Annotated in this window: 40 protein-coding genes and 1 other RNA gene; 12 read left to right on the forward strand and 29 right to left on the reverse strand. The window is 52.1% G+C overall.

The features are described 5' to 3' along the window. On the reverse strand, positions 1-333 hold a 333-nt coding region (locus tag TPRIMZ1_RS0109640; RefSeq protein WP_010258340.1), incomplete at its 3' end, for an Rpn family recombination-promoting nuclease/putative transposase. 147 nt (positions 334-480) lie between these two features. Between TPRIMZ1_RS0109640 and TPRIMZ1_RS18765 the strand changes: the two genes are divergently transcribed. Both TPRIMZ1_RS18765 and priA read left to right on the forward strand, forming a co-directional pair. Then, positions 481-1,266 (forward strand): uracil-DNA glycosylase, encoded by a 786-nt coding sequence (locus TPRIMZ1_RS18765; RefSeq protein WP_010258342.1) that lies wholly within the window; start codon positions 481-483, stop codon positions 1,264-1,266. A 1-nt stretch (position 1,267) separates the two neighbouring features. After that, positions 1,268-3,280, forward strand: coding sequence for a replication restart helicase PriA (gene priA / locus TPRIMZ1_RS0109650; RefSeq protein WP_010258344.1), 2,013 nt, complete (start codon positions 1,268-1,270; stop codon positions 3,278-3,280). On the opposite strand, the gene rpiB is transcribed toward priA, so the two are convergent. Next, positions 3,275-3,739 carry a ribose 5-phosphate isomerase B gene (gene rpiB / locus TPRIMZ1_RS0109655; RefSeq protein WP_010258345.1) on the reverse strand — a complete coding sequence of 155 codons (465 nt, stop codon included), beginning with the start codon at positions 3,737-3,739 and terminating at the stop codon, positions 3,275-3,277. The genes priA and rpiB overlap by 6 nt on opposite strands. Positions 3,740-3,806: 67 nt before the next feature. On the opposite strand from rpiB, the gene TPRIMZ1_RS0109660 reads away from it, so the two are divergent. Both TPRIMZ1_RS0109660 and TPRIMZ1_RS0109665 read left to right on the forward strand, forming a co-directional pair. Then, entirely contained in the window at positions 3,807-4,175 is a 369-nt protein-coding gene (locus tag TPRIMZ1_RS0109660) for a metal-dependent transcriptional regulator (protein WP_026043642.1), read from the forward strand. Positions 4,176-4,181: 6 nt separating this feature from the next. After that, positions 4,182-4,967: a 16S rRNA methyltransferase gene (locus TPRIMZ1_RS0109665; protein ID WP_010258347.1), complete on the forward strand. Its 786-nt coding sequence runs from the start codon at positions 4,182-4,184 to the stop codon at positions 4,965-4,967. On the opposite strand, the gene truA is transcribed toward TPRIMZ1_RS0109665, so the two are convergent. The 9 genes from truA to TPRIMZ1_RS0109710 all read right to left on the reverse strand — a co-directional run bounded on the left by truA (position 4,957) and on the right by TPRIMZ1_RS0109710 (position 14,882). After that, complete coding sequence (gene truA / locus TPRIMZ1_RS0109670; protein WP_010258348.1) at positions 4,957-5,715, reverse strand: tRNA pseudouridine(38-40) synthase TruA; 759 nt, start codon at positions 5,713-5,715, stop codon at positions 4,957-4,959. The two genes, TPRIMZ1_RS0109665 and truA, sit on opposite strands and share 11 nt — an antisense overlap. Then, positions 5,708-6,568 (reverse strand): DUF2225 domain-containing protein, encoded by an 861-nt coding sequence (locus tag TPRIMZ1_RS0109675; RefSeq protein ID WP_010258350.1) that lies wholly within the window; start codon positions 6,566-6,568, stop codon positions 5,708-5,710. Before TPRIMZ1_RS0109675 ends, truA begins: the two co-directional genes overlap by 8 nt. Positions 6,569-6,582: 14 nt before the next feature. Further along, a complete protein-coding gene (locus tag TPRIMZ1_RS0109680; protein WP_026043643.1) occupies positions 6,583-6,957 on the reverse strand; it encodes a holo-ACP synthase in 375 nt (124 codons plus the stop codon). A 22-nt stretch (positions 6,958-6,979) separates the two neighbouring features. Beyond that, entirely contained in the window at positions 6,980-7,966 is a 987-nt protein-coding gene (locus tag TPRIMZ1_RS0109685) for a YbbR-like domain-containing protein (RefSeq protein WP_010258352.1), read from the reverse strand. Then, positions 7,956-8,813, reverse strand: coding sequence for a diadenylate cyclase CdaA (gene cdaA / locus TPRIMZ1_RS0109690; protein WP_010258355.1), 858 nt, complete (start codon positions 8,811-8,813; stop codon positions 7,956-7,958). Before cdaA ends, TPRIMZ1_RS0109685 begins: the two co-directional genes overlap by 11 nt. A 259-nt stretch (positions 8,814-9,072) precedes the next feature. After that, the gene (locus TPRIMZ1_RS0109695) at positions 9,073-9,837 is read right to left on the reverse strand and encodes a class I SAM-dependent methyltransferase (protein WP_010258357.1); all 765 of its coding nucleotides are present in this window, start codon (positions 9,835-9,837) and stop codon (positions 9,073-9,075) included. A 3-nt stretch (positions 9,838-9,840) separates the two neighbouring features. Further along, the gene (locus TPRIMZ1_RS0109700) at positions 9,841-11,760 is read right to left on the reverse strand and encodes a DNA topoisomerase IV subunit A (protein WP_010258360.1); all 1,920 of its coding nucleotides are present in this window, start codon (positions 11,758-11,760) and stop codon (positions 9,841-9,843) included. A gap of 8 nt (positions 11,761-11,768) precedes the next feature. Beyond that, entirely contained in the window at positions 11,769-13,556 is a 1,788-nt protein-coding gene (locus tag TPRIMZ1_RS0109705) for a DNA topoisomerase IV subunit B (RefSeq protein ID WP_026043644.1), read from the reverse strand. A 183-nt stretch (positions 13,557-13,739) separates the two neighbouring features. Then, positions 13,740-14,882 carry a hypothetical protein gene (locus TPRIMZ1_RS0109710; protein ID WP_010258367.1) on the reverse strand — a complete coding sequence of 381 codons (1,143 nt, stop codon included), beginning with the start codon at positions 14,880-14,882 and terminating at the stop codon, positions 13,740-13,742. A gap of 89 nt (positions 14,883-14,971) precedes the next feature. Here TPRIMZ1_RS0109710 and fusA point away from each other — a divergent pair, with 89 nt between their 5' ends. After that, positions 14,972-17,059 carry an elongation factor G gene (fusA, locus tag TPRIMZ1_RS0109715; RefSeq protein WP_010258371.1) on the forward strand — a complete coding sequence of 696 codons (2,088 nt, stop codon included), beginning with the start codon at positions 14,972-14,974 and terminating at the stop codon, positions 17,057-17,059. A 9-nt stretch (positions 17,060-17,068) separates the two neighbouring features. Here fusA and TPRIMZ1_RS0109720 read toward each other — a convergent pair whose 3' ends face one another. The 5 genes from TPRIMZ1_RS0109720 to gap all read right to left on the reverse strand — a co-directional run bounded on the left by TPRIMZ1_RS0109720 (position 17,069) and on the right by gap (position 24,600). After that, positions 17,069-18,412, reverse strand: a complete 1,344-nt coding sequence (locus TPRIMZ1_RS0109720; protein WP_010258374.1) for a citrate/2-methylcitrate synthase — start codon at positions 18,410-18,412, stop codon at positions 17,069-17,071. 60 nt (positions 18,413-18,472) lie between these two features. Continuing rightward, a complete protein-coding gene (locus TPRIMZ1_RS0109725; protein WP_010258376.1) occupies positions 18,473-21,286 on the reverse strand; it encodes a response regulator in 2,814 nt (937 codons plus the stop codon). A gap of 27 nt (positions 21,287-21,313) precedes the next feature. Next, complete coding sequence (tpiA, locus tag TPRIMZ1_RS0109730; RefSeq protein WP_010258377.1) at positions 21,314-22,066, reverse strand: triose-phosphate isomerase; 753 nt, start codon at positions 22,064-22,066, stop codon at positions 21,314-21,316. A 110-nt stretch (positions 22,067-22,176) separates the two neighbouring features. Continuing rightward, complete coding sequence (locus TPRIMZ1_RS0109735) at positions 22,177-23,439, reverse strand: phosphoglycerate kinase (protein ID WP_010258379.1); 1,263 nt, start codon at positions 23,437-23,439, stop codon at positions 22,177-22,179. Between the two features lie 102 nt (positions 23,440-23,541). Next, positions 23,542-24,600, reverse strand: coding sequence for a type I glyceraldehyde-3-phosphate dehydrogenase (gene gap, locus TPRIMZ1_RS0109740; RefSeq protein ID WP_010258381.1), 1,059 nt, complete (start codon positions 24,598-24,600; stop codon positions 23,542-23,544). Positions 24,601-24,840: 240 nt separating this feature from the next. On the opposite strand from gap, the gene TPRIMZ1_RS0109745 reads away from it, so the two are divergent. From TPRIMZ1_RS0109745 to ssrA, 3 genes are all read left to right on the forward strand, one after another. Continuing rightward, on the forward strand, positions 24,841-25,215 hold the full coding sequence (locus TPRIMZ1_RS0109745; RefSeq protein WP_010258383.1) for an Hpt domain-containing protein: 375 nt from the start codon (positions 24,841-24,843) through the stop codon (positions 25,213-25,215). After that, on the forward strand, positions 25,205-26,275 hold the full coding sequence (locus tag TPRIMZ1_RS0109750; protein ID WP_010258385.1) for an HD-GYP domain-containing protein: 1,071 nt from the start codon (positions 25,205-25,207) through the stop codon (positions 26,273-26,275). Before TPRIMZ1_RS0109745 ends, TPRIMZ1_RS0109750 begins: the two co-directional genes overlap by 11 nt. A gap of 56 nt (positions 26,276-26,331) precedes the next feature. Further along, positions 26,332-26,679: a transfer-messenger RNA gene (gene ssrA, locus TPRIMZ1_RS20055) on the forward strand. A 161-nt stretch (positions 26,680-26,840) separates the two neighbouring features. On the opposite strand, the gene TPRIMZ1_RS0109760 is transcribed toward ssrA, so the two are convergent. The 9 genes from TPRIMZ1_RS0109760 to TPRIMZ1_RS0109800 all read right to left on the reverse strand — a co-directional run bounded on the left by TPRIMZ1_RS0109760 (position 26,841) and on the right by TPRIMZ1_RS0109800 (position 37,762). Then, entirely contained in the window at positions 26,841-28,103 is a 1,263-nt protein-coding gene (locus tag TPRIMZ1_RS0109760) for a tetratricopeptide repeat protein (protein ID WP_010258390.1), read from the reverse strand. 112 nt (positions 28,104-28,215) lie between these two features. Beyond that, complete coding sequence (locus TPRIMZ1_RS0109765; RefSeq protein ID WP_010258392.1) at positions 28,216-29,244, reverse strand: flagellar filament outer layer protein FlaA; 1,029 nt, start codon at positions 29,242-29,244, stop codon at positions 28,216-28,218. Positions 29,245-29,327: 83 nt separating this feature from the next. Further along, positions 29,328-29,852 (reverse strand): GerMN domain-containing protein, encoded by a 525-nt coding sequence (locus TPRIMZ1_RS0109770; protein ID WP_010258394.1) that lies wholly within the window; start codon positions 29,850-29,852, stop codon positions 29,328-29,330. Beyond that, positions 29,849-30,967, reverse strand: coding sequence for an N-acetylmuramoyl-L-alanine amidase (locus tag TPRIMZ1_RS0109775; RefSeq protein WP_010258396.1), 1,119 nt, complete (start codon positions 30,965-30,967; stop codon positions 29,849-29,851). The genes TPRIMZ1_RS0109770 and TPRIMZ1_RS0109775 overlap by 4 nt, the downstream gene beginning before the upstream one ends. Positions 30,968-30,975: 8 nt before the next feature. Then, positions 30,976-32,628: an ATP-grasp domain-containing protein gene (locus tag TPRIMZ1_RS0109780; RefSeq protein WP_038078424.1), complete on the reverse strand. Its 1,653-nt coding sequence runs from the start codon at positions 32,626-32,628 to the stop codon at positions 30,976-30,978. After that, positions 32,625-34,478, reverse strand: a complete 1,854-nt coding sequence (locus TPRIMZ1_RS0109785; protein ID WP_157784212.1) for a class I SAM-dependent methyltransferase — start codon at positions 34,476-34,478, stop codon at positions 32,625-32,627. The genes TPRIMZ1_RS0109780 and TPRIMZ1_RS0109785 overlap by 4 nt, the downstream gene beginning before the upstream one ends. Beyond that, complete coding sequence (locus tag TPRIMZ1_RS0109790; protein WP_010258400.1) at positions 34,475-35,206, reverse strand: cytidylyltransferase domain-containing protein; 732 nt, start codon at positions 35,204-35,206, stop codon at positions 34,475-34,477. Before TPRIMZ1_RS0109790 ends, TPRIMZ1_RS0109785 begins: the two co-directional genes overlap by 4 nt. After that, on the reverse strand, positions 35,203-36,237 hold the full coding sequence (locus TPRIMZ1_RS0109795) for a hypothetical protein (RefSeq protein ID WP_010258402.1): 1,035 nt from the start codon (positions 36,235-36,237) through the stop codon (positions 35,203-35,205). The genes TPRIMZ1_RS0109790 and TPRIMZ1_RS0109795 overlap by 4 nt, the downstream gene beginning before the upstream one ends. After that, positions 36,212-37,762 (reverse strand): spiro-SPASM protein, encoded by a 1,551-nt coding sequence (locus TPRIMZ1_RS0109800; protein WP_038078431.1) that lies wholly within the window; start codon positions 37,760-37,762, stop codon positions 36,212-36,214. Before TPRIMZ1_RS0109800 ends, TPRIMZ1_RS0109795 begins: the two co-directional genes overlap by 26 nt. Before the next feature lie 169 nt (positions 37,763-37,931). Between TPRIMZ1_RS0109800 and xseA the strand changes: the two genes are divergently transcribed. Genes xseA through mutL form a run of 3 tightly spaced genes read left to right on the forward strand, consistent with a single transcriptional unit; the run spans position 37,932 to position 41,312 of the window. Next, positions 37,932-39,152 carry an exodeoxyribonuclease VII large subunit gene (xseA, locus tag TPRIMZ1_RS0109805; protein WP_010258407.1) on the forward strand — a complete coding sequence of 407 codons (1,221 nt, stop codon included), beginning with the start codon at positions 37,932-37,934 and terminating at the stop codon, positions 39,150-39,152. After that, a complete protein-coding gene (gene xseB / locus TPRIMZ1_RS0109810; protein ID WP_010258409.1) occupies positions 39,149-39,382 on the forward strand; it encodes an exodeoxyribonuclease VII small subunit in 234 nt (77 codons plus the stop codon). Before xseA ends, xseB begins: the two co-directional genes overlap by 4 nt. Before the next feature lies 1 nt (position 39,383). Further along, complete coding sequence (mutL, locus tag TPRIMZ1_RS0109815; RefSeq protein ID WP_010258412.1) at positions 39,384-41,312, forward strand: DNA mismatch repair endonuclease MutL; 1,929 nt, start codon at positions 39,384-39,386, stop codon at positions 41,310-41,312. 13 nt (positions 41,313-41,325) lie between these two features. Here the strand turns inward: mutL and TPRIMZ1_RS0109820 are convergent, their stop codons facing one another. The 4 genes from TPRIMZ1_RS0109820 to TPRIMZ1_RS0109835 all read right to left on the reverse strand — a co-directional run bounded on the left by TPRIMZ1_RS0109820 (position 41,326) and on the right by TPRIMZ1_RS0109835 (position 44,947). Then, on the reverse strand, positions 41,326-42,108 hold the full coding sequence (locus TPRIMZ1_RS0109820; protein WP_010258415.1) for a lipoate--protein ligase family protein: 783 nt from the start codon (positions 42,106-42,108) through the stop codon (positions 41,326-41,328). Then, on the reverse strand, positions 42,108-42,959 hold the full coding sequence (lipA, locus tag TPRIMZ1_RS0109825) for a lipoyl synthase (RefSeq protein WP_010258416.1): 852 nt from the start codon (positions 42,957-42,959) through the stop codon (positions 42,108-42,110). The genes TPRIMZ1_RS0109820 and lipA overlap by 1 nt, the downstream gene beginning before the upstream one ends. A 3-nt stretch (positions 42,960-42,962) precedes the next feature. Next, positions 42,963-43,901, reverse strand: a complete 939-nt coding sequence (locus TPRIMZ1_RS0109830) for a sigma-70 family RNA polymerase sigma factor (RefSeq protein WP_038078434.1) — start codon at positions 43,899-43,901, stop codon at positions 42,963-42,965. Between the two features lie 176 nt (positions 43,902-44,077). Further along, complete coding sequence (locus tag TPRIMZ1_RS0109835) at positions 44,078-44,947, reverse strand: M23 family metallopeptidase (RefSeq protein WP_010258419.1); 870 nt, start codon at positions 44,945-44,947, stop codon at positions 44,078-44,080. Between the two features lie 176 nt (positions 44,948-45,123). Here TPRIMZ1_RS0109835 and cyaB point away from each other — a divergent pair, with 176 nt between their 5' ends. Beyond that, positions 45,124-45,723 carry a class IV adenylate cyclase gene (cyaB, locus tag TPRIMZ1_RS0109840; protein WP_010258421.1) on the forward strand — a complete coding sequence of 200 codons (600 nt, stop codon included), beginning with the start codon at positions 45,124-45,126 and terminating at the stop codon, positions 45,721-45,723. Positions 45,724-45,754: the final 31 nt, after the last annotated feature.

Below are 45,754 nucleotides of genomic sequence, written 5' to 3' on the forward strand. Positions count from 1 at the left end.
TTTCCAGTTTTCCCCCCGTTTAATCTGTTCGGTGACCATTTTGACGGCATATTCGGTAAGCCGTTTGCGCAGCCCGCCATAGGCGGAGACCTGGATTTCCACATCGATTACGATACCCGTTTTGGTATGGACCTTTACGTCCAAAACCCCTGCTTTGTCATCTGCAAACTCCCGTTTGAGATTGGGGTCCACGATGGTTAGGCTGTTGTATTCTGTCTCGGGCAGATTAAGGGCAGCCTTTAAAAACCCGGCAAGAATATCGATATTCCGCTGGTCGCCGAAGATAAGTTTGAAAACATAGTCCACCATAATTTTGAGCACTGGTTTTTTCATAAAAACCTCCTGCCCAAAATAGGGAACCAGGCCCTGGTTTTGCTTTAGTCTGCGGAAAAATATTTCTTTTTTTTAACGCGCCTAATTGGCCGCTGACTTCTTCCCAAGTGGCTTGAACTCTCCTGCCTCTTAGGGTTCAATAGAACCATGACCGCCGATGAAAAACTAAGCCTTGCCCATCTTCTAGACACAACCGGGGATTATCTCCGGGACGGTTATCGTCTGCCCAGGGTTGAATACGGATTCACCAATGACGGGGAGCTTCCCCCGATGGTATCGGCGCCCAATGCGGCGCTTCCCGATGCGGTATCGGTTCCCGGCAGCAGCGACACCCTGGATGGTATTGCCGCCGAAATAGGCGCCTGTACCGGATGCCCCCTTCACAGCGGGCGGACAAAGGCCGTTCCCGGCGAGGGGGCAGCCCAGCCCCTGGTGATGATCATAGGCGAAGGTCCCGGAGCGGACGAAGACGCTTCGGGGAGGCCCTTTGTGGGAAAGGCGGGACAGCTGCTGGACAAGATGCTTTCCGCAGTGGGCCTGTCCCGGGAAAAGAACTGCTTTATCTCCAATGTGGTAAAGTGCCGGCCTCCGAACAACCGGGACCCCTTGCCGGAAGAGATGGGGCCTTGTTCCCGTTTTCTTGCCCGGCAAATAACCCTGCTTAATCCTAAGATTATCCTCTGTGTGGGCAGGATTTCCGCCCAGGCTCTGTTAAAGACCGGCGCGTCCATAGGGAGCCTTCGTGGAAGCTTTAATCCCTATCAGCTTGCGGATGATCTGGTCATTCCCCTGCTGGCTACCTACCACCCCAGCGCCATACTCCGGGACGAATCCTACAAACGCCCCGCCTGGGAGGATCTCAAGCTGCTCCGGCAGCGGCTTATGGAATTAGACTCAAACTACGCCCTGGAAGCAGGGGAAGGCGGCCGGTAGCTTGACCCCTACCCCACCCTATTTCGATCTCGTCTTTGATGTTCCTATCCGGGAAAATCCGGTTTTTACCTACCGTGGGGATCCGAAAGGAGAAGCGGGTGTCGGAAAGCGGGTCATGGCCCCCTTTGGCCGCCGGGAGATGACGGGCTATATCATCGGCGAACGGGCAGAGCCGGCGGCGGGGCTAAGCGAAGGGTCGATAAAGGCTATACGCCGGGTGGTGGACGCCGAACCGATCTTTGATGAATCGGACATTGATCTGGCCAGATGGATGGCGGGCTATTACCTCTGCGGTCTTGGAGAAGCCCTGGCGGCGATGATCCCCTCCGGTCGGCGGGTCGGCGGTTATTCAAGCTTTCCGGATGATCCGGGAGATATAGCCCGGGAAGCCCTTGCCCTGTCGGATGAACAGGAAAAAGCCCTGGCGGCGATTACCGCAGCCGCGGCACCCGCAGAAAAACTGCGCCCCTTCTATCTGTTCGGTATCACCGGTTCGGGGAAAACTGAGGTGTTCCTCCGTTCGGCGGAGTCGGTGATCCGGGACGGCAAATCGGTGATCTACCTGGTCCCGGAAATCTCCCTGACCCACCAAACCGCCGAAGCTATCGGCAAACGCTTCGGCCCCATAGCTGCCACCATCCATTCCGGCATGAGCCCCGGCAAACGCCTGGCCGAATGGCTCCGTATCCGTTCCGGGGAAGTCCGTATCGTAGTGGGTCCCCGGAGCGCCGTCTTTGCCCCCCTGCGGAACCTGGGGTTAATCATCATCGACGAGGAGCATGACGGTTCCTATAAGTCCGGGAATACCCCCCGCTACCATGCCCGGCAGGTGGCTATGCGCCGGAGCTCCATTACCGGCGCCCGGCTGGTGATGGGATCCGCCACCCCTTCGGTGGAGGCTTGGAAACTCATGTCGAGCCCAGGTTCGAAGGAAGCGGGCATTACCCGGCTGGACCTGACCCGGCGGCTTTCCGGGGGAAGTCCTCCGGAGATTATCCCCGTAAGCCTGGAACATACCGAAGGCTGTCTGACCACAGAGCTGAAGGAGGAGATACGGAAAACCGCCCAGCTTGGCCGGCAGAGTATACTCTTCCTAAACCGTCGAGGCTTTGCCTATTTTTACCATTGCAAGCAATGCGGTTACGAGCTTACCTGTAAGCACTGTTCCGTGTCCCTGACCTACCACAAGAGCAAGGGCCGGGCGGTCTGTCATTATTGCGGGTACTCCGTAATTCCCCCAAGAGCCTGTCCCCAGTGCGGTTCCCTGGAAGCGGGGTTTACCGGCTTTGGCACGGAGATGATCGAGGAAGAGGTTGGCCGGACCTTCCCGGAACTGCGTTTACGCCGGGCCGATGCGGATACCACCGGGCGCAAGGGCAGCCTGGCGGAAACCCTGGACATTTTCAAGGCCGGGGGCATCGACATACTCCTGGGAACCCAGATGGTGGCAAAGGGGCTTAACTTCCCCGGGGTACGGCTGGTCGGGGTAGTATTGGCGGATACGGGGCTCCATCTCCCGGACTTCCGGGCGGCGGAGCGGACCTTCTCCCTGATCGTCCAGGTTGCCGGCCGGGCGGGCCGCTATTTCCCCGACGGTAAGGTGATTGTCCAAACCCTCAGGCCAAACGACCCGGCCATACTGCGGGCCTGTGCGCTGGATGTGGAGGGCTTCTTTGCAGCGGAACTGGCCCAGCGGGAAATGCTGGGCTTCCCGCCCTATACCCGGCTCATTCGTTTTACGGTACGCGCTAAAGAGGCGCCCAGGGCCGATGCCGCCATCAAACGGCTGGCAGGCATTGCCTCGCCCCTGATCCCCCGGGACGCTGATATCCTGGGCCCTGCGGAGTGCCCCATCGGCATAATCTCGGGAAACCACCGGCGGCAGCTTATACTCCGGGGAAAGGGCATGGGGACCCTCCACGGGGCAGCAAAGGCTATCCTGGACAGCTACGAGAAGGGACGGGACGCCAAGGCCTACCTTGAGGTGGACGTGGACCCCGTAAGTCTCCTATAATTCTTCCAGGAAGTCGATATTTCCCGCTTCGATTTTCATGATCTTATTCACCCGCTGTTCGTGCCGCCCGCCCCTTTCAAATTCAGTTTCGAGCCATATCTTTACAAGAAGCTTTGCCAGATCGATACCAAGCACCCTGGCGCCCAGGGCAAGCATGTTGGTGTTGTTATGCTGTCTGGAAAGCATTGCGGTATAACAGTCGGTACATGCCACGCAGCGGATACCCTTCACCTTATTTGCAGAAAGAGACATGCCCACCCCGGTTCCGCAGATAATGATACCCCTATCACATTCACCGGAGCTAACCGCTTTAGCTGCCAAATACCCCCACTTGGGGTAATCGGTCCGTCCGTTCGTGGTAGGGCCCAAATCTTTAAAGGGCAGTTTCAGCTCCTCCAGGTAACGGCTTATTTCCTGCTTCATCTCAAATCCCGCGTGATCACTTGCAAGGACTATCATTACTTACCTCCAAAACATTATTATATAAAAGGTTGACAATTATAACCATATCCCTCAATATAAAACTATGACCCAATCTCTGGAAGATTATCTTGAAATGGTGAGTTTCCTCTCCGATGAAGGTGAAGTCCGGGTTACGGATATTGCATCCCGGCTGGGGGTTTCTAAGCCTTCGGTGCTTACTGCCCTCAAGGCTCTGGAGGAACAGGGGCTTTTGGAACACGAACGATACCGCACTGTTACCCTGACCCAGAAGGGGGCTATCCAGGCTGCGGAAATCCGGGACCGCCATAACTTCCTCACCGGTTTTCTCCGGGACACCGTTGGGGTAAACGCTGAAACTGCGGAAGAGGATGCCTGCAAGATGGAGCATATCCTTTCCGAAGAAACCCTCAAAAAATTAAAGCTCCTTGCCCGCACTAAGAAAAAAGTCTAAGCAATCTTGTCTCCCCTGAATGATCAATTTGAAAGCTACTACAACACTATTTACGGAAAGCGCTGGACCGGTTTACGGGAAAGCCTTATTAAAGAAAGTAAACCCATCCCCTACAGTGACGGTCTCGTTACACCCTATATGCTGGACCATGCTTCTGTCCTGGCCGCCCTTTCCCTGCGTGTTCCCGATGAAGGGCAAATTCTGGATGCCTGCGCCGCCCCGGGCGGAAAGAGCCTGGTGATTGCTTCAATTATGTGTCCACAGTCTACACTCCTCTCAAACGAGCTGTCCGGCGAAAGAAGGCGACGGCTTGTAAAGGTACTGGACGAACACCTGCCGCCGGAAAAGCGGGAACGGGTTACCGTCTCTGGTTTTGACGCTGCTGCGGCGGGGGGTAAGAAAAGTGAACATACGCGTTTTACAGCAATACTACTGGATGCTCCCTGTTCCAGTGAACGTCATGTTATCAATAATGAAAAAGCCCTTGCGGAATGGACACCAGCCCGCCCCCGATTTCTCGCCAAACGGCAATGGGCGCTGCTTTCCTCAGCATTTCTGTTGTTACAACCCGGCGCTTCCCTGGTCTACGCGACCTGCGCTCTTTCGCCGGAAGAAAACGACGGCGTGGCTTCCCGGCTTGTTGAAAAATACCGGGGCACAGTACTATTGGACCATCCGGATTTTAGCGAAGGTGAAGAAACAAAATATGGCAGAATTATTTTGCCGGATCTATGCGGCGGTATGGGACCCATGTATGTGGCGAGGTTTAAGAAGGCGATCCTCACCCCCTGAAATACTCCACCTTCCACAAAAACAACCCATTCGGCGGAACCGTGGGCCCCGCCATGCTTCGGTCTCCGGTTTCGATGATCCGTTTCAATTCTTCCGGCGATTTCCCCTTCTCCTCATAGTGTAACAGTGTTCCTACAACCGATCGGACCATCTTCCACAAAAAAGCATTAGCCTGAATTTCAAAAATAAGGGTATCATCCTGAACGGTAAAACCGGCATGATAAAAATAGCGGCTCCTGGATTTGCTGGGGTCCTGGGGCCAGGCAAAGAGTGAACAATCCAGCTCCCCGCGAAATAGCCGGGCATAATCGTTCAGCAGATCCAGATGGGGGCGGCGCCAAAGCTGAAGGTTATAGCGCAGTTCATGGGGCAGCGCCGGACGGCCGCAGATTAGGTGGTAACGGTAGCTGCGGGAACGGGCGTCGAAGCGGGCGTGGAAATCCGGCAGGGTAACACCGGCTTCCAGGATCCGGATATCCCGGGGGAGCAGGCTGTTCAAGGCCTGAACAAACCGTTCCGCAGGAATACTGCTGATAGGCGTAGTAAAATTAGCCACCTGCCCTGCGGCGTGAACCCCCGCGTCGGTTCTTCCTGAACCGGTAAGAACAACAGGGTGCTTGTGGATCCGTTCCAGAGCTGCTTCAATGGTTCCCTGGACAGTCCTGTTACAGCCCTGGCGCTGCCATCCGGAAAAATCCGTTCCGTCATAGGCGATGAGCAGCTTAATATTACGAAGGGTACTAGGCATCGATTTGCGTTATTTCTTTATTGATGCTCTCGTAGAGGGACCGTGCGCTTTCCAGGAGGGAACCGGGTTTGGACTTGGAGGACTTGCCCATGCCGAAGATCTTTGCCACCGTACGTTTTGCTTCTTCCAAAGACGCGATACGCTGGGCGGCATCGGCCATGGGGCCGTACTTTGACTTCAACAGGGCACAGAGATACAGGGCGCCCTCATAGGAATAGTTTTTGTCCGTATCGGGGCCAAAGCCCTTAAGGCTCGACAGGCTCTCTATGCCCGATTGTTCCCGCCGTATGGCATCATTGTAAAGAAACTCCGCCTTCTTTTTAAAAAGCGTGGCCACCCAGTCGTAATGCTGTCCGGGGTATTTTTTATTGATCTCGTCCAGAAGCCACCCTGTCCGCAGGGCTGCCATACCCTGTTTGATGGTGGGTGAAAATTCCTTGGAGAAAAAGTCGTAACACCGGAGTACTAAGTACAGGGAAGCGGCGCCGGAAATAAGCCCGCGGTTTTCATAGAAATCTACATTGGGAAAAATCTGCAGGGTGTCTTTTTTTCGTTTTTCCTGATCCGCCAGCGCCTTCTGGCGGTTCGTCTTTGGGAAGGTCATAAAATCATTATCCATGGAGGCAAACCAGCATTCAGGACAAACCGTAGCCTGATATGCCAGGGGGTAAATTTCCCCGTACCGTAAGGATGGTTCATAGAGACGGTGGAGTTCGTCCGTAAGATCCCCGGCGATAAGCCGTCCGCTGCCGGTAAGCAGCTCTTCCCGGTGGAAATCAGCGCCGCAGACAGGACAGATATAGGATTCCTTGGATTGAAAAGATATTTTTACTTCCCGTTCTTCACTCTTCATGAATATTTTCCGTCCTAATCTTTTTCCAATACCACCATGGCAATAGCGTTCTCCCGCTCATGGGTTAGGGATATGTGTATTTTCGTAGCGCCGCTCCGCTTCAGGGCAGAAGAGGCGGTTCCAAAAACCTCTATTTCCGGCATACCGTTATGACGGTTTACTACCAGTATATCCCGGAGAACTATCCCCGCAAGACCGGTACCCAGAGCTTTTCCAAAAGCTTCCTTTGCGGCAAACCGGGCCGATAAAGAAAGGAATGCGCCGTTTCCCTTGGACAGGGATGCTGAAAGCTCCTGGGGATGAAAATACCGTTCCAGTAAGCCCGGAATTGTACGCCACCGTTCCAGGCGGCGCACATACACCACATCAACCCCGATACCTATAATCAACAGGGGAACCTCCGGTTGCGTGTCATGATCCCCCGGTTCCAATACTGTGCTGCTGCCGCCGGCGAATTTGGATCAGCACATTTTCCGGGTCCTGGCGGATAAGGGTAAACATGACGGGAAACAGCGCCGAAACCGGCAGCAGGAATTCACCTATAGAATTAATTGAAGAACACTCCACGTAGAGGCTGACATCCTGGGGTTTTATTTTATTGAACGTGGTCTGTCCCCCCTCAATACGGATGGAGCCCGCTGCAATTTCCAGCTCACCGGAAAATTGTTCATCCAGATTATTTATCCTGATGGGAATATCCTCAAAATTTTGAATCCGCAGCTGTTCCCGAATAACACCATGGAATTCGATAAGCCCGTTTCCCCGAATACTAAGAAGGGGCTGCGGGTTCAAAATCCGCACGGTGGTGGAGAAATCAACAGACCTGCCGGTAAGTTCAACAAAATTGGTGGACAGTTCAGAAACATCCATTAACAATCCCTTGGGCCCGTCAATAACCACATGGGCCGGGTCCAGGGTATATTCTCCCAACTCATAGCCCGGTTCAAGGGCGCCGCTGAAACTAGCCTTTATGGGGACAGTTTTACTAAGACGTTCATCCAGGGAAAGTATCACCTCCAGGGGATCCACCGATATCTCCAGGGCTTCGGCGCGCAGGGCAGTCCCCTTTTTACGGATCTGCACCGGCGCCCGATAGGTTCCCGGCTCGGTATACTTGTTAAGATCAATATAGGCTTGGATATCATCTTCCAGAATAGGGTAAATGGTATTGGCATCCCCCCGGAGGGTAATTCCGATTAGCCCCGGATAGGGGCCGGCTGGAGTCAGACTGCTATCGGTTTCTACACTGAGGGGAACCGAAAAAAACCGTTCCTCCTGGAGGCTCATACGGTGAAAGACAAAAAGCATGATGGCTAGGGCAATGGAAATGACCTTAGCCGGCCAGTTTTCCGCAATCTTGGCAAGCATGGGACCAATGGTCAGCTTTCTATCGTTCAACGAAAACATCCTTTCCGTCATCAAGGGCCGAATCCAGGGCAACCTCGACGGAACCGGTTTTTTGCTCCGAATCTCCGCCCCGCACCCCGCGGTCAAGGAGTTCCTTAAGTTTACGCTGAACCTCTATGGGGGACAGATCGTAGTACAGCTTACCGTCCACCGCCAAAGAAATAGCGCCGGTTTCTTCCGAAACCACCAGGATCACCGCGTCGGACTGTTCCGACATGCCCAGTGAAGCCCGGTGCCTGGTACCAAAGCTCTTCCGGATATCCTGCTGCTCCGAAAGTGGCAGGAAGCATCCTGCGGCGGTGATACGGCCGTTCTGGATGATCATGGCTCCGTCATGAAGGGGGCCGTCAAATTCAAAGATCGCCACAATAAGACTGGAACTAATCTCGCCGTTTATCCGTGTACCGGTTTCGATAATACTTTTAATATTAATCCGCCGGGGAAAAACCACCAGAGCCCCCCGGCGTTCCTGGGACAGGATCTCCGCAGCGGTTATAACCGCTTCAAGCTGCCCTATCCGGGGCTTGCTGTCCGGACGGAACAGTTCCCCCTGGCCCAGGCGTATAAATATTTTCCGGAGTTCCGGCTGAAAAACGATGGCTATGGCGATAAAAAGTCCGGGCGCCAGGATAGTAAGAAGCCATTGGAGGGTAGTTAGCTTAAAAAGATAGGCTATGCCGTAAAACAGGGCAAGGAAACCGGCGCCTTTAACGAGCTGAACCGCCTGGGTCTTCACCAGGAGGTCATAAGCCTTGTAAAGGAGGAACGCCAAAATGGCTATATCCACCACCGGGCGGATTATGTCATAAATTGATGTTAAGCGTTGAAACCATTCCATTATTTTGTCGCTTTATAACAAACAAAGCCGCGGAAAAACACCCCGCGGCCTAAAATAAGGGCTCATTTGTTCTTGTGTCGATTCTTTCTGAGCTTCTTCTTCCGCTTATGGGTTGCAATTTTTCGTAGTTTGCGCTTTCTTCCGCAGGGCACTTCGGCGACTCCTTTCCTTAAGATTGCTCTAGATAGTATGGGTTACAATAAAAAAAAGGTCAATAGGTTTTATCCCCTAATTACCGAATTTTCTCATTATTGTCCCCCTACTTCCGTCCCACCGCAATAAGCATCTCCGCCCGGTGATCGTATGGGGCTTCTTCCCAGCTGCCGTAGAGTTCCACCGCCCTAAACCCTGCGTCAAAGAGAAGCTGCCGTAATTCAGCTGCGGAGTAAAGGCGCTGGATAAAGGTCTTTTCTATCCGTTCCCCGTTTTTGATGAGTATCCACCGGTTTTTTAGGCCCGCCCAGGAATCTACCGGGGCATATTCCGTAAGGACCGTGTACCCTGCCCTTTCAAACCACTCGGTTTCAACAAAGTCCCGGACGGCGATCTCCTTGCCAAGGGTTTCGATAATAAAACTGCCACCGGGTTTGAGGGACTCCCGGGCATTTTTCGCAAAGAGCAGATCGTCCTTTGGGTCATCGAAGTAGCCAAAGGAAATATAGAGATTCAGCGCCAGATCAAAGGCATTAGGCTGCTTAAACACACGAACATCCTGCTGGATAAATTCGATATCCAGCTTTTCATAGGCCGCATCTTCCCTTCCGGTATTAAGGTATGTTTCTGTAATATCAACGCCGGTAACAGAGAAGCCCCGGCGGGCCAATTCCAGGGCTATCCTGCCGAACCCGCAGCAAAGATCCAGGACTTTTGGCCCCCCAGGATCAGCAGTATTGTTGTACAGATCCAGGCGCGCTATCCCCGTAACGCCGTCTGCTACCAGCGGTACTTCGTCCCAGCGCTTCCGGTCAAACATGATGGGGCCGTAGTTTTCCCAGAAATGTATATCCTCAAACCATTCCGGCATTCTTTACTGGACCTCGATTTTTTTTACTGCCTTTGAAGAAAGCCGTATCCCCCCGGCCTTGAGTCCCCGAACCGCGTAATTATGGGCCTTAAAGTTTTCCGTAAGCACCTTGAGCCGGGGTTTGGGAGTATAATGGAGGGTGAACATAAATTTTTGACGTGTATCAATATGCAGTACCACTGCGCCCTCCGGTACCAGGGAGTAATCCTTGTTCATGATCCACCCTTCTATGACACAGCGTTTTATAAAGGGATGGCCGCTTTCCGCTTCCTTATAAATAACGGTGAACACCGTTGCGGCGAGCAGCTCTTTTTCCGCTACGCTGATCCACCAGGCCTTAGGCCCTATAAAGGTCTTTTCCGGGAGATCCGTAACAGACCAGGCGCCGTTATTTCTGAGGGTGAGGATACGATCAAAGGGTGATACCTCCGCTGCGATTTCTCCTGAAACGGTGGTTCCAAGATAGCCCGTCTCCCGGTCGTATTTAAGCTCCAGGTCCTTCTTAACCACTTCCTTTACATCGACTTTGTCAAATTTAATAAGTTCAGTTTTACGGGCGCCCTTGCCAAGATCCTCATTAGCCTTTACCTTGGCAATGATGCTGTCAAGAAAACTTAAAGCATAGGCGGTAATATTTTTAAGATGATGGTTAATTTCTTTTATACGCGCCTGGATCTCCGCCATCTCCGCCCGGGCCTTGTTGATATCGTAGAGGGATATGCGGCGTATGGGGATGCGCAGCAGGTGTTCCACATCCTCGGGGCTGACCCCACGGGAACCTATTTCCTTAAGGAAGGGTTTAAAACCATCTACCACCGCCTTCTGTACCCCCTCGGCGGTCTTCATTTTCTCGATGCCCTTGTATATCCGTTCCTCAATAAAGATGCGTTCCAGGGTACGTAGGTGGAGCTTATCCTGGAGTTCTTTCTTCTCCAGTTCCAGTTCCTGGGTAAGCACCTTTACTAACTGTTTAGCGTGGCTCTTGATTATCGCGGTAACGGTAGTTACCACCGGGTAGTTGTCCTTGATAACCAGAAGGTTTACCGATATGGACTGCTCGCATTCGGTAAAGGCAAAAAGGGCGTTCACCGTTTCTTCGGAATAAACCCCCCGGGCCAGCTTAACCTCGATCTCCACATTTTCGGTGGTAAAATCGTTGATGGACTGAATTTTTATCCGGCCCGCCTTCGCGGCGGTCTCCACACTGTTAATTAAACTTTCTGTGGTGGAACCGAAGGGCAGTTCCCGTATGACGATCCGCTTGGGATCCGATGTATCCAGCTTGGCCCGGACCAGGACTCTGCCGTTTCCGTCCTTGTAGTCCGACACGTCCACTAAACCCCCGGTGGGGAAATCCGGGAACAGCTGAAAACTTTTTCCGGAAAGGCAGGCCTTCTCCGCCTCTAATACCTCAATAATATTGTGGGGCAGTATCTTTGTGGACATCCCCACGGCGATCCCCTCGGCCCCCATGACCAGGACCACCGGGATCTTGGCGGGATACGCCACAGGTTCCCTGTTCCGCCCATCGTAGGAATCCACCCAGGGAGTAAGCTTGGGGTTATAGAAGATGTCCTTAGCCAGGGAGGTGATGCGGCACTCAATATACCGGGCCGCGGAAGCTTCGTCCCCGGTATAGATGTTCCCAAAGTTCCCCTGGCGGTCAATGAAAAAATCCTTATTCGCCAACACCACCAGGGCTGACCCGATCGAAGCATCACCATGGGGGTGGTACTTCATGCAGGCCCCAACTACGTTGGCCACCTTGTGGTACTTACCGTCATCCATCTCAAAGAGGGTGTGGATGATGCGCCGCTGAACCGGCTTCAATCCATCCTCAAGATCCGGAATAGCCCGGTCCTTGATAACGTAGGAAGCGTATTCCAAAAAGTTTCTGTCGAAGAGGTTTTTTACGTAAGCCATTTATACCATTACCCCGCGTTGTCTATTAAATTTTTCATAATATAGTCCCGGCGTTCCGGGGTGTTTTTTCCCATATAGAAGTTGAGTACCTGGGGCACCGCTTTTAGGGTGCTTATCGATACAGGAACCAGCCGTATATCCTCGCCGATAAACTGGCCGAATTCCTTGGGGCTTATTTCTCCCAATCCTTTGAATCGGGTTACTTCACTCTGACTGCCTAAGCTGGTGGTGGCGTCATCCCGTTCCTTTTCGTTGTAGCAGTACCGGGTCTCCTTCTTTGTCCGTACCCGGAAAAGTGGGGTCTCCAGAATAAATACCCTGCCGCTGGTAACCAGTTCCTCAAAGTAGGAAAGGAAAAAGGTGAGCAGGAGGTTGCGGATATGGAAGCCGTCAAAGTCCGCATCCGTGGCGATAACGATCTTCGCATAACGGAGGCCGGAGACATCGCTTTCGATGCCCAGGGCCATCATCATATTGTACAACTCTTCGTTTTTGTAGATCGCCGCCCGTTTTTTACCGTACATATTTTCTATCTTTCCGCGGAGGGAAAAGAGGGCCTGGGTCATCACATCCCTGCTTGAAACCATGGACCCCGAGGCGGAATCTCCCTCGGTAAGAAAGAGCATGGTGTTTTCCCCCTTATCACCGTCCTCAAGATGGAACTTACAGTCCTTCAGTTTTGGTATCTTCAGGGTAATTTTTTTGGCCGCTTCCCGGGCTTCCTTCTTGACCACATTGAGCTCGGTCCGCAGTTTTTCGTTGGCGATAATCTTCAGTTCCAGTTTCTTGGCGGCCTCGCCGTTCTTGTGGAGCCAGTCCTCCACCGCATCCTTAACCTCCTGAACTACCCAGCCGCGTATATCCGAGTTCCCCAGCTTGTTCTTGGTTTGACTTTCGAATACCGGGCTTTTTAGTTTTACTGCGATTGCTGCGGTTGTTCCCTCCCGTATATCCTCACTGCGATAATCCTTCTTGAAAAAAGTCTGTATACCCTTGAGAAACCCTTCCTTAAAAGCGGAAAGGTGGGTTCCCCCGTCGGAGGTGAACTGGCCGTTCACAAAGGAAAAGTATTCCTCCCCGTAGTGATTGTCCCCCGAGGCATGGGTAAAGGCAAACTCCAAATGTTCTCCCTTATAGTAACCGATGGGATAGATACCGTCATCACCGATTTCTTCTGTAAGAAGATCGTGGAGACCATGTTGGGATATATAGGATTTGCCGTTGAGGTTAAGGGTAAGGCCCGTGTTGAGGTAGGCGTAGTTCTGCATACGCCGCTCGATAAATTCCAGGTTGAACTGGTACTCCCCAAAGATATCCGCATCCGGGGTAAACTCCACATAGGTGCCGTCCTTTTGCTTGTCCTTCAGCTTTCCCTTCCGCTGGGATTTCAGGGCGCCCCGTTCAAAAACGGCTTCGGCATATTGGCCGTCACGAAAGGCAAGTACGCGGAAGTGGGAAGACAGGGCGTTCACCGCCTTGGTACCAACGCCGTTTAACCCCACGGAAAATTGGAACACATCATCGTTATACTTCGCCCCGGTATTGATCACCGAAACACATTCCACCAGCTTTCCCAGTGGGATACCCCGGCCATAGTCCCGTATCCTTGCGCTGCCATCCTTAACCGACACCTCAATGAGTTTTCCGTTTCCCATGATGAACTCGTCGATGCCGTTATCAATAACTTCCTTGAGGAGTACATAGATGCCGTCATCGGGGTTGGATCCATCCCCCAGGCGGCCTATATACATACCGGTCCGCAGACGGATGTGTTCCAGGGAGGACAGGGTCTTTATTTTAGACTCGTCGTAAACCCCTGCGCCCCCTCCCTTAGCGGACGCCTTAGCAGGGGCCTTAAGCGCCGTCTTCGTTGAAGGCGATGCTTTTGCCGCCTGTGCTTTTAGCTCCGCCGCCCGTGCGGCCAGACCTGTTTTCGGTTTGTCGGATTTTTTTGCTTGTACTTTTGCCACAATGATTCCCTATATTTCCATCAATTTTTGTATACGCCGGTTCGACTCTTCAATCTGTTTTTCCAAACCGGTAATAGCATCCTCACTGGCGGCAATACGCTGCCGGTGAGCTGTTATAGACTTTTCCATCCTGTCTATGCCATCCCTGGCCTCATCGATAAGCAGGGATGCCCGCAGTTTCTCAATACTCGCGTCATATTCGGCTATTTCTTCCCGCAGCTTCCGGATCTTTTCCAGGGTGACCTTATTCTCATCCCGTAACAAGGCTCTTTCCGTTATTTGCAACGAAGTTTCCCGCGCAGCGGACTCATCCTCTACTGTATCGGCGAAATGGGCGCCGAAGCGTACATATAAGCCATGGAGCTGTTCCCTGGCGTGGATAATATGCCGTTCCAGGTCCTTGGTTTTTTTTACCGGGCTGATAGTCCGGGGAGGGTCGCTGCCCTCCGAGCCGAGAGCGTCTTTTATTTTTCGCCGCTCACTCCGCATCTGGCTAAGGGATTGGCCAAGTTCCGTAAGTTCCTGCCGTATAGTGAAAACCGGATCTAAAATTTCTACGATAAGAGGATTATCCTGATCCTCCGCCATTTCCTGGATATCCGGGGAGGAGAATTTTTCTCCCGCCGCTATATAAACCCGCTCCAAGCTGGCTTGGCTCTTTGATATCATCGAACGGAGCACCATCCCCTGGGTATTATTACCAATCCAGGTAAAAATATTTACATGTTTCCCCTCATCAAGTTCCCGCTGCCGATCTTCCAGGGACTGAATCTTCTGAATCAAGGTATCCGCCTGTCCTTTGAAAAACGCCGCTACATCGGTTTCAATGACAGCCACCCCTAAACGGGCGTATAGTACCGATAATTCCTTGTTTTTTGAAGAATTTATCTTCTCTTTCTCGCTTATTTCCCCTTCCAAATCCTTCAAACGAAGAATATCCGCTTCTATAATTCTGATACTTTCTTCCGAATCGGAGATTTCTCCGAGAATACGATGATATTCCCCTACTTCTCCGGCAAAATACCCTTCCCCTTCCCTATCCAAGCGGGTAAGAAGGTTTTCTCCGAGTTTTTCCAATATTCCGTTTACGGTTCCTTCGGTTTCCCGCCGCTTTTCTTCCAGTTCCCGGATCGATTTTTTTCTTTCATCCATGTATTTACTATACGCTTAGACATTTTTCTTGACAATCCGCCCTTACCGATTCATGATAGACTTGTCGAAAATACATCAAGGAGAGTGTCATGAGTTATACCACGGATCTTATCAAAAATGTCACCATAGCCGGCCATGGTGGGACCGGTAAAACAACCCTTTTTGAACGGCTTCTCTTTGCCGGTAACGCACTGCCTAAGCCCGAAACCGTCGAATCCGGAAAGACCGTGGGGGACTCCAGCCCGGAAGAAATTGAACGAAAGATATCCATCCATGCCGCATTGGCCCATATTGATCGGAATGGTAAGAAAATCAATATTTTTGATACCCCCGGATCTTCGGATTTTATCGGGGACGTGATCCTCACTTTCCGCGCCTCGGAATTTGCCGTTCTGACCGTAGATGGCCGTTCCGGTGTCCAGATTGAGACGGTCAAGCTTTGGCGCAATCTGGAGGGCCGCAAAAAGCCTCGGGGTTTCTATATTACCAAGTTGGACGAAGAGCGGGCCGATTTTAACAAGGTCCTGATTGATATAAAAGAAAAATTCAAGGTTGATCCGGTACCTTTAAGCCTGCCCATGGGTGCAGGCCCCGCCTTTACCGGGGTTATCGACGTATTGCATGAAAAGGCCTGGTTTATTGACCAGGGTGGGGGTTTAGAAAAAGAGGGGGCCATCCCCGCTGAGTTTAAGGAAGCCGTCGCTGCCGCCCGGGAACGGCTTATTGAAGCCGCCGCTGAGGGGGATGACAACCTAATGGAGCATTATATCAATAAGGGCGCCCTGGAAGCGGAGGAAATTTACAAGGGACTTATCGAGGCCCTGGCGGATCATAAGATAATTCCCGCCTTTGCCGGGTCGGCTCTTAAAAATTCCGGCCTTGTGCCCTTCCTGGATTTTCTCGCCGAAGTCAGTCCCACCCCCAATACTGCCAAGGATTTGGTTCTGGATGGAGAAGGAAATCAAAAAGAAATACCTATCGATTCGGATAAACCCCTTTCCGCCCTGGTTATTAAGACCACCTACGACCAGTTTTCGGGCAAACTGTCCTGGATCAAGGTTATTACGGGCAAGCTGGCCGCCGAATCGGAGGCCTATAATGTTTCGGAAAACAAAAAAGAGCGGATAGGCAAATTATATACCTGTGTAGGAAAAAAACTGGAGGAGGTGAAGGAATTTTTCGCCGGAGATGTGGGGATCGTATCTAAATCACCGACCCTCAGAACGAATGATACCATCAGCGCCGTCGATTCGGCGTTCAAGTTTCTGTCCCTGCGGCTTCCCGAACCGGTCCATTCGGTGGCGGTTAATGCGGCGGCTAAAAAAGATGACGATAAGCTTGGGGAATTCCTCGTCCGGGCGGCGGATGAAGACCATACGTTCCGCTATCAGTTTAATGTGGAAACTAAGGAGACGGTAATCTCCGGTATGGGCGAGCTCCAGGTGAATATTATTTTAGACAAGATAAAGCAAAATCAGAAGATAGAAGTGGAAACCCACATTCCCCGGGTAGCCTACCGGGAAACCATTACCAAAAAGTCCAACGCCGAATATACCCACAAAAAGCAAACCGGCGGCCATGGCCAGTACGGTAAGGTACTGCTGGAAATTGCCCCCCTCAAGCGGGGTGAAAATTATCAGTTTGTTAACGCCATCTTTGGCGGATCCATCCCAAAGAACTATATCCCCGGAGTTGAGAAGGGGGTCGTGGAGGGGATGGCTGCGGGTACCATGGCGGGCTATCCCGTGGTGGACGTGGAAGTTAAGATTGTTGATGGTAAATACCACCCCGTAGATTCTTCGGAATTGGCCTTTAAACTCGCCGCCCGGAACGCCTTTCGGGAAGCCATGCGCCAGGCCGCCCCTACCCTGCTGGAACCCGTGAATAACCTTACGGTCTTTGTGGAAGATAAATATCTGGGGGATGTTATGTCCGATCTTTCGAGTAAACGGGGGAAGATCCTCGGACAGGATTCACTGGGCGGCGGTATCGAAGAGATCCGCGCCCAGGTTCCCCTGGCGGAACTGTTGCGCTACTCCATAGACCTGCGCTCCATCACCAGCGGCACCGGCTCCTTCAGCGTGGGGTTTGACCACTACGCGCCCATATCAGGCCGTATCGCCGAAGATGTGATCAAAGCATCGGAGGCCTTCAGGGTGAAGGAAGAGGAGGAGTAAAAACCCCTACTACCCTTTCCGCCCGGAGATAGGCGCATAGCCAAGACGTTTCTGAACGCACTTATAGGCTGGCCGTATTATCTTGCCGCCGGATACTATTTCCTCCATGCGGTGGGCGCACCAGCCTGCCACACGGCTTACCGCGAAGATAGGAGTATAGAGTTCTTCCGGTATGCCCAACATGCCGTACACAAAGCCGGAATAGAAGTCCACATTGGGGCAAATTTCCTTATCCGAGCCTTTTACTTTCTTAAAAACATCGGGGACGATCCTTTCGATAAGGCGATATAGGTTAAATTCATCGATGAGGTTCTTTTCTTCCGCCAGAATAGCGGCCTTATTCCGCAGAAGCACCGCCCGGGGATCTGAAATAGTATAAACCGCATGGCCTATACCATAGATCAATCCGGTGTGATCATAGGCTTCTCCCCGGAGTACATCCCCCAGATAGTCCGCCACTTCCCCAACATTGTCCCAGTGCTTAACATGTTTCTTTAAATCGTCCATCATTCGGATGACCTTAATATTGGCCCCGCCGTGCTTAAAGCCCTTAAGGGAATTTATCCCCGTAGTTAGCGCAGCATAGGTATCGGTATCTGCGGAAGAAACCAGGTGTACCGCAAAGGTAGAGTTATTTCCCCCGCCATGCTCGGCATGGAGGATCAAGGCCAGATCCAGGATCTCCGCTTCCAACTTGGTAAATTGCTGATCCGGCCGGATCAGGGAAAGGACGCTTTCTGCGGTGGAGCAGGAAGACGCCGGCAGATGGATGATCAGGCTTTCGTGATCGTAGTAATGTTTTTTAGCCATATAGGAATAGGCTACAATGGTTGGAAACCGGGCTATGAGTTCAATACATTGGCGGAGCACATTTTCAGGGGACAGATTTTCCGGATCATCATCCCAGGAATAGAGGGTTAATACAGAACGGCTAAGCTTATTCATAATGTCCCGAGAAGGGGCCTTCATGATACTGTCTTCAGCAAAATTCGCCGGCAGGGCCCGCTTATCCCCAAGGAGGGTACTGAAATTAGCCAGCTGCTCTTTGTTGGGAAGTATTCCGAACATGAGGAGGTAGACCGTCTCCTCAAAGCCGAAGCGCCCTTCGGCAGCGGCATTGGAGACCAGTTCCTCCACATCAATGCCCCGGTAAAAGAGCTTGCCGGCCACGGGGATCTTTTCCCCCTCATCCAGAATATAGCCATGGACATCCCCTATCCTGGTAAGCCCTACCAATACCCCGGTTCCATCGGCATTGCGAAGTCCCCGTTTTACGTTAAACCGTGTGTACAGCTCGGAATCGATATAATCATTTCCGGTTATTTCAGAGAGATATTCCTTGATGCTTGACATCAGAGCCTCCACGCATATTTATGCAAGAATTATAGTAGACTTGGAATCTTTATACAATAGTTAGGATCTTTTTTTACCCAGGTATAGCCGCAGTTTTGCCAGAACTTCCTCAAAATCCAGTGGTTTCCCGACATGATCGTTCATACCCACCGCAAGACATTTCTCAATATCCTCTCTAAACACATTGGCGGTCATGGCAACGATGGGGATGGTATCAGCATTGGGAAGGCCGGAAGCACGAATTTTTCTGGTAGCCTCGTACCCGTCCATTTCAGGCATCTGGACATCCATCAAAATGATATCATACTTCGCCGGATCCCCGGAGAATATCCGCAGCGCCTCAGCACCATTCCCGGCGCAGTCTATCATAATGGATGTAGGTTCCAAAAGAGCGATCACGATCTCCTGGTTTATCTCCACGTCCTCCGCAAGAAGGATATGGCGGCCGCTAAAATCATCCGCTACCGTTTTTTCAGATTCCGATGCTGCAACAATAGTATTTTTTCCCAAACACTGGTTGATGATATCCGCCAGGGCGGAAGGAAACAGGGGTTTTGGAAGGAACTTGGCAACCCCGGCTTTTTTCGCATCATCCTCAATGGTGTTCCATTCTGTTGCGGAAATCATTATTACTACGGATTTTGAGAGAACGGCATCCTGTTGATTCTGCACAGCGGCTTTTTCGTTAATCCAACGGGAAAGTTCGATGCCGTCCATGCCGGGCATTTTCCAGTCAACAAAATACATATCGTAGGGGCCGTTCTTTTCGATACGGGCAATTGCATCTTCCCCGGAGGCGGCGGTCTCACAGTTAAAGCCCAGTCTTTCTGCGAGTTCCAAAAAATAGGCCCTAATATCCTCGGAGTCATCCACCGCAAGGACCCGCAGGTTTTTCCAGTTTATTCCGGGACTGAGAAGGCTCTCCTCCGGATGATCCGGCCCCAACTCAAGCTTCACCGTAAAGATAAAGGATGCGCCCTTTCCCAGTTCCGACTCAATCCAGATCGTACCGCCCATCATCTCCACGATACGCTTCGAAATGGCCAGTCCCAGGCCGGTCCCGCCGAATTTGCGGGAGGTACCGGTTTCGGCCTGTTCAAAGGACGAGAAAAGCCGGGACTGCTGTTCCTGGCTTATCCCGATACCGGAGTCGGTAACGCTGATGCGGATGGTATAAATGATACCCTCTTTTTTTTCTAGCTGTGTATCCAGCTTAATAGTACCTAATTCGGGGGTAAACTTTACGGCGTTTGAAAGCAGATTTGTTATCACCTGGGCAAGGCGCTGATCATCCCCATAAAATGACCGGGGAATATTTTTATCAAAATGAACCGTTAAAATCTGGCTTTTTTCTTCCACCCGGAAATTAATTACATTCACTACTTTTTGTAACAGCTTTTCAAAGACAAATTCATCCGGGGAAAGATCAAATTTATTAGCCTCAATTTTTGACATATCCAGAATATCGTTGATGACCCCTAATAAATGGGTGGACGCTTCGCTGATCTTATTCAGACAGTATTCTTTTTTCTCATAATCAGAAGATGATTTGGCAATAGATGTCATACCGATGATGGCGTTCATGGGGGTACGGATCTCGTGGCTCATGTTTGCCAGGAAATCGGTCTTGGCTTTGCTGGCCTTTTCCGCCTGTTCCAGAGCGGCGTCCCGTTCCCGTTCCCGGCGGTCCCTGCCTACACTGCCGGCAATAACGCTGCATACGGTGTGAACAAGCTGTTTATCACCCTCGCTCCAGACCCGCTCCGCCAAACATTCCTCTACGCTCAGCACCGCCCAGTACCGGCCGTCCACATAGAGGGGAACCATGATAAAGGATTTAACCGCAACCTTTTCCATGACCTCGAAGCGTGGATCCGCACGAATACTATTACAGGCAATCATAGGAACAGAACCATCGGCCGGCTGCTGCCGGGGGAAACTATTGATGATTTCATTGAGCCCCTCCGTATCGGGGGCAGTGACAATATCATCGGTAGCGCACCAGACATAGGCGGCATGGCTTATCTCCGAATCCGGTTCAGCCACCCCCACCAGCATCCTGGTAACATCCAAAAATTCGCCGGTAATCCTTAAGGCTTCGTTAATAAGCCCGGCGGTATCCACATTGGTAGAGATAAAATGCCGCGCCAGGTCCGTCATCAGCACCTGCTGCCTGAACTGCTTGGAAGATTCCTGTTCCTTCTTTTTATAAACGGAAAGACTAATAAATCCGGCGGTAATGAGAAAGGCCAGGGAAATCAACAGTAAAGCTGAGAGGGCTACACTGTGGATCGTGGTTTTCAAGAGCCGTTCATCGGGGATGTCCACCCCTGCAATACCGATTACCTCTCCATTTTTATCAAATATGGGAGAAAATGCCGAAAGAAGCCCGCCATACCCAATGGAATAATCCCCCAATGGGGTGGTAACCGTGACACCTTCCTGATATGCCCGCAAAATCATGGGCTCCATTTCCAGAGCTTCGGAATTGAGGTTATAGGCCTCTTCAGTCTCATCATTGTCCACAATGGGCTGCGTCATATTATCTTCAGTTATCCGATAAAAATAGACAAAAAGTATATTGGTTTCTTCCCCATACCGAATGAGCCGCTGGCGGACATCGGCATAGAGGGGTTTTTCCATATCGGCGGGAACCACCAGCTCCGCCAATTCTTCCGGACTGATTAATTTGGCGGCTTCGCGGCCGGTGGCCATAAGCCGTTCTTCAATGGTATCCCGCAGATAGGACGAAAGTGAACTGATTAAAACACTTGCGTAGATAGAAATTATCAAAACTAAAAAGGCCGCTACGGAAAAAAGAATTACCGCAGTATTTCCATAAAATATTTTTTTCAGCCTTTTTAGTTGAATCATAACACCATCTTAAATATCAAAATTGGCTCAGCTGAATTTTGCTATGGGTACGAAGCTATCCGCCTTAAGGGCAGCCCCGCCAACCAATGCGCCATCAATATTTTCTTTGGCCATAAGCTGTGCGGCATTATCAGCCTTAACCGATCCGCCGTACTGGATAATGATCTTCTGGGCTTCCGCTTCCCCGTACAATTTTCCTACCACCTTGCGGATATACGCATGGATAGCGTCGGCGTCCTCCGGGGTGGCGGTCTTGCCGGTCCCGATGGCCCACACCGGTTCATAGGCGATAACGATACTGGAAAGATCCTTTGCGCCTACGCCCTCAAGCCCCTTGACGGTCTGGGTCTCGCATACCGCTTCCGCCTTGCCCGCTTCCCGTTCCGAAAGGAGTTCCCCTACGCAGAGGATCACCTCAAGGCCGTGCTGCAGGGCCAGCTTTACCTTTTTATTTATCAGGGCGTCATCTTCTTTGTAGACATGCCGCCTTTCACTGTGTCCCAGGATCACCGTCTGGACACCCAGGTCCTTCAGCTGCAGCACCGAAACTTCCCCCGTATGGGCGCCCTGTTCCTCGGCGGCCATGTTCTGGGCGCCTAAACGGATATTGCTGCCCTTCACAATTGCTGCCACGGTTTCAATGCTGGTAAAGGTCGGGGCTACCAGGTACTTGTGCTTACCGTCCTTAAGCTGCGACACCAGAGCCTTTGCAAGCTCCGCCGCCTCCGCCCGTGTTTTATGCATCTTCCAATTTCCTGCAATGTAGTAAGTTCTGCTCATAAAAATACTCCTTATAAATAATTTTTAACCGCGAAGGACACAAAGGTTGTTATTAATAGTAATTTCTTATCTTTTGTGTCCTTCGTGGTTTCTATATCTTCCCTCTTTTCTTACCCGCGGGTTACTTCGATGCCGGGCAGCTTTTTACCTTCCAGTAATTCCAGTGAAGCTCCGCCGCCGGTGGAAACGTGGCTCATCTTGTCGGCGAGGCCAAACTTGTTTACCGCAGCTACGGAATCTCCGCCGCCTACTACGGTTATAGCTCCCCGGCCGGTAGCTTCCGCTACGAGCTTAGCCACCGATTCGGTACCCTTGGCAAAGGCGTCGAACTCAAAGACCCCAACCGGGCCGTTCCATACTATGGTTTTAGCCTTGGCAAGCACGTCCTTGTATTTAGCTACCGTCTTGGGACCTACATCCAGGCCCATAAGATTATCCGGGAGATCCAGGCTGTCCACCGCTATCGGTTTGGCAGCGGGGTCAAAGGTTTCGGCTGCCACATGATCCACCGGAAGGACAATGTCGGCGCCGATTTTTTGCGCAGACGCAAGGATCTGCTTTGCGGTATCCAGCTGTTCATCTTCAATTAAAGATTTGCCCACCTTATGGCCCTGGGCCTTAAGAAACGTGTAGGCCATGCCGCCGCCAATCACCAGTGCGCTGGCGTTCTTCAAAAGACTTTCTAAAACTGCAATCTTGGAGGAAACCTTGGCGCCGCCGATGATGGCCACCAGAGGTTTCTGGGGACTGGTAACAATGGGCTCCAGGTAGTTAACCTCTTTTTCCATAAGAAAACCCGCCACTGAAATAGGCACGAACTTGGCGATAGATGCGGTAGAGGCGTGATCCCGGTGGGCGGTACCGAAAGCATCGTTCACAAAAATATCCCCGTAGGAAGCCAGCTCCTTGGCCAGCTTATCCCGGTCCGCCGCTTCCTTGGATGTCTCTTCCTTGTGGAACCGGGTGTTTTCCAGCATGATCACCGTTCCCGCGGGCTGCCCATCGATGAAGGCTTTTTTTCCATAGTCCGAATCTTCCCCGGCAAAGACAACCTTTTTGCCCAGCTTCTTTTCCAGATAGGCGGCTACCGGCGCTATCCGGTGCTTACCCTTAATATAGGCGGCCTCGTCAAAGGTCTTACCGTCTTTTTCCGCCTTTTCCTTAGCCTTTTTAGCATCCTTGGAAGGGTCTCCCAGGTGGCTCATTAGGGTCAGCGTCTTAACCCCCTGGTCCAGGATATATTTGATCGTGGGAATAGCTGCGGTGATACGGGTATCGTCCTGGACAACGCCGTCTTTCATGGGGACATTGAAGTCCACCCGCATGATAACCCGCTTGCCCTTAAGATCTACATCTTTTACCGTTTTAATCATTTATAAGCTCCTATATAGAATTAATTTAACCACAGAGGACACAAAAGTAAAAAGGCCCCGCCCGCTGCGGGTCGGAGCCTCCAAATTCCTGCTTCTTTAGCCTTACTTTTTGCTGTCGATATACTTCAGGAGATCCACAACCTTGTTGGAATAGCCCCATTCGTTATCGTACCAGGAAACTACCTTGAAGAACCGCTTCTCCCCGGGGAGATTATTCTGGAGGGTGGCAAGGCTGTCATAAATTGAGGTATGCGGATTGTGGATAATGTCCCGGGAGACAATTTCCTCATTAGCGTACTGCAGGATACCCTTAAGGTAGGTCTCACTGGCCTTTTTGAGGGCCGCGTCGATTTCCTGGATAGAAGTATCCTTAACGGACCGGAAGGTCAGGTCTACCACGGAACCCGTGGGGGTAGGTACCCGGAAAGACATACCGGTAAGATGACCCTTGGTGGAGGGAAGCACTTCCCCAACTGCCTTGGCCGCGCCGGTGGTGGAGGGGATGATGTTTTCCGCAGCAGCCCGGCCACCCCGCCAGTCCTTGGCGGAAACGCCGTCCACAGTTTTCTGTGTTGCCGTTAAGCTGTGGATGGTGGTCATAAGACCGGTTTCAATGCCGAACCCTTCTTTCAGGAGAACATGCACCAATGGCGCAAGGCAGTTAGTGGTGCAGCTTGCATTAGAAAGGACATGGTGCTTGGAAGGATCGTATTCCTCGTTATTTACCCCAATGACAAAGGTTTTAATGGGCTTGGAATCGTCGCCGGATTTGGCGGGAGCGGAAATAATGACCTTTTTGGCCCCCGCTTCGATATGTCCATAGGCTTTTTCATTGGTATAGAGGCCGGTGGATTCGATAACATAGTCAATCCCCAGGCTTTTCCAGGGCAATTCCGAGATACCGGACACGGATTTACCATTCAGGCACTTGATTTTGTGGCCGTTTACCACAAGAACATCGTCACCATCGGTACCGATATCCGCTTTCATCTGGCCCTGGGTAGAATCATATTTAAGCTGATAGGCAAAATATTTCGCATCGGTGGAAATATCCACCACCGCTACCACATCGATCTTATCTTTTCCAAGAAGTCCCTGACCCACAAGGGCCTGGAACACCAGACGGCCAATACGGCCAAATCCGTTAATAGCTACTTTCATCAAAACCTCCAATAGATAATTATATATACAATATATTAGAGGAAATACAAAAAAAAAACAAGTGGGGGACCTGTCAAATGAAGGGCAGAATGATAAAATTACGCTATTTTTGGAGAAAGCTTGCCGAAAAAACGAATTCCGTAGTATAATACTAGGGTATAGACTGATCCGTGATAAGGGGCTATACTTTATTTAATTTATATTAGATTTCAACCTTACGGGGTTATTTTGGGGGATGGGATGGCTGAAAATGTTATTACCGGCGCCAACGGTGCAGTTTATATCAATATTGATGAGGGACTAAAAAGGGTTATAAACAACGGAAAGCTCTTTGCAAAGCTTTTGACTAAATTTAAAACCAGTAATGCCGGTTCCCTGGACGAAGTCTTGAGTTTTGTTGCGGCCGGGGACTATGAAAAAGCCAAGATTTCAATACATACCCTTAAGGGGATCGCCGCCAATTTGGCCTTAACGGAGCTCTATAAACAAACCGTGGAAACAGAAGCCCAAATAAAGGCTGGCGCCCTGGATCCTGGTACCCAGGAATCGGTTAAAAAATGTTTTGCTGAAACGTTAGTTCTCCTTGATGAGGTAGTAGCAAAATATGGCGGATAGCATCAATAACCTCCCAACCGTACTGGTTGTTGACGATGTTGATATGAATGTTATGATCCTTGAGGAAATCCTGAAGGATAACTACAATATCATGACCGCCAGTAATGGGGTTGAGGCGCTGGATAAGCTGCATAAAGCCGATGTTCTCCCCAAGATCATCCTGTTGGACGTTTTTATGCCCGAAATGAACGGGTATGAATTGCTTGAAATCATGAAATCCGATAAGGCCCTCAAGCGGATTCCGGTTATTTTCATCACCACTTCGGATAACGAAAGCGAAGGTCTGGCCGCCGGCGCCGTGGATTTTATCAATAAGCCCTTCAATGAGGAAATCGTCAAGCTCCGGGTAAAGAACCAGCTTGAACTGAAAAATTACAGCGACAGTCTGGAAGATATGGTAGCCGAAAAGACCGCCGAAGCCACCGCTACCCTGGATAATACCCTGCAGGCCCTGGCGAATATCATTGAATACCGAAACCTGGAATCCGGCAGCCACGTCAAGCGGACCCAATTCTTCTGTAAGGCCCTGGTAGAGTATCTCCTGGAATCCGAGTCAGAATATGCCGCTGAACTCCGGGGTATGCAACCCGAAATAATCACCAAATCCATGGCCCTCCACGATGTGGGGAAGATTGGCATCCCCGACAAGATACTCCTCAAGCCGGGGAAATTGGACCCGGATGAATATGACATTATGAAAACCCATACGGTGGTTGGGAAGAACATTATTGAAGAAATGATGACCGCCGTAAAAGACAAGGATTCCATTTACCTCCGGCATTGCCGAAGTATAGCCTACAGCCACCATGAACGCTTTGACGGCAAGGGTTATCCTCAGGGTCTCCAGGGCTACGATATCCCCCTGGCTGCCCGGATAGCAGCCCTTTCGGACGTGTACGACGCCCTGGTTTGCGCCCGGGTTTACAAGTCCGCCATGTCCTATGATGAAGCCATTCACATCATCGTAGAGGGCAAGGGAACCCAGTTTGACCCGGTACTCACCGATGCGGTAATACAGATACAAGATAAATTCCAGGAGATTTCCCGAAGTAACCAATAGCAGCTAGGACGAGCTTGCACACAATACCTTAAAAGGCGTATACTATACTAAGACTCGGGGGTGCACCGGTTTCGACTGGTACGGTTCGGGGTGCAAGCTGCAGGTGGAGTGCCGATCTCCTGATTCGGCAAAATTTTAACTGCCAACAACGACAGTTACGCTTTCGCTGCGTAAGCAGTAGAGCGCGGAACCCGGCCCCGCCGCCTTGAGGGACCGGCTTTCCGTCGCAATCGAGGCTGGCCAATTCCCGGTTCCGGACGGGCTGCGGCGAGAAACTCCCGGAATACGGACAGGCCGCCCGCCGTGAAGCCAAGCCTACCCCGACAAAACAATTCACGGCTAAACCTGTAGACGTTTGTACTGCGCGTAGTAGGACAGGGGTTCGACTCCCCTCACCTCCAAAACTTTTGTCTCACCGTAAATCTTAACCGATAAATTTAAAAACCAAGTGGAGTCGAACCCCTGTCCTGCCCCGCTGCGGCCCAAGCAGGTGCGTAGGGCCGCAGCGGGGTCTTTGCCAAAAAGACACGAAGGTTCGACTCCCCTCACCTCCGACTCCCCTCACCTACATTTTCAGCTTTTTTCGCAGAATCTCCTTGAACTGCTGTGCCGATCGCGAATCCGGGTCTAAAACCAAAGCGGATTCGCAGTCCGCCAAAGCCTGAGGTAAATCGCCCAAGTGATAATAAGCCTGGCCCCGGCGGTACAGGCAGTAGTGTTGGTAGGGGTTTATATCGATGGACAGGGTAAAATCGTCCACCGCCTCTGAATATTGCTGGCGTACCGCCTTGACCAAGCCTCGGTAATAGGCCGACTTGTAGGACTTCGGGTCCAGTTTCAGCGATTGGGTAAAGTCCTCCACCGCATCTTCGTAATTGGACCGGGCAAAATTAGCCATCCCACGGTGCTTATGAACTAAGGCGCAGACTGAGCTATCGGGATTCATTTCCAGAATGCGGCTGTAAAAATAGATTGCCTCGTTAAACTGGTTCTTATTGTGGGCGTAAAGGGCATTCAGGAGGAGATCGTCCATGGATGCGCTATCCGTAACCCCTATACTGAATTCTGCGGGGATCCCATCCATTTTTTCTTCCTGATCCCCGGTGTCAAATAAAAAAGAATCCGTGGCGTCTTCTATTTTTTTGAAGAAAGAATACCGGCGTTTCCCAAATTCCTCATTTAACTGCCGCTGATAGGTTCTAATTTCCTTAAATATAATATCCGCCAGAGAAAGATTGGCGTTTATTGCTGCAAGTTTACGTTTCATCGGTTCGTCAAAGGGTGTAAATTCGGCTTTATAGACCAGTTCATGCTCCACCTCGGCCCAAGCATCCTGAAGTATGGTACGGACTTGAACCTCCGCTACATCACAGCCGCAATCACCATACTTTTCTATCAAATGGGGGGGGATTTTAACCAGGATATGGGTAGATTCATAACCAAATTCTTTAAAAGAATAGTTAGATCCCTTCTTTTCAACTTCAACAATATCAAAAATCTTTGTTAGCAGGGCCTCTACCGTATCAACTTCCTCAAGAAAGGGGCATACAATACGGATGCCGATCAGGTCGGTAATCCGGGGCATCCCATCTTTCACGGGAATTTTAGCCTGAAGTTCCGAGGATTGGCTGTTAAGAATGCGGATGTACTTTTTAAAGAAACTGTTAAAATCCTTTGGCCTGCCCTTAATGGTGGGAGGAGAAGGGAGTTCCTGAACCGCCTGTTCGATTAATTCCCGTAATTCCTTGGTGACATTGACCATGGCCTCGCTGTGCCGTTCATACTGTTTCTGAAGGATATGACGATCCGGAAGTTTGAATTTTTCCATCAATGTTTTCCTTAGCTTAAAAAAAAACTGTCTGGAAAATCGTAATGATTTTCCAGACAGTCAAACAAATCTTAGTGGACTCTAACCAAGCTTTGGGAGCCCCCCACCGAACTTATTGCTGGTCCGTAGTGGGCGCCGGAGTAAAGGAATTCTCGGTAGCCTGTTTCTGATTTTCAAGATACCGCAATACCTGATCGTGCCCAAACTGTTCCATTTCGTATACTTTCTTCGCAGTTTCCCGATCCCGAATTATGCCCCAAAGAGCCTCATCATCAATATCCCGGTCTGTATCAAGAACCGCTTTATCGTAGATAATCTTTACATCCCTGAAATATCCAATGAAATCCCCGCCTTCCCTCGCGGCATCCCGCTGAACAAGGAAGCCACCAAACTTCACAAAGGGAGTCGCCTCGGGATACAAGGGATAGATACGCAAATCCCGGTTCCGTATAGCCTGAACATATTGGGGATTTTCCCAGCGAAGTTCTCCCCAGCCGTCAAAATTGACATAACCCATAAATATCGACTTCTTGTTCCCCTGGGGATCAACAAGAATGGTAGAAAGGCCGTGGGGGAAATTAAGGCCATAAACGTCAACCGCTACCGATTTGATAGCTCCTACGTTCTTTACCACACCATACCCGTCTTCAAAGCGGGAAGGACCGGTAAAATCGTTATCCTCGGCAGGCTGGATATTTCCATCATCATCGACCTCTGCCTGAGCTTCGTACGCAGGAATATCAAAGGGCGGCCTGATAATAGCCCAAGAATTAAATGGTTCCACAGGGAAATGAATCCGTACACCCAGAACGGTACCGTATTGCTTGGAAGGAGCCTCGGAAGTGTAACTTCGGGCAACATTCCCAACGGTACGGGAAGATGACGCTAGGTCAATCTCCCAATTGGTTATGGCAAGGGATGTTTTCATCACCTGTTTTTGTTCGGTGGTGAAGCTGCCGCCGGCTACGGTACCATAATCCATCATGGTCCTCCGGTTTTCATTAGGCTTTGCGCCATCACTGTCATCATTGACCGTGATATCCGCTGCAAGTTTGGCGAAATCGATCAGTACGGCTTCGTCAGCAAACACCGCTCCGGCGGTAAACAACGCTACAGTGACTAGAATGAATATCCTTTTCATTCACTGCTCCTTTCATTTAATGATCATAGAACTAGATACTAAAAAGTATACGAATTCTTTATTCTTTGTCAACGCTCTTCCGATTAAATATCGGCAATACCGACAAATTTTTCACGAAATTTTTCGGAATATGCCTCGTGTCCGGCTATAAACAACCGTACATCCTTAACATACGAAAAATTCCGTCTAATACCTCCATAAAGGGTGTATAAGCCGGTAAAAACATCCGCCCCGTTCAGGGGAGCCAGAGCCGCAGACTCCGACAGGTCTGCGTATATCACCCCATCCCGGTATAACAAAGATTCAAGCCGGGTTCCCTTGGAAAAAAGCGGCGCCGAATCCAGAGAAACCGGCCCTAACAACGCCTCTTTCACGTACCGGCTAATAACGTTTTCCCGGGATCCGGTTTGGGACACCATACGGTCTTCCACTACCGGGATCCCAGTATCTATAGAATAAAATACAAAGGTCCGCCTGACAAGCCCTAAAATAAGAAAATCGGCAAAAGCTAGAATTCCAAGAAGGCACAGGTACATAAACCGACGCTGCGCTTTTTTTTGCAGGAATCTTGCGGCGGCGGCCGGGAAGTCCTTGATAAAACCTTTCATTCGATGTTGGTAAATCCTCCGGAACGTTCAAACACGGTGACAAACTGTGTTATACCTTTATATAACGCTTGGGAAAATTTCATCAAGTAGGTCTCGTTGGTCATGAGGAGGGCGTCGGCTTCGTTGGTGACAAAGCCAAGCTCTACCAGTATGGAGGGCATACGGGCGTTGCGTACCACAAACCATTCTTCCGCCTTGATGCCCCGGGATGGGATTACAGGACCAAGGGTTTCCTTGAACTGGTTCAGGATGAGTTGGGCCATGGTGATGCTTTCTGTGGTGAATTCCTCTTCCATCATATCATTGAGGATATGGCCTACCTCGGCGGAATCCGCATACTTTGACTCATCAATTACCGTTCGGCGGTAATCCGGGCTGAGGTACCATACTTCGTAACCCCGGGCAGCCTTGCTAAAGGATGCGTTTGCGTGAATTGATATGAAGACTATGGCTTCGTTCTCCCTAAGGGGGACCGAATTGGCGATGACCACCCGGTCTTCTAAGGAAGGATACGTATCGGCGTTTCGGGTGAGGAGTACCTGCTTATCCGGATAGGCGGCTTTGAGCATGGCGTGGAGATTCCGGGAAACCCTGAGGGTAAGATCCTTTTCTACCAGGGTGAACTGCCGTCCGTTGACATTATGGGTCCCGGACGCCCCGTTGTCCTTGCCCCCATGGCCGGGATCCACGATGATGGCGGCAATGCGGAAACGGGATAGTTCATTCTGCATATATTCGTCCAGGTTTTTTTTGGTGGCGCTTACAAATTCCCCGGGAAAATGGAGAGTTCCCCCTTCAAGATACGGTACAGGAAGGGTGAGTATATCCCGGTTATCCAGCAGAGCCATACCCTGGGCGCCGGCGTTTCCGGTTTGAAAAGCCAGATAATGCCCTCCGGCGGATAAGACCCCGGCCCGGAACAGGGGATCCCAGCGGAGTTCCGCCCCCAATGCTTTTAGGGTTTCCTCCAGACTAAGCGCCGCCGGTGAGGCTGCCCCAGCTTCTTCTGAAAACAAGCCCGGCGAGATATTCATGAAAAGAAGCACAAGGCAAGCGCCGAAAAATCGCATTTTGCAACGAAGTTTCCCGCACAGGTACCGCCCCGGCTGATGCATTCGCCTACTCATAGCTTGTTCTGTCCTCGCTTTTTGTTCAATTTCTTACGGGTTATTTCCTGTTTCTTAAGGAGGGTATCGATAAAATACATTCCCCCCTGATATCCCCCCCGAATCAGGGCATTCCAAAAATTACGATCCAGGACTATCCCGTGGATTTCTCCTTCCATTATCGGCAAAGCCAGTCCGGTTATGACCCGTATTATCTCAAGGCTTTCCCGGGGGGTTCTTCCGGCATAATCCCGTATTTTACATCCCGTAAATTCCGGAAACGGGTGGATCCCAATAAGCGGCAAATCACCGGCAGCCGCGTGGAGGAGATCCGGAATAGGCTGTACGGGGATCGAGTTCAGGGCGGCATGAATATCCGGTGGGAGGCTAAAAGCGTCCGGGGGGAAGGCATCGGCGTGGAAGGCGAGGAAGGCATCGGTTTCCCTCTGATTTATATCGAGACGGATCACTATTTTCCGGGCGGCGTTTTCTGCGGCGTTTACCGCAGCTTTCCGGGAAGGGGCGGCGCTAATGATGTTGCCGCACTTGGTAACGTTGTTTTCCGGGAAGCGGACCAAGCTACCCTCGGCTATACGGAGGAAGATATTTTTTACGTACCTGGTTTTACGGGCCTGGTCCAGACCGTGGATGGAATGGACCTTGCCGGGGATGGAGATGAAGGCGCGCTCGGCGCTGGTCCGGTTCCGATCCGGCCCGGGTGACCAGGGGCGGCCCAGGGCGGCGAGGATGGCGCCCCTGGTTACTTCTACACCGGAAGCGTAGGGATAGGTCCAGCCGGACATATAGCCTCCGGAAAGACGGGCGGCTATTTCCCCAATCATGGGGCCCCGGGCGGTGAGCTTCAGGTCCCCCTTGGCGGCGCCGTATCCGGCGCTAATACCCAGGGAACGTACCCCGGCAAAAAAAACTTCCAGGAGCGATTTGATAACGGCGCTGTCCTGGGCGCTCGGCATGGTATGGCCCATCTCAATAAAGTACGGGGGGTAAAAGATATGGCGATCTGCAAAACCACAGACCATGATGTTTTCGTTGTTAACAATGGCGTCCACAGAAAATTCCGGGCCGTCCATGAACTCCTCCACAATAGCCTTGCCGGACCGGGAGAATTCCAGAGCCTCCGGAAGGGCATCGGTTAATTCCTTTGAGGAATTTACCCGGCGGCAGCCCCGGCCTCCCATGTTATCCACCGGTTTTACCACCACCGGAAAATCGAAGGGGAGTTTTTTCGGGGATCTACCCAGGGATTTCGTGGTGAAGGTGGTAAATTGAGGCGAGGGAACTCCGGCGGCGGCAAAACAGCGGCGCATCCGGTCTTTGTTAGAAGCATTGAGGGCTGCAGCGTATGGAATGCCGGGAAGCCCCAATTTTTCCGCTGCCCAGGCTACGGTGGCGGAAAAATCAGTTCCCGCGGTCATAACCCCAGCCAGACCTCCATGGGATTGCAGTGTCGCGCCCAGGGTTTGGATCCCCTCCTTGTCCTTAAGATCGATGCACTCAAAACGATCCGCCTTGGCTGCCTCCGGCGCCCGGGGATCCCCATCTACCACAACCGTATAAAGCCCCATATCCTTGGCTATGGATATGGCAGGGCCCTGCATAATCCCTGCGCCGAGGATCAAGAGCCGTTTTCCTGAACATTCAGATGTCATGGTAACCTCACTTTTACTGCGTAACATTCAAAGGTATCTCCCAGACCAAATAGGCAGCTCAGATGTAACAGAAGATTCCAGATGAACCCTCCCCTCCTGAACCTATTCCCCAGGGGAAAACGCTCAGGGTGATGGCCGGTAACCTGGATCTTTTTTAGCTTAAATCCATACCGGGCCAGGAGCTTCCTGCATATACCGGGGCGCCATACCGTCCAATGATCCTGGGGACTGTTTTCAAGAAAAGTTCCCGGAGATTTTTTTCCCGAAATACCCGAAGAAGAGGGTGTTGAAAAGGCAAGTACCCCTCCGGTTTTAAGGAGCCGGTTAATCTCCTCCAATACCGGACGAAGATCCGCAAAGTGTTCGATCACATACCAAAGGGTAATTACCTCAAAGCTTTCCTCTCCTTCCGATTCCTGCAGGGATGGGTCCGGAAAAAATCCAACCTGGGCGGGTATCCCCAACTCTTCCCTAACATAATGAACCGCGTCCGCCGCGGGGTCGATACCCTGCGGGGAAAATCCTTCACCACGGGCGGCGCTTAAAAAAGGGCCGTAGGCACAGCCTATGTCCAAAAGCCGTGCGCCCTGCCCTGCCCTGCTACCCAGGATGTGTTTAATAACGGCGAGCCGTTTTTTCCCGGCGGCGATTAGATTGGGAAAATCCTCAAGATACGTTTTTCCGTATTGTTTTTTATAAAAGTCAAAAAAGTAATCGGTTTCATATTCTATTGCCGGAGGGGAAGATCGAAGCATGTAGATCATACCGCAGCGCCTGCAGCGCCGGTATGTACGGCCGGGAAAGCGGGCTGGGGTTTTCCGGCTGCCGGGGGCGCCACAGGCTGGGCAGCTTGTAGCGGAATTGCCCCCATGGTTTCGGGGACTGGTGAAACCTGCCAGAAGATCCCCAAGGGTTTGCCCGGGAGCAGTATCCAGGCCAAACCGGGAAGCGATACTTTCACAGCGCCCGGCGAGGGCGTTTAGAAAATTCGTATCGGAGAGGAATTGCCCGATACGGCCGGCGGCGGCGGAACCGGTTCCGGCGGAAAAAAACCCGGCATTGCGGGCCAGCTTTTCATGGTAGCTCCCGGGGGAAACCAGCAGCACCGGAAGGCGGGCATGGATAGCCTCAAAGGCGCAGAGGCCGAAATGGGTGACAAGAAGATCATATTCCGCCAGATGTTCCCGAAGTTCCGGAATTCCCTTTGGAATAAAGACAATATTTGAAAAAGCCTTGAAAGCTTGCGCCGTATTCAAGCGAAGTCCCGGGGCAATAAGGGTGATTTCAAGTTTGTTTTTGCGGGAACTTTTCCCCAAGGCCATGGCCGCAGGAAAACTAAGGCCCGCAGCATCCTCGGCCCCGAAGCTGATAAGCACCCGTAAGTGGCTGTCCGTATTATAAAATGAGGGCCGGCGCTTAACAGGCAGGGGTATCATGGACGGGGCGGTGATATTGGGAAGATCCTCCCGGCACGTATAAAGGTTGGGAAGAATATCGATAAGAAAATCGAAACTTCTCCGGTACGGCCCTCCCTCATCAATGCCAACCAGGGGCGCCAAGGCAGACCAGGACGCTGCTTCTTCGGGACTTGTCCGGAATTTATCAAGGATAATAAAGTCCCATCCTTTTTCCGGCCCCGGGGATTTTCGCGGATCCTCCAGACGTACCCAGGATTCACCGTTTAGACCGGCTATCCCAAGCAGTTCCCAATTATGGCCTTCGGGCAAAAAGAGGAAAGCCTCCCGCCCGGCCCTGCGGAGGGAGCGGACCAGGGCGGCGCTGCGGACAAGGTGCCCCCCGCCGCGGTTTTTTTCAAGCGCCGGAACGACCAAAAGAGATCCGACTGTCACCGAGGTGTCACTTTAAGAATAGTATCAGTAACGGAAACAGAATTACTGTTTTGAAATGTTTTCCGAAAAACAGAAATAATCGTTTCACCGTTACTTCGTTCGTCCATGGATAGGGGTGATAATGCGCAGTATAATTGTTGGGACCGCGCGTAGTCTTCTGCGGTGTCCACCGTAAGCCGGATCTCCGGTCCTTGCCAGATCCGCGGCGCCAGGGGACGGTGAAGGAGAAAGCGTTCACTGTGATTGTAGAGGAAGGGGCAGACGTGTTCACGTTCCGCTTCGCTACTCGCTTCTTCCCCGGCTTGTAAGAGAGCGCGGGCCCTGACAACTTCGACTCCAGCGCCGTAGGGCAGAGCGGCGTAACCCGCATAGTCGGCACCCATTGCTTGAGTTTCCCGCAGCAAAGCGGAGGCGGCGTCGGCAAAAACAAAGGGGTTATCGCCGGTGGCCCTGATGACCCAGTCTACGGAATAATGGCGGATGGCTATACAGTAGCGGCGGAGTACATCGAACTTAGGCCCGCCCATGAGCTCAAACCCGGCGGACCCAACCAGGGGCCCAAAGGCGGCAAGACTGTCATCGGGACAGGCCAGGATATGGAGATCCGCGGGGATCATTTTTGCAGCCTCCATAACCCGCAGGAGCATGGGCTTTTCTCCAAGGGGAAGCAGGGCTTTATTGGGTAGCCTTGAGGAATCAAGACGGCCCTGAAGAATAAGGGCAGTCACGGTTCGGAATCCCCCGTTTCTTGTTCCCATAGGCCGGTAAGGATACGGGCATCCCGTTGAAACCGATGGCCGTTAGCGCTTACCCACTGCCGGTTTTCCTGAAATTCCTCCCATGCCACAACAGGGTCTCCGCCGGTCTTGCAAAAGTAAGACGGGAAAAGCCGCAGGGGGATATGGGCTGAATCCTTTCGAAAAACCGGAGCCACATTTCGGAGATAAAAGCGGCGGTATCCAGCGTCTGCGGAGGTATCCTCCGGTTCCGCTTCTCCATCGTAGGACAGCCGAACCAGTTGGGTACCGCGGATCTCCTCCCCCCATAAATGGGAACGAAACCCGAAGTCCATAAGCTGCCAATAGGGGTTTTTAAGGGCCCCGTCAAATCCCCCTAGGTGAATAAACCGTTTCCGGTCGTAAATGCCCACCCCATCAAAGGGATAGAGAGAAGGTTGGGCTTCTATCTGGGGTGAAAAATGCAAGGCCTTAACGGAGTTTCGAAGCTTCCAAAACAGTTTTGAACGGTATCGCGCCGGGGTGGTAAGGGTTGGCAGGGTCTCCATTCTGGAATTCTGGATAACCGGTACCGTACAAAGCCGTCGTATGGGACTGTTCCCGGGGGGCGACTTGAGCAATTCTTCCCCGGAAAGCCGGAGCCAGGCTGCAATTTTGGCGGCGTCCCCGCCATGGAGGATACGGAGATCATTCCAGAGAACAAAAAAAAGGGGGCTTTCTATTTCCGTTACCGCCAGATTTATCTGTTCACCCAAATTAATAGTGTCTTTAAGGATTATAAACCGCACAAAGGGAAAGCGCCCGGAAAGTTCCTCCAGATCGTAACGGTCATGGGGTCCCTCAAGGGAAATAATACAATCAAACCCCGCTTTTTCAAGTTCCATAAAAAGGGTACGCCGGGGATACCGTCCTCCGCGATTGAGGAGTATGGCCGAAACCCCTGTAGAGGTGCTGCGAAGGGCGCCCCCCACAGCGGTATACGAGGGCATGGTTTCATTAAAAATTGTAGGTATAGTATTCATCGCACTCCGCGCAGGGACCCTTGTATTGATTAGTATTATTCTCGGCGCCCTCTTGAAAAGAGCACTGTTCCCGGTATAAGCGTACACCCCGCTCCCAGATGGTTTCCAGATTTTCGGTAAAGGCATTGCCCAGAGTTTCCCCGCCGTTCAGCGTTTCCCGGCACTGGGGAACCCGGCCATCCATGAGGATAACCATATCCCGCATGAGATGCCAACAGGGGCGGCGCTGTACCGGGGAAAGATCCGAAGCCTGCAATTTGGGCAGGGCGCCGCAAAAATCATCATACTTTTGGATAATTATCTGAGCCCCCGCATCTTTCCAGAACCGGTAGAACTGTTCGATGTCATCCTCCGCGCCTTTAACGCGGACCGCCTGAACATAGCTGCTCTCCGGGAAAAGGGTTATCAAGTTTTTCGCACATTCCGTAGCTTCGGTAAAGCCGGGCCCCCGGATTTCCCGGTACCGCTTGCTGTCCGCCGCGTCCAGGGACACAATCCAGGACAGGGGGGCCATATTTTGTCTCCCCGGCGCTGCCCGTGAAGCCGCAAGTGCCAGAGCTTCAAGCTCCGTTTTTTTCCAGCCCAGGCCGGAAGTTTCGATGACGCCGGAAAGGCCGGGCCGGTCAAGGATAGCGGCGATGAGCTCCTCTTTTTGGGGATGGAGGGAAAGCTCCCCCCATAGGGAAATATCAATAACCGCATCGCCGGAAAAAGCGCTGATTTTATCCAGAAGTCCGGCGAACAAACGGGGTTCCAGGAAGTCCTTCGTTGCAAGCAACTCGGCGCCGAATTTCGGGTAGGGGCAGAGGGAACAGGCCTGGGGACAGGGCCCGGCCGCCTGGACCGTATAAAACACCGGGAGGGTCCGCAGTAATTCAGGATGGGCGGGGATGATCCGCTCGGCGTCCGCCGCAGAAGAAAGGCCCGCTTCCATCAGCCGGGAGAGGAGGAGCGTGTTACGCCGGGAATCCGCCGTAAGGCTTAAACGATGGACCCGCAAATCTATAGAAGAAATCTCCGTTTCTATATCAAAGGCGTTGATATCCTTTTGTATCACCTGAAACAGGGCGTCCCGTTCCACCGGCCCGTCATCGCCGCCAATTATCTTAGCCAGGATCCCCGCGGTTCCCGGGGAAAGCAGTTCCGGCGCAAGGCCATAGGGCCAGCCATCGGCGTAGGAATATTCCGCCCCGTAGCGCAGATGCCGCTCCGCGATACTCCCCGCTAGAACCGGGTCCAGCAGCGGGCAATCCGCCCAGGCAAAGTAGCTGAGATCAAAGCCTGCGGATTGCTGGGAAATTTCCTCCAGGAGGCTTTTTCTCGTCCACGAAGGCTTGTAAACCCCGGTAAGATCCGGGGGCAGGGAACAATCCTCCCCTTCAAGCCCTAGAAAGAGTATCCTCTCCGTACCGGGAAACCGCCGAGCCCGTTCAAAGGTCAGGGTGAGGGCATTTTTGCCATTAAAAACCGGGGCGAGGGCTTCAGGAGAAAGGCTAGCGCCGAACAAAACAGTGATGGCTTTCATACTATCTAATATATCGGCAATTACGGGGATAGGCAAAACCCTATTACGCAGCGCCGGTTCCAATTTAGGAATAACCACTGACCACACAAACTAATTAATGATGTCCGTGTGGTCCGTGCTTTTATATTCCCACTTCCTACTTCCGCCTTCCCTTGCTATACTACCCCCTATGGATGGCTCCCGTAAACTAACCGTATCGGAACTCACCGACCAGATCCGGGCGACCCTGGAAAACGCCTTTGGTCCGGTAATTGTGGAGGGGGAGCTTTCCAATTGCCGGCCTTCCAGTACGGGGCACCTCTACTTTACCCTGAAGGATTCGGGGGCCGCTATTTCCGCGGTGATGTTCAAGAACCAGCTTCGGAACCTGGGCTTTGAGCCACGGGACGGGATGCTCCTGCGGGTGCATGGGCATATTTCGGTGTACGCACAGCGGGGAAGCTACCAGATAATCTGCGAGGAGATGGAGGAGGCCGGCGCCGGGGATATCCTTGCCCTGCTGGAAAAGCGGAAACGGGCGCTGGCTGCGGAGGGTCTCTTTGACGAGGACCGGAAGAAGCCTATCCCCCGCTTTCCCCGGGTGGTTGGGGTGGTAAGCTCCCCCACCGGGGCGGCGCTGCGGGATATACTCAACATACTGGCCCGGCGGGCCGGGGGCATCGGGGTAGTCGTCCTTCCCGCGCCGGTCCAGGGTACCGAAGCGGCGGCCATTATTGCCCGGCGTATCGAACAGGCCAACCAATGGAAGCTGGCGGATGTGCTTATCGTAGGCCGGGGCGGAGGTTCCCTGGAGGACCTGCTGCCTTTTTCGGAGGAAGCGGTGGTTCGGGCTATTGCGGCATCGAAGATTCCCGTGGTAAGCGCCGTGGGGCACGAGATAGACTGGGCTCTTTCGGATTTTGCAGCGGATCTCCGAGCCCCTACCCCTTCGGCAGCGGCGGAACTGGTCAGCGCCAACCGGGCGGAGATTTTGGAACAGGTGAAGCGGGCCGGAGAAATCCTGCGGGAAACCATGGATGCCCGGCTCGATAGGGCGCGGCTCTTGATCAAGCCCTTCGGCATAGAGGATCTGGAATACCGGTTCAGGGGGATACTCCAACCCAGGCTGGTGCGCTTTGACGATGCCAAGGAAGCCCTGCTTGAAAACCTGTCGGAAAGGATTAGTGATATGCGCCGCCGCCTTGAGCTGGCCCGGGTAAACATAGAGGCGGCCAACCCCCGGGCTATTCTGGAACGGGGATTTTCGGTGGTGCTCCGGGAAAAGACCGGGAAAGTACTGCGCCATGCCGGGGAAACCAAGAGCGGCGAAAGGCTTATCATACGTCCCCTGGAGGGGATTATCACCGCAACTACTGAAACGGTGGAAGTTCCGGTGTTGGAGGATACATGAAAAACTTTGAAGAACGGCTGGAACGGCTGGAAGAACTGGGCGAAGCGATACGCAAGCCGGATATTCCCCTGGACGATGCCCTTAAAGCCTTTGAAGAGGGGATCAAATTGGCGCGAACCCTGGAGAAGGACCTGGAAAAAGTAGAGAGCCGTATCGAGATACTGATGAACGGTCCTGAGGAAAAACCAGAGGCCCGGCCGGAACTGGGTCTCTTTGACGACGAGGACTAATATGGCCGACAATTTTGGCAGCCAAAATACCCATATCCATCTGCTTCCCCCGGAGGAGGCCCGGAAGATCGCCGCCGGAGAGGTGGTGGATCGTCCTGCCGCTTTGGTGCGGGAATTTCTTGACAATGCCATTGACGCCGGGGGAACCACCATAGAGCTCCTCATTGACGGCGGGGGGATACGGCGTACTGAAGTTTTGGACAACGGGAACGGTATGGAAAGGGAGGATCTGGTTCTCTGCTGGCAGACCCATGCCACCAGCAAGATCCGTTCCCTGGAGGACCTGAACACTGCGGAGACACTTGGGTTTCGGGGGGAGGCGCTGGCCGCTGCCGCTGCGGTTTCCCGGCTGGAAATCCTTACCAGTACCGATGGACGGGAGGCATGGCGGCTCACAGTCGGTCCTGCCGGGAGTGGATTTAGTTCCGGCGGCGGACTTCAGTCCGAAGAGTACCGGATAGAGCAGTTCCGCCGGGCCAAGGGGACCAGCGTCCGCGCCCTGGGGCTTTTCGATACCATCCCTGCCCGCAAGCGTTTTCTTAAACGGGAGGGAAGTGAAGCCGCCCTTTGCAGACAAATTTTTATTGAAAAAGCCCTGGCCTTTTATTCCCTAAACTTCCGGTTTACCCAGGATGGAAACCTCAAACTCTATCTCCAGGCAGTTTCAAGCCTGAAGGAACGGTTCGCCAATGCCTTACTGGAAAAGCAGGAGGGTGTCTTTCTCCACGAGATCAACGCCCAGGGAGAGGGGTTTAAAGTTACAATCGTTGTTGGCGGTCCGGAATTATTCCACAGCGACCGGCGGCATCAGTATATCTTTGCCAACGGCAGAAGGATACACGACTATTCAATGCTCCAAGCCCTGGAATACGGAACCCAGGGGTGGTTTCCTAACGGAACCCATCCGATAGGGGCGGTGTATATTGACATCGATCCCTCCCTGGTGGATTTCAATATCCATCCGGCTAAACGGGAGGTCCGGTTCAAAGATCCCGGAACCATCCATCATGGTATAAGTTCTGCACTACGTAATTTCTTGCACCACAATGATTTAGCTACCCGAGACCAAGAGGAAGACCAGCCCCGCCAATTCGCCCTACCCTACGGATCGGCTACGCCACCGGCCGCCGCCGGCTTTTCCGGCAGATCGGCGCCTAGCAACGCTGCCTATGCAGCAAACGCTGGGTATACAGCGAACACCGCCTCCATGGCCCTGGAAGCGCTGCTGGAAAAACCGCCGGTGTTCACTCCCCTGCCCGGGCGCGGACTGGGGGATACTGCACTGTACGCGGCGCCTGCCGACGGAGATTCAGATGGGATGGCGGGGAGCGTAACGTCGTTGTACGCAGCGGAACCCAGGCCGGCCTACGGCGGTTCCGGTGGTGTAGTAAAACTGCGGCTTGCGGGACGGATCTTTAAGCTTTTTATCCTGGCGGAATTGGGGGATCGGCTTTTCATCATCGACCAGCACGCCGCCCATGAGCGTATCCTCTACGACCGTTTTCTCAGCAAGCCCATACCTATACAGGAACTGTTGGTACCCATGCCATTCTCCACGGAAAGCGAGGAGGACGATATGTTCCTCGCCTCCAAGCAGGAGGAACTGAAAAAACTGGGGATCATCATAAACAGTGATGCTGACGGCAGCTGGATCATCGAGGCCCTGCCCGCGGGCTGGCAGTTGGGGGACGGCGAGACCCTGGATGAGATCCTCAAACTAAAAACTGCGGGGAAAAACATGGCGGAACACTGGGCCGCCACCCTTTCCTGTCACGGCGCAATAAAAGACGGGGACTACCTGGATGATACCGCCGCCCTTGAGCTGGCTGAGGCCGCCCTGGCCTTGAAGATCCCCCGCTGCCCCCACGGACGCCCCCTATGGGTCGAAGTGAGCAGGGAGGATCTATTCCGGGGAGTACAGCGGGTCTAAAAGCCGCCGGCAACTATCGTTTAAAAAGCCATTCCTCGGAGCCGAACTTTTCAGCCGCCAGTTCTTTAGTCCGCGCTTCTTCCGCTGCATTTGGGGTTTCCGGATTCAGTGAAAGATTCAGTATACGGCGGAAACCCTCCGCCAGTGAAGCGGCGGCTTTATCAAAGCTAATGTTCAGGCCCTCCGCCCGGAGGCTGGTAACCCGGCTCTTTACATCTTCGATGAGCTTGCCCTTCAGTTTTTCTGCGGGGACCTGGAGGAGTTCAAACATCAGATCCACATCGTTGTCCAGCAGAACCGTTCCATGCTGGAGTATACAGCCCATGCGGCGGGTCTGGGCGTTGCCGGATATTTTTCGGCCCCCCACAAGCACATCGTTGATCGGCGCAAACCGGGCATCCAGGCCCAGGAGCTTAAGACCTTCGATGATGCCCCCGCAAAACCGTATGTAGAAATCGTTAAAATCCTGCTGTGCCAGTGGATGGGTTACGGGCATAATAATACTGTAGGTAAGTTCGGCCTGATGAAAAACCGCCCCGCCTCCGGAGATACGGCGGACCACATCTACCCCGTGTTTTTTACAGGCATCAAGATCAACTTCTTCATGCAGCCCCTGAAAATAGCCTATGGACACCGCCGGGGGTTTCCAGCCGTACAACCTGAGGCATGGGGTACCGCCCCGGGCAGCCGATTCCAGAAGCGCTTCGTCCAGGCCCATGTTATAGTATCCATCGTGGCAGCCGGACTCCAGGAGCCGGAATGGATAGGGCGGCGGCGTTTCCACAGCCGGTGCCATCAGCCGGTTTCCCCTGCCGAAGTTTTCCAGGCGTCTAAGGCGTGGTAACTGGTCCGGGCCAGGGGCGCGGATACCACAGCGGAAAAGCCCCGTTCCCGGCCTTCCCGCCCGTAATCGGCGAATTGTTCCGGGGTAATATACTCCACCAGGGGGATCTGTTTTTCCGATGGCCTGAGATATTGGCCGAGGACCAGAATATCCACCCCCGCAGCGCGGAGTTCATCCATGGCCGCCAGGACTTCCTGTTTTTTTTCACCAAGCCCTAGGAGGATGCTGCTTTTTGTTACCAGCCCAAGGGCTTTAGCCGCCCTGAGGGTAACAAGGCTTTTGTCAAAGGAAGCCCGGCTGTCCCGGATATGCTGCAGGGACCGGACGGTCTCCACGTTATGGGCCGCCAGATCCAGGCCGGCGGCAGCAATGGGGGTAAATTCTTCGGCGGTATAATCCGGCGTGAGGGCTTCGACCTTTACTTCCGGTAGCCGTTCTTTAACGGCCCTAATGCAGGCGGCAAAATGATTCGCCCCCCGGTCACTGAGGTCATCCCGGTCCACGGAGGTCAGAACCAGGTATTTTAAGCCCAGCTCTTCCACGGCGGCCGCAATTTCAGCCCCCTCTGCTTCCCGGGGAGGCTGCCCTTCCCGGCCGGTTTTTACGGCGCAGAAACGACAGCCCCGGGTACAGATATCCCCCAGGATCATAACGGTGGCGGTTCCCAGACCCCAGCACTCACCCTTATTAGGGCAATGAGCTTCGTCACAGACCGTATGGAGACGGTGTTTGTCCAGGATCAAACGTACTTTTTTGCTGCTATCACCGGTAGGAATCCGGGACCGGATCCAGTCAGGCTTCATACTCTATGGGTTTTCCTTTAATTCCTGGAGTTGCTTGAGGTTCCGGAGTTTGAAGGTGGCCTTTTCCTGGATTTGACGGACCCGTTCACGGGTAATGCCCAGGAGCTTGCCGGTTTCTTCCAAGGTCAGAGGCCCCTCCCCTGCAAGACCAAAACGGAGCTGGATGATCTTCATTTCCCGCTCGGACAGGTAGGAGAGGATATCTTCCATGGTTTCCTGGAGGGTCATGGAGAAGACCATCTCGAAGGGCTCCTGCATGGTGTCGTCTTTAATCAGGTCCGCAAGCCGGGTAAGGTTACCGTCGTCTACAATAGTATCCAGACTGGTGGTCTCCTGGGAGAGTTTGACAATCTCCTTGACCTTGTTAATGGGGACGCCTAGATATTCCGAAAGTTCTTCATCGCTGGGGTCCCGGCCCAGATCCTGGGTTAGCTGTTTTGCAACAAAGTAACATTTTTTAATGGTATTCAACATATGTATGGGGATCCGGATAACCCGGCCCTTATCGGCAATGCTTTTGATGATGGCCTGCCTAATCCACCAGGTACCGTAGGTAGAGAAGCGGCAGCCCCGGGTATAATCGAAGCGCTCAACCGCCTCTATAAGCCCGATATTCCCCTCATCAATTAAGTCCAGCAGGGAAAGTCCCCGGTGCTGGTAATTTTTTGCAATGGAAACCACCAGACGCAGATTAGAATTGATCATATGATTTTTATGGCGCAAAAGGGATTCCTCCAGATTGGATCGTTCCACTCTGTAGACATCGTCCTTTTCCTTTTCATCATAGATATCTTCTAATTCATGGATTTTTCTGCGGATAGTTACAATTTTTTCGCCTATCCCCTGTTCTTCCTGAACGGTTAAGAGAGGGAATTTAGAAATTTGTTTAAAATAGAGCGCCAGGGGATCTGACTCTTTGACGGGTCTCGATTTTTTGGCCATTTTTTGTAATCCAGGATTTTGCATCCTCTTTTTATTCCCCTCATTGGTTAGGTGGAAAACAACCCCTTCTTTTTTTTCATATTTCTCTATCTTACCTGTTTTTAGTAATGTTTTTGTCATTATAACACCCTTTTAAGGCTTTAGCTATCTTTTTCGAATGAAAGTGAAAAATTCATCTAACTCCTTGGGGCCGCAGCGGGATCAACCGAAACATTATTTTGATATACCAGGAAGAACAGCTGCGGTTTTTCCGACAACGCGTCCATACCCAAGCGTCCTAATTCTGTTCCCGGATTAACCCGGTCGCCCTCTCTTACGGATAAACTTTCACAACCGCCGTAAACGTACAAATAACCTCCTGTAACTTGAATTATGGTAACCTTCCCAAATCCCCTATAGGGTCCCGCGGATATTACCACCCCCTGGGTCAGACTTTTTACCGGTTCATTCCGTTCTCCAAGGAGGACAACCCCGTTTAACTTTCCGGTCATATAGGCCATTTCCCGGGCAACAATAGGCCAGGGTACGGACATATCAATGGTTCGACTCACGGTGGAACGGATTTCTGTCCCGGTAATAGTTTCTATCGGAGGAATTATAGGAACCGGTCCGGAAAGTACCGGCCCGGGTGATCCGGTTTGGGGGATATGCAAAACATCCCCTATTTTCAGGGTATATCTTTCTGAAAGTCCATTGGCCGAGAGAAGGGTTTGCATGGAAACTCCATACTGCCGGGCTATACCGTAAAGGGTTTCACCCCGGGTAACCCGATGATCCGTAACCCGGTGGTCTATTGAAGAGACCGACGCAGTACCGGGAATACGGATCCGCTGACCAACCCGAATTCTCCCCGCATTATCAATACCGTTAAGATTCAGAATCTCCTGAAAGTTAACCCCATAGGTACGGGCCAATGAATAGATGGTATCACCCCCCTGGACAATATGGATTGTTTCCTCCGCGGGAAGCTTCGCTGGAAAAACAACAGCTGCCAGAACCGCCGAGACCACTAAAATCAGCCATGAAAAACGAAACCGAAGATTCATATTCGTCCATTATCGGCAAGTTTTTCATTTTTTATAACCCTGTCACTGCAATATATATCCGATAAATACTCCGAGTACAAGTTTGTTTTAGTAAAATCTCACCATTTAGTGAAATATAACCAATTTTTTCAATACAAAAAACAAAATGGGGTTATATTAAGATACAAGGAGCATGTATGGCAATAGAAATAGAGCTGAAAGCCCATGTGGTGGATCACCGGGCCTTAAAAAGCAGAATTTCCCTTCTGACGTCATCCAGCCCTCTCTCTTTTGAAAAGGATGATTGCTATTGGGTCGCAACTTGCAACGAAGTTCCCCAAGGTATTCCCAAATCCGGAGTACGGGTACGCCGGGAAAAGCATTGGCGGGATGAAGCGGAAAAAGAGGAAAAAATCCTGATAACATACAAATCCAAGGAAATCCGGGATGGAATCGAAATAAACGACGAACGGGAATTCGCCGTTTCCAATGGGGAGACCTTCACGGAGCTCCTTAAACGGCTGGGACTTGAACCGGGGATACGAAAACACAAACAGGGCTGGGCCTGGATATACGGAAATGTCCATGCGGAACTCTGCGAAGTTTCGGGTTTGGATCGTAATCTGGGTTGGTTCGCAGAACTGGAAATATTGGCGGATGATGCCGGGACCGAAACCGTGGCCGCCGCCCGGAAACAGCTGCTGGAACTATTAGAAAAACTCAACATATCCAAGGACAGTATCGAAGAACGGTACTATTCGGAGCTTCTTTCCCCCCCTATGGACCCCTTAACTTAGTTTCGAGAACGCACAATACGAAGTATGGGGG

Origin of the sequence: Treponema primitia ZAS-1, assembly GCF_000297095.1 — a bacterium.
GTDB classification, from domain to species: Bacteria; Spirochaetota; Spirochaetia; order Treponematales; family Breznakiellaceae; genus Termitinema; species Termitinema primitia_A.

Excerpts from the sequence above, each read along its gene's own strand:
- mutL (WP_010258412.1), top strand. The coding sequence starts at position 39,384 with ATGGCCGACAATTTTGGCAGCCAAAATACCCATATCCATCTGCTTCCC.
- cdaA (WP_010258355.1), bottom strand. The coding sequence starts at position 8,813 with ATGGAATGGTTTCAACGCTTAACATCAATTTATGACATAATCCGCCCG.
- TPRIMZ1_RS0109835 (WP_010258419.1), bottom strand. The coding sequence starts at position 44,947 with ATGAATCTTCGGTTTCGTTTTTCATGGCTGATTTTAGTGGTCTCGGCG.
- TPRIMZ1_RS0109720 (WP_010258374.1), bottom strand. The coding sequence starts at position 18,412 with ATGTCAAGCATCAAGGAATATCTCTCTGAAATAACCGGAAATGATTAT.
- gap (WP_010258381.1), bottom strand. The coding sequence starts at position 24,600 with ATGAAAGTAGCTATTAACGGATTTGGCCGTATTGGCCGTCTGGTGTTC.
- TPRIMZ1_RS0109660 (WP_026043642.1), top strand. The coding sequence starts at position 3,807 with ATGACCCAATCTCTGGAAGATTATCTTGAAATGGTGAGTTTCCTCTCC.
- xseA (WP_010258407.1), top strand. The coding sequence starts at position 37,932 with ATGGATGGCTCCCGTAAACTAACCGTATCGGAACTCACCGACCAGATC.
- TPRIMZ1_RS0109700 (WP_010258360.1), bottom strand. The coding sequence starts at position 11,760 with ATGGCTTACGTAAAAAACCTCTTCGACAGAAACTTTTTGGAATACGCT.
- lipA (WP_010258416.1), bottom strand. The coding sequence starts at position 42,959 with ATGAAGCCTGACTGGATCCGGTCCCGGATTCCTACCGGTGATAGCAGC.
- tpiA (WP_010258377.1), bottom strand. The coding sequence starts at position 22,066 with ATGAGCAGAACTTACTACATTGCAGGAAATTGGAAGATGCATAAAACA.
- fusA (WP_010258371.1), top strand. The coding sequence starts at position 14,972 with ATGAGTTATACCACGGATCTTATCAAAAATGTCACCATAGCCGGCCAT.
- TPRIMZ1_RS0109765 (WP_010258392.1), bottom strand. The coding sequence starts at position 29,244 with ATGAAAAGGATATTCATTCTAGTCACTGTAGCGTTGTTTACCGCCGGA.
- TPRIMZ1_RS0109695 (WP_010258357.1), bottom strand. The coding sequence starts at position 9,837 with ATGCCGGAATGGTTTGAGGATATACATTTCTGGGAAAACTACGGCCCC.
- TPRIMZ1_RS0109770 (WP_010258394.1), bottom strand. The coding sequence starts at position 29,852 with ATGAAAGGTTTTATCAAGGACTTCCCGGCCGCCGCCGCAAGATTCCTG.
- TPRIMZ1_RS0109800 (WP_038078431.1), bottom strand. The coding sequence starts at position 37,762 with ATGAAAGCCATCACTGTTTTGTTCGGCGCTAGCCTTTCTCCTGAAGCC.
- TPRIMZ1_RS0109795 (WP_010258402.1), bottom strand. The coding sequence starts at position 36,237 with ATGAATACTATACCTACAATTTTTAATGAAACCATGCCCTCGTATACC.
- TPRIMZ1_RS0109760 (WP_010258390.1), bottom strand. The coding sequence starts at position 28,103 with ATGGAAAAATTCAAACTTCCGGATCGTCATATCCTTCAGAAACAGTAT.
- TPRIMZ1_RS0109830 (WP_038078434.1), bottom strand. The coding sequence starts at position 43,901 with ATGGCCAAAAAATCGAGACCCGTCAAAGAGTCAGATCCCCTGGCGCTC.
- TPRIMZ1_RS0109675 (WP_010258350.1), bottom strand. The coding sequence starts at position 6,568 with ATGAAGAGTGAAGAACGGGAAGTAAAAATATCTTTTCAATCCAAGGAA.
- rpiB (WP_010258345.1), bottom strand. The coding sequence starts at position 3,739 with ATGATAGTCCTTGCAAGTGATCACGCGGGATTTGAGATGAAGCAGGAA.
- TPRIMZ1_RS0109780 (WP_038078424.1), bottom strand. The coding sequence starts at position 32,628 with ATGACATCTGAATGTTCAGGAAAACGGCTCTTGATCCTCGGCGCAGGG.
- TPRIMZ1_RS0109710 (WP_010258367.1), bottom strand. The coding sequence starts at position 14,882 with ATGGATGAAAGAAAAAAATCGATCCGGGAACTGGAAGAAAAGCGGCGG.
- TPRIMZ1_RS0109775 (WP_010258396.1), bottom strand. The coding sequence starts at position 30,967 with ATGCATCAGCCGGGGCGGTACCTGTGCGGGAAACTTCGTTGCAAAATG.
- truA (WP_010258348.1), bottom strand. The coding sequence starts at position 5,715 with ATGCCTAGTACCCTTCGTAATATTAAGCTGCTCATCGCCTATGACGGA.
- TPRIMZ1_RS18765 (WP_010258342.1), top strand. The coding sequence starts at position 481 with ATGACCGCCGATGAAAAACTAAGCCTTGCCCATCTTCTAGACACAACC.
- TPRIMZ1_RS0109725 (WP_010258376.1), bottom strand. The coding sequence starts at position 21,286 with ATGATTCAACTAAAAAGGCTGAAAAAAATATTTTATGGAAATACTGCG.
- TPRIMZ1_RS0109745 (WP_010258383.1), top strand. The coding sequence starts at position 24,841 with ATGGCTGAAAATGTTATTACCGGCGCCAACGGTGCAGTTTATATCAAT.
- TPRIMZ1_RS0109735 (WP_010258379.1), bottom strand. The coding sequence starts at position 23,439 with ATGATTAAAACGGTAAAAGATGTAGATCTTAAGGGCAAGCGGGTTATC.
- TPRIMZ1_RS0109820 (WP_010258415.1), bottom strand. The coding sequence starts at position 42,108 with ATGGCACCGGCTGTGGAAACGCCGCCGCCCTATCCATTCCGGCTCCTG.
- TPRIMZ1_RS0109750 (WP_010258385.1), top strand. The coding sequence starts at position 25,205 with ATGGCGGATAGCATCAATAACCTCCCAACCGTACTGGTTGTTGACGAT.
- cyaB (WP_010258421.1), top strand. The coding sequence starts at position 45,124 with ATGGCAATAGAAATAGAGCTGAAAGCCCATGTGGTGGATCACCGGGCC.
- xseB (WP_010258409.1), top strand. The coding sequence starts at position 39,149 with ATGAAAAACTTTGAAGAACGGCTGGAACGGCTGGAAGAACTGGGCGAA.